This is a genomic window from Micromonospora sp. S-DT3-3-22 (assembly GCF_015354745.1).
GTDB lineage: Bacteria > Actinomycetota > Actinomycetes > Mycobacteriales > Micromonosporaceae > Micromonospora > Micromonospora wenchangensis.
In genome coordinates this window covers 1-41,124 of record NZ_JACGMO010000060.1, presented here as the reverse complement: position 1 = coordinate 41,124, position 41,124 = coordinate 1, and the positions used below count along the sequence as shown (strand labels likewise).

Genomic DNA, 41,124 nt, shown 5'->3' with positions numbered 1-41,124 from the left:
CGCCCCGGCCGGGGCCGACGCGACGGCGGTGCCCCGGGTGGCGATCGTCGGCGCGAACGGGCACGGCCGCTGGCACCGGCGCAGCGTCGCCCCGCTGCACGCGGCGGGACGGCTGCGGCTGGTGGCGCTGGTGGACGTACGGCCGATCGAGAACGAGCCGGCCGCGCCGGTGCCGCCCGGGACGACCGTGCACACCGACCACCGGGAGATGCTCGCCGCCGCCCGCCCGGACGTGGTGATCGTCTGCACCCCGCCGCACACCCACCTGCCGATCGCCCTGGACGTGCTCGCCGCCGGGGCGGACCTGCTGCTGGAGAAGCCGCCGGTGCTGTCCACCGCCGAACACCGGACGCTGGCCGGGGCGTTGGCCGCGACCGGCCGGGCCTGCCAGGTCGGCTTCCAGGCGCTCGGCTCGATGGCGCTGGCCGAACTGTCGACCGCCCTCGGGCAGGGCCGGCTGGGCACCGTCACCGGCATCGGCACGGTCGCCTGCTGGCAACGGCCCGACGGCTACTACGCGCGGTCCCCGTGGGCCGGCCGGCGCAGCCTGCACGGCCGGCCGGTGCTCGACGGCGCGCTGGCCAACCCGCTGGCGCACGCGGTGATGCAGTGCCTGGCGGTCGCCGGGACGGTGACCGGTGCGCCGGTCCGGCCGGCGCGGATCGAACTGGAGCGCTACCGGGTCCGGCCGATCGAGGTCGACGACACCGCCACCCTGCGCATCGTCACCCCGGGCGGACCGCCGATCGTGGCGGCGGTGACGCTGGCCGGGGAGGACTTCGTCGCCGGCGAGGTGATCGTGACCGGCACCCTCGGGCGGGCGGTGCTGGAGTACCCCACCGACCGGCTGCTGCTGCCCGGCGACCCGCAACCCCGGGAGGTGCCGGGGCGGCGGGGGCTGCTGGAGAACCTGCTCGCCCACCGGGCCGACCCGGCCGGCATCCCGCTGATCGCCCCGCTGGCCCGCACCGCGCCGTTCACCGCCGTGCTGGAACAGGTGCGGCAGGCCCCCGAACCGACCCTGCTCGGCGGCGACCTGGTCACGGTCACCGGCAGCGGGCCGGAGCGGGTGGTGACGGTACCCGGGATCACCGCCGCGTTGCGCCGCGCCGCCGAACAGGGCGCGTTGCTGTCGGAGCTGGCGGTGCCGTGGGCGGTGCCGCCGGTGCGTGTCCCCCTGGCGGCGCAGGACGACTGACCCACCCACCACCACCTTCCGGAGAGTCCCATGCGTCCACGCACCACCGGGGCGGCCCTGGTCGCCCTGTCCCTCCTGCTGACCCCGGGCACCGCCGCGTCCGCCGCGCCGCCCGACGGGCCGTCCCGGGCCGTCGAGCGGCTCGCCCGGCAGACCCTGCCGGCCGGCGACGGCTGGGCGGCCGAGGGCCCCGGCACCACCGGCGGCGCGGCGGCCGGCCCGGACCAGGTCCACCTGGTGCGCAGCCGGGCCGACCTGGTCCGGGCGCTGGGCGGCGACAACGCCACCAACCGGAGCAACGCCACCCCGAAGGTGATCGTCGTGGACGGCACCGTCGACGGGTTCGCCGCCGACGACGGCCACCTGCTCGGCTGCGCCGACCTGGCCGACCCGGAGTACAGCCTGCCCGCCTACCTGGCCGCGTACGACCCGGCGGTGTGGGGCATGGTGCCGCCGACCGGGGCGCTGGAGGCCGCCCGGGTGCGGTCGGTGGCCAACCAGACCCGGCAGACGCAGATCAACGTCGGCCCCAACACCACCATCGTCGGCCGGCGCGGGGCGGTCCTCACCGGGCTGACCCTGATGATCGACGGGGCCAGCAACGTCATCGTCCGCAACCTGACCTTCGACGACGCCCGGGACTGCTTCCCGGCGTGGTCGCCCACCGACGGCGCGACCGGCAACTGGAACTCCCAGTACGACCAGGTCTCGGTACGCCGCAGCGAGCACGTCTGGGTCGACCACAACACCTTCACCGACGGCGACAACCCGGACAGCGGGCAGCCGGTGTACTTCGGCCGGCCCTACCAGGTGCACGACGGGTCGCTGGACATCACGCACACCGCCAGCCTGGTGACCGCCTCGTACAACCGGTTCACCGGAAGGGACAAGCTGATGCTGATCGGCTCGTCCAACACGGTCGGGCCGGACGTGGGCCGGTTGAAGGTGACGCTGCACCACAACCTGTTCGACCGGGTGCTCCAGCGGCTGCCCCGGGTCCGGTTCGGCCAGGTCGACGTCTACAACAACTGGTACCGGCTGGCCGGCGACGACTTCGTGTACGCGATCGGGGTGGGTGTGCAGTCCGCCGCGTACGTGGAGAACAACTTCTTCACCCTCGGCGTCGGCATCGCCGCCGGTGACCTGCTGTACGGCTGGGGTGGCACCGCCGTCACCACCCGGGGCAACTGGGTGGACGCCGACCGCGCGCTGCCCCGCCCGGTCGACCTGGTGGCCGCCTACAACGCGACCCACGACCCGGACCTGGGCGGCGACGCCGGGTGGACGCCGACGCTGCGCGCGCCGCAGGCGGTGCCCGCGCCGCTGGTGCCGCTCGTGGTGGGGCCGTTCGCCGGGGCCGGTCGACTGCCGTTGTGAGCCGCCTCCGGTCGGGCCGCGCCTTCCCGGGTGCGGCCCGACCGCCCGGCGGGGTCACCTCGGCAGGGTGAGCACCTCCGCGCCCTCGGCGGTGATGGCGATGGTGTGTTCGCTGTGTGCCGTGCGGCAGCCGGTGGCGCTGCGCAGCGTCCAGCCGTCGGCGTCGGTGACGAGGGTGGCGGTGTCGGCCATGACCCACGGTTCCAGGGCCAGCAGCAGGCCGGGACGCAGCCGGTAGCCGCGACCGGGCCGGCCGGTGTTGGACACGTGCGGGTCCTGGTGCATGGTCGACCCGACGCCGTGCCCGCCGAACTCGGTGTTGATCGGGTATCCCGCCGCGTGCAGGACCGTGCCGATGGCGTGCGAGAGGTCGCCGACGCGTGCGCCCGGTCCGGCGGCGGCGATCCCGGCGCGCAGCGCCCGCTCGGTGGCGTCGATCAGCGCGACGCTCTCCGGGGGGCGGCTGTCGCCCACCAGGAAGCTGATCGCCGAGTCGGTGACCACGCCGCCGAGGGAGACGGCGAGGTCGAGGGAGAGCAGGTCGCCGTCGGCGAGGTGGTAGTCGTACGGCCGCCCGTGCAGCACCGCGTCGTTGACCGAGGTGCAGATGTAGTGGCCGAAGGGTCCCCGGCCGAAGGACGGCGCGTAGTCGACGTAGCAGGACGTCGCCCCGGCGTCGACGATCATGCGCTGCGCCCAGGCGTCGATCTCCAGCAGGTTGGTGCCGACCACGCTGCGGCTCTTGAGCGTCTGGAGGATCTCGGCGACCAGCGCGCCGGTGTCCCGTGCGCGCCGCACGTCGCTGGGGTTGAGGATCTCGATCATGCGGCGCCTTCCGTCGACCACCAATAAGTATCCCGGCCATGTTATCCCGGTACTAGAATCGCAGCCATGGTCAGGTTGCCGCTCACCCCCGCCGAGGTCGCCCGCGGGCAACGCCTCGGCGCCCTGCTGCGCCGCGCCCGGGGACAACGGTCGATGCTCGGCACCGCGCTGGCCGCCGGGCTGTCCCCGGAGACCCTGCGGAAGATCGAGTCCGGTCGGGTGGCCACCCCGGCGTTCCCGACCATCGCGGTGCTCGCCGACGTCCTCGGCCTCTCCCTCGACGCGGTCTGGTCGGAGATCAACCAGTCCGACGGCGGGATCGCCGTGCCCGACCCCGGCGAGCGGCTGGCCTCGTAGCCCCGCCGCCTCCCGGGCGCGCCGCCCCTGAGGGCACCCCACCCAGGGGTGGTGCTCGGCGGCGGGCCGGGACAGGGACAATGACCCGGGTACGGTCGGGCTGCCGACCCCGGACGACGATGATCAGCGGGAGGTGGACCCGGGTGGCCGGTGGACGCGACGTCGACGCGGACCGGCCCGACCCGACGGCCGGCACCGCACCGTATGTCGACCCGGCGGCGCGGGGCGGCACGTCCGAGGGCGGTGCGCCGTCGGCGTTCCGGGCCGCGCTGGCCGCCGATCCGGCCCAACTCTCCCCCGCCCGGGAGGCGCTGCGCGCGTGGCTCACCGGGGCCGGGGTCGACGAGGCGGACGTGGAGGTGGTGCTGATCGCCGTCGGGGAGGCGTGCGCCAACGCCATCGAGCACGGCTACCGGTTCGCGCCCGGGGCGAGCGTCACGGTGTCGGCCCGGCTGCGGGCCGAGCGGCTGGAGGTCGAGATCCGCGACACCGGCGGCTGGCGCGAGGGCCCGTCGCAGGGACGCGACCGGGGCCGGGGACGACTGATCATGGCGCGGTTGATGGACGAGGCACAGCTCGACGGCACCCCCGACGGGACAACGGTTCGCCTGGTCAAGCAGCTTTCCCGGCCAGCAGTGAGGCGGTCACATGCCCGACGACGGGGTCGGACCGACAGTGAAGATCGGCTATAAGTAGGCGATGGAGTTCCCGCCGTACCTCGCCACCATGCCGATGCACGCGATCACCGAGCTGCACGGCGAACCGGGCCTGCTGGCCCGGTTCCGGCTGGAGTTGCCGGCCTTCGCCACCGCCGACCGGGACCGGCTGACCGAAGCCCTCGACCTGGCCGCCGAGCTGCACCGCGACGACCGGCGGTCCCGCGAGCCGTACCTCAACCACCTGCTGCGGGTGGCGATCCGGATGATGCACCACTACCAGGTGCGCGACCCCGACGTGATCGTCGCCGGGCTGCTGCACGACGCGGTGGAGGACCATCCGGGCGAGCTGGCCGGCGCGGGGGCCGCCGACCCGACGGCGGCGGCGCTGGCCGCGCTGGCCGACCGGTTCGGCGCCCGGGTGGCCCGCCTGGTCGCCGCGGTCACCAACCCGGTGTACGACCCGGAGCGGGACCCGCACGTGCAGTACCGCGAGCACGTCGCGGCCAGCCTGGACCGGGAACCCTGGGCCCGGGTCATCAAGGTCTCCGACTTCACCGACAACGGTGTGGGCGTGGTCTACGCCGTCGGACCGAAGGTGGCCCGCTCGGCGGCGAAGTACCGGCCGCTGGTGCCGGTCTACCGGGAGTTGATCGCCCGGCCGGACACCCCGCTGTCGGCACCGGTGAAGCGGCACATCTTCGGCCAGCTCGACCTGGCCGAGGAACGGTTCAGCGCGATCCTCGACCGCCCCAACTGACCCCGCCCCCGCCGCGCCGCTGGCGGCGCGGACGCTCAGCGCAGCGCGCCGCCGGGCGGGACGGCCACCCCGCCGCCACCGAGGACGGCGTGCAGCCGGTGCCGCAGGTCGGGCAGCCGCTGCGGGGTGTCCCGCAGCAGCAGGCAGACCGGCTCCCGGGCGCCGGCCGCCACCCCGCCCACCACGTCGAGCAGCGTCCCGAGCTGACCGGGCGGCTCGTCGGCCAGCAGCAGTCCGGCGTCGGTCACCTCGAGGGTGAGCGGGCCGGCGTCGAGCCGGTCGGCCAGCACGTCGGCGAGCGCGTCCCAGTTGCGGCCGAAGTGGCCGGGCAGGTCGAGCGCGTCGGTGAGCGCGTCGAACAGCGCGGGGCGGGTACGGGTCGCCGCCCCGGCCACGGTGACCGACGGCGTCGGATGCCCCGACGGGCGGGCCTCGTCGGTCACCCGTAGCCAGCCCGGCTGGCGCTGTCCGGTCATGGTGCATCCTCCTGCTCGACGGGGCGGGCCGGCGGACCGGCCCGCCCCGGGTGGTCCTCGGTCAGATCCGGTAGAAGTTCGCGTAGTGGTCGGGGGAGAACCAGGTCGCCCCGCTGCTCTTGTTCACCACGATGCGGTACGCGTCCCGCGCCGCGCCGGAGACCCGCGGGTAGACGTCGTACTCGTAGTAGGTGGCGCCGGCGGGGAGCTGCCCCTCGTAGTTGTGGAACTGGCCGCCGGCGAAGTTCGACAGGCCGCCGCTCCAGGCGTACCAGCCCCGGCTGGTCGGGAATCCCTTGGCCGACCAGCCGGAGCGGGCGGTACGGGCGTCCGCGCAGCGGGACATCGTGCAGGAGCCGTAGACCGCCGCCGACGCGGAGTCGGTCAGCCTCGGGGTCACCACGGACGGCCCGACGAGCAGCGTCGCGACCAGGGCGGTCAGCAGCGCGAGGATGCCCGGCAGGCGGCGGGGCCGGGGGCGCGAGGTCGGGGCGGTGGCGGGGGTGACGGGGTTCGCGGGAGTGCTCAACGGGTCCTCCGGGTCGCGGGGGCCGACAGGAATGCATCGATCAGGATGGTTATCCCGATCAGCCACATTCTGGCGGGAGGCGAACCCCGCCGACCAGAGGTCAGCCTGGCAACCGTGGATGAACGCACCATGATCGGCACGCCACCGCCGGCTGAAATGCCCGGTGGACGCAGCCGGGACCGGGCGGCCCCGTCGGCCGCCCGGTCCCGGTCGGGTCAGCAGCCGATCCGGCTGGCGCCCAGGGCGACGTCGTCGTACCAGAGGGTGTCCGCGCCCTCGCCGTAGCTCTCCCAACCCAGCTTCAGGTCGGTCAGCCGGGGACGCCAGGTGCGGTTGTACCACTGTCCGTCGATGTCGTGGGTGGGCACCCCGTCGGCGGTCAGCCCGGTGACGGCGGTACCGTCGAGCCAGGTACGCAACTGCCCCTGGTTGCCGTCGACCATGAACTCCAGGCACGTCCAACGGCCGGTGGGCAGCGGCACGCTCAGCGCCACACCGGATGGGCTCTGCTCAGGCAGGGTCGCGTCGTCCGAGGCCCGGTTCCACTGCAACGCGCCGTTCTGGCCGCCCATCCGCAGGTCCTTGTTGCCGTCGGCGGCGTCGGTCATGGCCATCACGGTGACGTGCTGGGTCGGCAGTGCGGTGGTGTGGCGCAGCCAGATCCGGCCGTACCGGACGGTGCCCACCGCACTGAGATCCTTGGTGGAACGCACGAAGACGTGGTTGCAGTAGCCCTGCGCGCCGTCGATGCGCAGCGAGCGGCTGCCGCTGTGCGCGGTCGCCGTGTCCACCGCCGCCCGGCCCGTCCCCGAGCAGTCCGGGTTGACCACGCTCCAGTCGCCGGCCGGCGTGCTGCCGGTCTGGTTCTCGAAACCGTCGCAGAGCACCGCACCGGCACACCCGGCCGGCGGCGGGGTGGTCGGCGGCGGCGTCGTGGGGGGCGGCGTGGTCGGCGGCGGCGTCGTGGGCGGCGGGGTCGTGGGCGGCGGCGTCGTCGGGGGCGTGGTCGGCGGCGGGGTTGTGGGCGGCGGCGTGGTGGTCGGCGGCGGAGCCCCGTTGCACGGTACGCCGTTGAGCGCGAACCCGGTCGGCGCGCCGGCGCCCGAGGTGCTGGTGCCCTGAACGCCGAACTCGGTGGAACCGCCGGCCGGGACGCTGCCGTTCCAGGCGGCGTTGCGGGCGGTGACCGTCGTACCGGACTGGCTGACCGTGGCGTTCCAGCCGCCGGTGATCCGCTGCCCGCCCGGGTAGGACCAGGTGACGGTCCAACTGCTCAGGGCGGTGTCGCCCGGGGAGACCCGGACGTTGGCGGTGAAGCCGCCGGTCCACTCGTTGGGCTGGTAGTCGATCCGGCAGCCCTGGGCGGCCGAGGCGGTGCCGGCGAGCACGGTGGTGACGGCCGCCGCCACCGTGACGGTGGCGGCCACGGCGGCGGTGATACGGGTACGGGAGATCCTCACAGGGGTCCTTCCGGCTGGCCGTCGGTGTGGACCGACGGCGCGGGAGCAGTGACGTCGCTCGCGCGTCGACGCGCCGTGTCGGCACGTGGACAACAGCCCGGCTCAGGCCAAACAGCCGCCCGGCAACAGAGCGGCACCCGGACCCAATGTAGTGATGGTTGCCTATGGAAACAAGTGCGTCGTCGACTCAGCGGTGGGGCTCAGCCGGGATCAGTCCGCCTCGCCTGCCATGACGTGCTCCTCGGTGAAACGCACCCGACGCGATGGGGTGTCCAGAAGTCAGGCCGCCTTGAAGACGGTGTCGAGGTGCCACTCCAGGAACTCGGCGCGGGGTCGGTCACCGCGCCGTCCGGGCACACCGATCTGCGTGCCCGCCTTGGCATAGAACTGGTCCCCGTTGCCGAACTCGCTGCGCAGCCGAGGGCTGACCAGCAATCGGTACTTCGGATCCACGCCGAGGTAGCCCTTGTCGAACAGGATGTGGACGTCCGACTTCAGCAGCAGTCCGTTGTCGATGCGGTGTTCTCCACCCACCGGCAAAGGCCGGATGTGCGCCGCCTGGAGGACCGGTCGAACCCGGTTACCCGTGATGGCACAGCGTCGGTCGTAGGCACCAAGCACCACAGCCTTGAACGACTGTTGGCCCAGACGCTGCGGCACCAGCCGGGGATCGCCGTACACCGGCCCGGGCCGGTGCCACGGTGCCGCCAGATCGATGTCGACCGTGGTGCCGATGAGCCGATGGACCAACACGTCGAAGTATCCACTGACCGAGGCGTCGGCCAGGTCATACGTCTTGCCCTGCACCACGTTGGAGGCGAAGCCGGGTGGCGGGTCGACGGTCGAATCGTCGGGGAAGAAGACCGCGTCCCGGACGAAGATGCCGCCGATGACCGGGTCTTCGTCGGGGCCGATCGGCTGTCGTCGGTAGCGTCCGACGCTGCGGCGCATGTCGTCGAGACTGGCAACACCGTTGGCCTCGCCGAACAGTTCCCACGCCTCCGAGATCCTCAACTGCGTGAATCCGCTGAAGAAGCCCCCACCGACCACCCGGTTGAGCGGGTGGTGAGCCTTGAAGAAGAACGGCTCACCTACGGTCAGTGCCCGGAATCCTCCACCCGACGGCCGCCAGAAGTTGACCTCGGTCAGGCCCGGACGCGCGGCCAGGAACCGATACCACTTCTCGTCTGTGACTCCGACGAACGCCTTCACATCGAACAGGATTCACCGGAGATGATCTCGCCACCACCGACCGAACGGCCACCTCCACTATCGGCAGCGCACCGGCCCCGACGAGCCGCCCGGCCGGTCGGTGGGCAGTCGGGCCGACCGGCCGGGTACGGGTCAGCGGGTGGTGGAGAGGCTGGCGCAGTCGGTCTCGTCGGGCAGCAGCGGGCGGAGGGTGACCGCCCAGCGCTTCCCGCCGGAGGTCCACGGGGTCGCCTCGTTGGCCTTGCCGGCGGTGGCGATCACCTGCTGCACGGCGGTGCCGGTGACCGTCACACAGCCCAGGTCGAGGCCCTCGCCGAGGCTGGCACCGGGCAGCGCCGGGCCGGGCCACTCCATCCTGGGCTGCTTCGCCGTCTCGGGGGTGGCGACCCAGGGCCGGGCCACCGCCGCGATGGCGGTCGGCTGGTACGGCTGCGTCGCCGCGCCCGCCGGGTCGGTCACCTTGTCGGCGAACGCCCGCAGCTTCTCGCGGGCGGCCTGCTGGGCGGCGGTCAGGCCGGCCTCGGGGCCGGTCGCCTCCCCCAGCGCGTAGACCTCCAGCTGCTCGGTGCCCACCGGCCCCCGGATGGTGAACCGGGTGGTGGCCACGTCGGTGATCTTCGGCGTGCCCACGTCGACGGAACTGCCCACCCCGGCGGCACGGGCCTGCTCGACCAGCTTGGCCACCTCGGCCGCGCTGACCGTGCGGACCTGCACGTTGGGCAACGCCGGCCCGGGATAGCTCAGGACGGTCGGCCCCTGGGTGATCACCCGACCGTCGCCGTACACGCTGACGGCCGGCAGCCGGGTCACGTTCGTCTCGGGCCGCACGAAGCCACCCGTGTAGTCGATCCGGAGCACCGGCACGTCAGCGGGAAAATTAGGCGCGGCATCCTCGGGTGCACCGGTCGACTCACCCTGCCCCGCGCAGGCAGCCGTGAGCAGGAGCAGCGGAACGACCGCCACCCACATGCCTCGAAAACTCGTCATACCGCTTGGACGCACCCGGGAACCGGACGGCTCCCACCAGTTTTCGGCAATTTCGGACATGAACCGCCCCCGCGTCCCACGATCCCCGGATGCCCACCCTGCGCCCGACGTGCGCGGGGAGAGGGCTCAGGGCTCGCGCATCCAGAGCTTCGGGTCGTTGACGAAGACGCCCTTGCCCTGGTGCCGCCAGATCACTCGCAGCGCTTCCAGCCGGACGTAGACCTGCTTCACCGTCGACGGGCTGACCTTGTGCAGCGCGGCAAGCTCCGTGATCGAGGGCAGCTTGTCCCCCGGCGTCAGCTTCTTCGCCCTGACGTTGGCGACGATCTCATCGGCGATGCGGATGTAGTCGGCGGTGATCGGCATGACTCCCCCTGCGTGGCACGCCAATTCGATCACGCAAGGACACCCTCCAACAACTCTATGTTTGACTCAGATGACTGGGACAGCTAAGTTGAGTGCTACCTCTCCCCTTGCGTGGCAACAAGGAAGAGGGCTTCCCCTGGTCGGGGCGGGTGTGTGTGCCCGTCCCGACCCCGTCCGGCTGCTCTGCTGTCGTACCGCCGAGGTGGGCTGCGACGGCCGGGCCGGCGGGTCGTCCGCAGCCGGCGGCGGACGACCCGCCCTCCAGCACCACCGAAAGGACCATTCCGCCCTCCCCCAGCACCGGAAAGGACCCCCGTGACCCAGGTGTACCGGGGTGGCCAGCCCTACGGGACCGGCCGCCCGGCGCTACTGACCCCGCACGAGGTACGCACCCACGAGTTCGCGCCGCGTCGACGCGGCGTCGACCCCGTCGAGGTACGCCGGTTCCAGTCCCGGCTGGCCGACCAGCTCGCGGCGCTGCACCAGGAGATCCGCGCTCTCGCCCGGGAGAACGACCGGCTCACGCGGGCCCTGCGCGACTGGCAGACCCGGCACGCGAGGAACTGCCCGCCCACGAACGGCGGGCACTGGTGAACGAGCGCCCCCGGCCCGGCGACCTGCTGATCGTCGACCGGGCCGCCTCGGTGCAGTTCGCCGGGGAGCGTGCCCTGCGGCTGCGGGTGGTGTCGGTGTCCGACCGGCCGACCTACGACGGGTGGGTGTGGCTGACCGGCTACGTGCTCGACCGGCGCGGCGAGGCGACCGCCAGGCGGGAGGTCTTCGTCCGGCTCGCCGGCCTGCGGCCCGCCGCCACGACGCCATCGCCCCGCGCCGGTCGACGCACCGCCGGCCCACCGGGCGTCGACAGGCGCGCCGACCGCCAGGCGGCCGGGCCCGACGGGGCCCGTCGGTGAGGGCGGGTCTCCGGCGGGCGCTCCCCGGGCGGCATCCGGCGGTCAGGCGTCGGCCGCGTCTTCGGCAGGATGCCGTTCCGGCTGACCCTGGCGGGCGCGCAGGAACGGGCCGAGGCCCGTTCCGTCCTCGGTGGCCAGGAAAGCGCCGCGTGCGGTCAACAGCGTCTCGTCGGCGTGCGCCATGCAGCCCCACGCCGTGTCGCCCCACGAGTCGGCGAGCTTGACCTCGGCCGGCTCGGTGCAGGGCTCGCCGCGCCGGCCGCCGATCTGGCAGCGGGCGGGTGCGCCACCCCGGCGGCCGACCGCCTCGGCGGCCTCCCGGATCAGCGAGAACCGCGCCTCGCCGCCCGCCTGCGGGTCGCGCTCCTGCTGCGGTACGGCCTGCCGCTGCCCGAAGGCGACCACGTTGCCGTCGGGGTCGGTGACCCGGCACTCACCACCCGGCGCGTGTTCCGGGTAGCCGGCCTTCTGCACGGGGTGCCCGGCGGCGGCGAGCCGCTCGGCGGTCGCCGTCAGGTCGTCGACGCACAGGTAGACGAGCAGGGGCAACTCGACGGTGACCAGGCGGGGGGTGACCGCCGCCAGCAGCAGCGTCAACTCCCCGCACCGCAGGTACGACCAGCGCGATCCACCGTCGCCGCCGGCCCGGATCTCGGTGTAGCCGAAGATCTCGTAGAACCGTCGGGCCGCGTCGGCGTCCGCCACGTACAGCACCGGCACCTGCGCCCGTACACCATTTTGCACGGCGTCACTCTAGCCACCGATGATCGGGGATTCACGTTGTGCAGATCGGGGGTTCTCCGCCCGTCCGGTCGGCCCCGGTCAGCCGGCCAGGGTGGCGTACCGGCCGGCGCGGGCCAGCAGCGTCTCGTGGGTGCCGGACTCGACGATCCGGCCGTGGTCGAGGACCGCGATCTGGTCGGCGTGGCGCACCGTGGAGAGCCGGTGCGCGATGGTGATCACCGTCCGCCCCTCGGCGAGGGTGTCGAAGGCCCGTTGCACGGCGCGCTCGGTCTCGGTGTCCAGCGCGCTGGTCGCCTCGTCGAGCACCAGCACCCGGGGGTCGCGCAGCAGCGTACGGGCGATCGCCAGGCGCTGCTTCTCGCCGCCGGAGAAGCGGTGGCCCCGGGAGCCGACGACCGTGTCGTACCCGTCGGGGAGGGCGGCGATGAGATCGTGGATCTGCGCGGCGCGGGCGGCGTCCTCAAGCTGGGCGTCGGTGGCGTCGGGGCGCGCGTACCGCAGGTTCTCCCGGATGGTGGTGTGCAGCAGGTAGGTCTCCTGGCTGACCACGCCCACGACGGCGGCCAGGTCGGTCAGTCGCAGGTCGCGCAGGTCGACGCCGTCGATGGTGATCCGACCGGCGTCGGGGTCGTGCAGCCGGCTGACCAGGGCGACGAGGGTGCTCTTGCCGGAGCCGGTCTCGCCGACCAGGGCGAGGCTGCTGCCGGCCGGGACGTCCAGGGTGATGCCGGCGACCGCGGCGGTGTCGCTGCCCGGGTAGCTGAAGGTGACGTCCTCGACGCGCAGGTGCCCGCGCACCCGGGCCGGGTCGATGGTCACCGGCCGGGCCGGGTCGTCCACCTCCACCGGCAGGTCGAGGTACTCGAAGATCCGGGCGAACAGCGCCAGCGAGGCGGTCAGGGTGACGCCCACGTTGAGCAGCCCCATCAGCGGCCGGAACAGGCCGCCCTGGAGGGCGGTGAAGGCGACCAGGGTGCCGATGCTGAGCGTGCCGGCGGTGCCGGGCAGGCCCGCGCCGAGGTAGATCACCGCCGGGATGGCGGCGAAGATGATCGTCATGGTGGCCATCCGCCACCGGCCGGCCAGCTCCGAGCGTAGCTCCAGGTCGACCAGGCGGGCCGACGAGGTGGTGAACCGGTCGATCAGCGCGCCGCCCGCACCGAGGGTCTTGCTGAGCTGTACGCCGCTGATCGACAGCCCCTCCTCGATGGTGACGTTGAGGTCGGCCAGTTCCCGCTGGCGCTGGGCGGTGATCTCGCGGCGCATCGCGGCGACCCGGCGGGTGAGCCAGATGGCCGGCGGCAGCACCACCAGCGAGACGAGGGTGAGCCGCCAGGACAGCGCCACCATGGCGACCAGCGTGGCCACCACGGTGGTCAGGTTGGACGCGATCGAGGTGGCGGTGGAGGTGACGACGGTCTGCATGCCGCCGATGTCGTTGGTGATCCGCGACTGCACCTCGCCGGTGCGGGTGCGGGTGAAGAAGCCGATCGACTGCCGGTGCAGGTGGGCGAAGACGTCGGTGCGCAGCCGGTGCATCACCAGCTGCCCGACCCGGGTGGAGATCCAGGTCTGCGCCACGCCGAGCACGGCGGTCACCGCAGCGACGGCGATCATGCCGACGACCAGCCAGACCAGCAGGGTCAGGTCGCGTTCCGGCAACGCCCGGTCGATCACCGCCCGCAGCAGGAACGGCGAGGCCATCGCGACGATCGACGACACCACGATGATCGCGGTGACCACGGCCAACTGCCCACGGTACGCGGTGAACAGCCGGCCGATGCGGCGCAGCGAGACGGCACGGGCCTGGGACTTCTCGGCGGCACTGACGGTCCGGGGGGCGCCGCCGCGGCCCTCCCGGTGGGTTGGCGTGGTGTCCAAGGGGGTCCTTCTTCCGTTCGGGGGATATTTGCTGAGGTTACCTCATCATGAGGGAGCAACAGCGAATCCTGCTACCGTATTCCGGTGACCGGTGCGCCATCCGACCCGCCAGCCGATCCGTCCGCACGCTGCGCCGGGCCGCCGACCGACCCGGCCGAGGAGAGCCTGGCCGAACTGTTCTGGGCGGTGGCCCGGCAACTGCGACGCCAGTCCCGACGTACCCTCGAACCCTGGGACGTCAACCCCGGGCACGCCCGCGCCCTCGCGGTGCTCACCCGGCACGGCGCGATGCGGCTCAGCGCGCTCGCCGAGCACCTGCACATCGCGCCCCGCTCCACCACCGAGGTCGTCGACGGCCTCCAGGAACGCGGGCTCGTCGCGCGCCACCCCGACCCGGCCGACCGGCGGGCGACCCTGGTCGCGCCGACCGACGAGGGTACGCGGGTCGGCGCGGCCATCCGGACGGCCCGCGCGGCCGAGGCGGAACGCTTCTTCGGTCACCTCTCCCCCGCCGACCACGCCGACCTCACCCGCATCCTGCGCACCCTGCGCGACTGACTCCCACCATCCGCGCAGCCCACCGGCCCCGCGCGGTCGGCGATTCGATCATGGGACCGCGCTGGGCGTAGGGGGTCGGGGGCGGGGTATGCGCGGTCGGTGCGGGTGGTGGTGGTCGGTGCGGGGTTCTCCGGGCTCGCCGCGGCCGCGGCGTTGTGCCGGGGCGGGGCGCGGGTGGTGGTGCTGGAGGCCCGGGAACGGGTCGGGGGGCGGGTGGCGACCCGGCGGTTGGCCGACGGCACCGCGCTGGACCTGGGCGCGCAGTGGATCGGCCCCACCCAGGACCGGATGGCCGCCCTGGTGGCCGAGCACGGGCTGACCACGTTCCCGTCGGCCGCGCAGGGCCGGCCGGTGGTGCGCTGGAACGGGCGGCTGCGGGAGACACCGCCGGAGTCGGTCCGGCAGACGGTGGATCTGCTGGACGACCTCGCCGCCGGGGTGGACCCGGCGGCACCGTGGCGGGCGGCGCGGGCGGACGAGTGGGACCGGCTCACCCTCGGCGGCTGGTTGAGCACCGCCGCGCCCGATCCGGTGACCGCCCGGTACGTGGGTCGGCTGATCGCCGGCGGGTTGCTGGCGGTCGACCCGGACGAGGTGTCGCTGTTGCAGGTGCTGTTCTACCTGCGCAGCGGCGGCGGGAGCGGATTGCTGCTGGGGATGGCCGGGGGCGCCCAGCAGGATCGGCTGGTGGGTGGGCCGGCCCTGCTGGCGGAGCGGATGGCGGCGGCGCTGCCTCCGGGGACGGTACGGTCCGCAGCGCCGGTACGGGCGGTCCACCAGGACGGTCACGGGGTGGTGGCGTACACCGACGAGGGGGCGTACCGGGCGGAGGCCGCGGTGGTGGCGGTGGCCCCGGCGCTGGCGGGCCGGATCGCGTACGCACCGGCGCTGCCGGCCCTGCGCGACGCGTTGACCCAGCGGATGCCGATGGGCTCGGCGTTGAAGCTGCACGCGGTCTACCCGACGCCGTTCTGGCGGGCCGACGGGTGTTCCGGGGTGACCACGTCGGCCGACGGGCCGCTGACCGAGACGGTGGACAACTCGACGCCGGGTTCGCCGCGCGGGGTGCTGACCGCGTTCAGCTACGGCCGGCAGGCCCGGGAGCTGCGCCGGCTGTCGCCGGGGCGGCGACGGGCCGAGGTGCTGGCCGCGCTGGTGGAGCTGGTCGGTCCGGCCGCCGCCAGGCCCGACGACCTCGTCGAACACGACTGGTCGGCCGACGAGTGGACCCGGGGCTGCTTCTGCGGGGCGCTGACCCCCGGTTCGTGGCGGGACCACGGTCCCGAGCTGCGCCGACCGGTGGGGCGGGTGCACTGGGCGGGCACCGAGACGGCGACCCGGTGGGCCGGTTACCTGGAGGGCGCGGTGCTGGCCGGCGAGCGGGCGGCGGCCGAGGTCCTCGCCGATCCCGCCGCCTGACGGCACCCGCCCACCCATTGATAGATAATCTTGATTCTATCTATTGAAAACTATCTCCGGCCGTGACCTAATACCTGACAGTTCCTTTCGTCGCTCCCGCCGTAACCACGCGGCATCTCCCAGGGAGGAAAGATGAACCGTCTCCGTGCGGTCACGGGCACGCTGCTGGCGACCGCCACCATGGTCGCCGCCGCCACCCTCGGCGTCGTCACCCCGGCCGCCGCCGCCCCGGCCGGCCTGCCCGGCATGGACGTCTCCAGCTACCAGGGCAACGTCAACTGGTCCGCCGCCTGGAACAACGGTGCCCGGTTCGCCTACGTGAAGGCCACCGAGGGCACCTACTACACGAACCCGTACTTCGCCCAGCAGTACAACGGGTCGTACTCCGTCGGGATGATCCGGGGTTCGTACCACTTCGCCCGGCCGGACACCACGACCGGCGCCACCCAGGCCAACTACTTCGTCGACCACGGCGGCGGCTGGTCGAAGGACGGCCGGACGCTGCCCGGCGCGCTCGACATCGAGTACAACCCCTACGGCGCGACCTGCTACGGGCTGAGCCAGAGCGCGATGCGCACCTGGATCGCCTCCTTCGTCAACCAGTACTACGCCCGCACCGGGCGCTGGGCGACGATCTACACCACCACCGACTGGTGGACCACCTGCACCGGCAACTACAGCGGCTTCGCCGCCACCAACCCGCTCTGGCTCGCCCGCTACGCCGGCACGGTGGGCACGCTGCCGGCCGGCTGGGCCACGTACTCCTTCTGGCAGTGGGCCTCGTCGGGCACCTTCCCGGGCGACCAGAACGTCTGGAACGGCACCCTCGACCGGCTCCGGGTGCTGGCCTGCAACGGCCCGTGCTGACCCCGCCCACCCCCGGAGCACCCGAGGAGCCCGCCATGTCCGTACCCGTGTCCCGGCGCAGCGTGCTGCGCGGCGCGGTCCTGCTCGGCACCGCCGGGGCGCTCGCGCCGACCCCGTTCGGCGGACCCGCCGCCGGCGCCGCCCCACCGACCACCGGCAGCACCCCGACCACCGCCCTCGGCCGGGTCGACCAGCCGGTGATCGCCAACTGTGCCACCTGGGGGGCCCGGCCGCCGTCGTCGCCGGTGAGCGTGGTCGAGAACCGACCCAACAAGATCATCGTGCACCACACGGCGTTCCCGAACTCGACGGACTACAGCCTGGCCCACGCGTACGCCAACTCGCGGGAGATCCAGAACCTGCACATGGACGGCAACGGCTGGCTGGACTCCGGGCAGCACTTCACCAACAGCCGGGGCGGCCAGCTCACCGAGGGCCGGCACGGCAGCCTGTACGCGCTGCTGCACGGCCAGACGATGGTGCAGGGCGCGCACTGCGTGGGGCAGAACAGCCAGGCCATCGGGATCGAGAACGACGGGATCTACGTCGACGTGCAGCCGCCGCAGGCACTCTGGGACAGCCTGGTGGTGTTCTGCGCGTTCACCTGCCAGCAGTACGGCATCCCGGCCAGCCAGATCTACGGCCACAAGGACTTCGCCAGCACCCAGTGCCCCGGCCTGCTGCACGACCGGCTGCCCGAACTACGCTCCGCCGTCGCCGCTCGACTTGGTTGATTGCTTATATAAGTGATGCCTGATACAAAGGGGACCGTGCACGCCTTCGACGTCCTCGGCGACCCGGTACGCCGGCGCATCCTCGAACTGCTCGCGCAGGGCGAGCGGAGCGCCGGTGGGGTCTGCGCGGTCATCCAGGAGGAGTTCGGGATCACCCAGCCCGCCGTCTCGCAACACCTCAAGGTGTTGCGAGACAACGGGTTCGCCACGGTCCGCCCGCAGGGCGCCCGTCGGCTCTACGCGGTCGATCCCGCCCCACTGCGGGAGGTCGACCAGTGGCTGGAGGGGTTCCGCCGGTTCTGGACGCCGGCCCTGGACGCCCTGGCCACCGAGATCGCCCGGGGTCGACGCGAACGGCGGGCGCACACCACGACGGACGACCCGACCGAACACCGGAGCACCTCATGATCGAGACCAGCCACCAGATCAGCGCCGTACGACGCACCGTGGGCAGCCGCACCCTCGAAGCGGGTGAGGCACGTGTGCTGACCATCAGCCAGACGTACCCGACGACGCTGGACGACCTCTGGGACGCCTGCACCAGCATCGAACGCATCCCGCGCTGGTTCCTGCCGGTCTCCGGCGACCTGCGACTGCACGGCCGCTACCAGTTCGAGGGCAACGCCGGTGGCGTGGTGCAACGCTGCGACCCGCCGAAGAGCTTCGCCGCCACCTGGGAGATGGGCGACGAGATCAGCTGGATCGAGGTGCACCTGACCCCGGAGGGCGACGAGCGGACCCGGTTCACCCTGGAACACGTCGCCCACGTCGACGACGTCCGGTGGACCGAGTACGGCCCCGGCGCGGTCGGCGTCGGCTGGGACTCGGGCCTGCTCGGCCTGGCCAGCCACCTCGACGCCGACGGTGGGGGCGTCACCCCCGACCAGGCCGCCGAGTGGATCGGCTCGGAGGACGGGCGACGCTTCATGACGCTCAGCGGCGAGGCGTGGGCCGAGGCCGACATCGCCGGCGGCACCGAACCGCAGGCCGCGCGGGCCGCCGCCGCCCGGACCATCGCCGCGTACACCGGCGCGTCGCCGGCCTGACCCCGGCACCCGCACCGGGCCCGGCGAGAAACCCGGGCGCGGGTTGTCGGTGCCGGCAGCGACACTGGGCGGCATGTCGATGCGCCGCGCCGAAGACGTCCTCGCCCTGCACCGCGCCGGGCACCCGGTGCGCTACCTCTGCTTCTGGGGGCACCGGCCACAGCGGGACGGCACCGTCGGCCGCGGCTGCCTGAGCCAGTGGTGGCCGGCGTCGTTCACCGTCGACGGGCGGCACTTCCCCACCGCCGAACACTGGATGATGTGGCGCAAGGCGCTGCTCTTCGACGACGTCGAGGCCGGTGAGCGGGTGCTCGCCGCCGGTCACCCGCAGCAGGCCAAGGCGGTCGGCCGCCAGGTCCGCCGGTTCGACCCGGCGGTGTGGGAGGCCGAGCGGCACGCCGTCGTGCTGGCCGGCAGCCTGGCCAAGTTCGGCCAGCACGCCGACCTGCGGGCGTACCTGCTGGGCACCGGTGACCGGGTGCTGGTGGAGGCGAGCCCGGTCGACCGGGTGTGGGGGGTCGGGCTGGCCCCCGACGACCCGCGCGCCGAGGACCCGGCCCGCTGGCGTGGGCTCAACCTGCTCGGCTTCGCCCTGATGGAGGCCCGCGAGATCCTGCGCGACGGCGGGCCGCCCGGCCCCGGGCCGACGGCGGACCTGCCCTGAGCCGGGCGGCCCGGGGGCGGTAACGTGCGGCGGCATGACCGTCCTGCCGTACGCGCACTGTCACTACTGCGGGGCGGCCTATCCGCCGGACGCCGGCTGGCCCCGGCTCTGCGCGACCTGCGGCCAGACGGTGTGGCGCAACCCCACCCCGGTCGCGGTGGCGCTGCTGCCGGTACGGACCGACGCCGGGCTCGGCCTGGTGGTGGTGCGCCGGGACATCGAACCGGCCCGGGGCCAGCTCGCCCTGCCCGGCGGGTTCGTCGAGTACGGCGAGGAGTGGTCCGAGGCGTTGGTGCGGGAGCTGCGTGAGGAGACGGGGCTGGTCGACGAGGCGCAGCGGGCCCGGCTGTTCGCGGTGTACGGCGCCCCGCACGGCGGCACCATGATGATCTTCGGGGTGCTGCCGGAGCGGCCGGCCGCACAGCTCCCCCCGTCGACGCCGACCGAGGAGGCCACCGAGTGGCTGGTCCTCACCGAGCCGGTCGAGCTGGCCTTCTCCACCCACACCCGGGTGCTGGCCGACTTCCTCGCCGGCCGGCACTGACCCCGCCACGTCCGGCCGGCGAGGACCTCACCCGCCGGGCCCGCCGGAGGTGCCGGGTCAGACCCGGGCGGGCTGCGGGGCGAACGGGACGCTCGGCGTCGGGTCGGGGGCCGGCTCACCAGCGGGGTGCCGCCACAGCCCCCGGGCCCGCAGGATCGGCAGCACCCCCTCGCCGAACCAGTACGCCTCCTCCAGGTGCGGGTGGCCGGAGAGGATGAACTCGTCGATGCCGAGCGCGTGGTACTCGGCGATCCGGTCGGCGACCTCGGTGTGGCTGCCCACCAGGGCGGTGCCGGCCCCGCCCCGGACCAGCCCCACCCCGGCCCAGAGGTTCGGGGCGACCTCCAGCCCGTCGCGGCTGCCGCCGTGCAGGGCCAGCATCCGGCGCTGCCCCTCGGACTCGCTGCGCCGCAGCCCCTCCTGGGCGGCCCGGATGTCGGCCTCGTCGATGCCGTCGAGCAGTCGGCCGGCCTGCGCCCAGGCCTGATCGGCGGTGTCCCGGGCGATGACGTGCAACCGGATGCCGAAGCGCGGCGTCCGGCCGGTGTCGGCCGCGAGGGCGCGGATGTGGTCGAGTTTGCCGGCCACCTGGGCGGGCGGCTCGCCCCAGGTCAGGTAGACGTCGGCGTGCCGGGCGGCGACCGGGCCGGCGGCGGTGGACGAGCCGCCGAAGTAGACCGGCGGCACCGGGTCGGGCAGCCGGGTCAGCCGGGCGCCCTCGACGCGCAGGTGCTCCCCGGCGTGGTCGACGGTGTCGCCCCGCCACAGTGACCGCACGACGTGCAGGAACTCGTCGGTGCGGGCGTACCGGGCGTCCTTGTCGAGGAAGTCGCCGTAGGCGCGCTGCTCGGCGGACTCACCGCCGGTGACCACGTTGAGCAGCAGCCGGCCGCCGGAAAGCCGCTGGAAGGTGGCGGCCATCTGGGCGGCGAGGGTGGGTGAGAGCAGCCCGGGGCGGAACGCGACCAGGAACCTCAGCCGTTCGGTGACCTCGGCCAGCATCGCGGTGGCCAGCCAGGCGTCCTCGCACCACGCCCCGGTCGGGGTGAGCGCACCGACGAAGCCGAGCTGCTCGGCGCTGCGGGCGATCTGCCCGAGGTAGGCGACGGTGGCGGGGCGGGCCCCACCGGCGGTGCCGACCGCGACGCCGTGGCCGCCGCCGACGATGTCGCGGCTGTCGCCGTAGGTGGGCAGGAACCAGTGGAAGGTCAGCGACATCGGGGGTCCTCCTGAGGGATGGGACGACGACCACGACAGGCTACCCATAAATCCTATCGGCTTGGTAGGTTACTGCGCGCCGCCGACCTCCGGCGTCGCGAGCCCCATCGTCCACTCCCGAGGAGCCGACATGCCCACCCCGCCGAGGAGCCTGCGCCGGCTGACCACCGCCCTGTTCACCGCCCTGTCCCTGGTTGCCGTCGGCGGGGTCACCGGCTGCGCCGACGACGCCGACGCGCGGGCCGGCGACGGCCCACTGCGCATCGGCTACCAGCGCTTCGGCGGGCTGAGCCTGGTCAAGGCCCGCAACGCCGCACCCGACGCGCAGTGGTCGCTGTTCGAGAGCGGCCCGGCCCTGACCGAGGCGCTCAAGGCCGGCGCGATCGACATCGGGCAGGTCGGCGAGGCGCCCCCGGTCTTCGCCGCCGCCGCGAAGATCCCCTTCTCGGTGATCGGCACCTCGGCCCCGATCCCGCAGGGCGAGGCGGTGCTGGTCAAGCAGAGCAGCGGCCTGAAGACCTTCGCCGACCTGCGCGGCCGGACGGTGGCGCTGAACAAGGGCAGCAACGTGCACTGGCTGCTGGTCCGGCTGCTGGCGGCGAACAACATGACGTTGAAGGACATCACCGTCAAGTACCTCAAGCCGGCCGAGGGGCGGCCCGCGTTCGACAACGGCCAGATCGACGCCTGGATCATCTGGGACCCGTACTTCGCCCTCGCCGAGCAGCCCGGGGTGCGGGTACTCGCCGACGCCACCGGCCTGGCCGGCAACCGGGAGTACGTGCTGGCCTCCCCCGAGGTGGTCCGGGACCGCACCGACGACGTCCGCGACTTCCTCACCGCGTACCGGAAGGTCACCGACTGGGGGATCGCCAACCCGGCCGAACGCGCCACCGTGCTCGCCCCCGAACTGAAGATCCCGCTGGACGTCACCACCCGGGCGCTGGCCCGCAGCGCCCGACCGTTGGCCCCGGTCACCCCCGCCGTCGGCGCGGAACTCCAGGCCATCGCGGACGGCTTCACCGCCCTCGACCTCGTCCCCGGCCCGGTCGACATCGCCGGCCGGGTGGACGACCGGTTCAGCGCGGTGTTCCAGTGAGCACCACCGTGGTGGTCACCACGCCGCCGACCGCCGTGGCGGCCCCGCCGGACGCCGGGCCGCGACGGCGGACCGGCGGGCGCTGGCGACGACTGGTCAGCCCGGTCCTGCTGGTCGCCGGATGGGAGGCCGCCGCCCGCGCCGGGCTGCTCGCCCCGGACAAGCTGCCCGCACCGAGCCGGGTGCTCGCCACCGGCGTACGGCTGTCCGCCGACGGAACCCTCGGCGTCCACCTGCTCGACTCGCTCACCCGGGCCGGCGTCGGGCTGCTCCTCGGCGGGCTGCTGGCGCTGGTGCTCGGCGCCGCCGCCGGCCTGCTCCGGCTCGGCGACGACCTGGTCGACCCGCCGGTGCAGATGGCCCGGATGCTGCCCCACCTGGGGCTCGTCCCGCTGCTGATCATCTGGGTGGGGATCGGCGAGTCGTTGAAGATCACCCTGGTCGCGCTCGGCGTGTTCTTCCCGATCTACTTCAACACCTACGCCGGCATCCGGGACATCGACGAACGACTCGTCGAGGCGGCCCGCGCCTGCGGCCTCGGGCCCGCCGCCCGACTGCGGCACGTGGTGCTGCCCGGGGCGTTGCCGTCGCTGTTCCTCGGGCTGCGGCTGGCGATCGGGGCGGCCTGGCTCAGCCTCGTCGTCGGCGAACAGGTCAACGCCCAGACCGGCATCGGCTTCCTGATGATGGAGGCCCGCGAGTTCAGCCAGACCGACGTGGTGGTGCTCGGCCTGGTCGTCTACGCGCTGCTCGGGCTGCTGTCCGACCTCGCCCTGCGGATGCTGGAGAGGAGGACCCTGACATGGCGACGCGGCCTGCGCGCGACCTGACCGACGAGGCCACCGCCGGGACGGCGGTGCTCACCGCCCACGCGGTACGGCGGGCCTTCGACGGCCGGCCGGTGCTCGCGGGGGTCGACCTGAGCATCGCCGCCGGTGAGGTGGTGGCGCTGCTCGGCGGCAGCGGCTCCGGCAAGAGCACCCTGCTGCGGGTCCTCGCCGGCCTCGACGCCGACGCCACCGGCGGGACCCGGCTGCGCGGCACCGCAGCCGTGGTCTTCCAGGAACACCGGCTGCTGCCCTGGAAACGGGTCGGCGACAACGTCGCGCTGGGACTGACCGGCCCCGACGTGCGCGCCCGGGTGGACCGGGCACTGACCGAGGTGGGGTTGGCCGACCGCCGTCGGGCCTGGCCGGCGGAACTCTCCGGCGGCCAGGCGCAGCGGGTCGCGGTGGCCCGCGCGCTCGTCCGCGAGCCGGACCTGCTGCTGCTCGACGAGCCGTTCGGGGCGCTCGACGCGCTGACCCGGCTACGGATGCAGTCCCTGCTGCGGCGGCTGCGCGCCGAGCACGGCTTCGCCGCCCTGCTGGTCACCCACGACGTCGAGGAGGCGCTGCTGCTCGCCGACCGCATCCTGCTGCTCGACGGGGGCGTCATCGCCGAGGAGATCACCGTCGACCTGGACCCCGCCGGGCGCGCCGCCGACCGCCCCGCCCGCTCCCCCGAGCAGCCCGCCTTCGGCGCGTTGCGTCGCCGGCTGCTCGACCGCCTCGGCGTACCCGCCGTCTGACCCCGGAGAAGACGATGACCCGCTGGACACCCGACCCGAGTTTCTACCCCTCCCCGCGCGAGGCGGCCGTCGCGCCCGCCGAGAAGCTGGCCTACGTCGCGGCGTTCGACCGTACGGCGCAACGGCCCGACGCGATCGTCGTGCTCGACACCGATCCCGAGTCCGCCGACTACGGCCAGGTGGTGGGCTGGACCGACCTGCCGCACACCGGCGACGAACTGCACCACTTCGGGTGGAACGCGTGCAGCAGCGCGCTCTGCCCGACCGCTCCCCACCCGCACGTCGAGCGGCGCTACCTGATCGTGCCGGGGCTGCGGTCGTCGCGCACCCACGTGTTCGACACCCGGCCGGACCCGCGCGCCCCGCACCTGGTCAAGGTGATCGGCGCGGAGGAACTGGCCGAGAAGGCCGGCTACTCCCGCCCGCACACCGTGCACTGCGGCCCGGACGGCATCTACCTGTCGGCGCTCGGCGGCGTCGACGGTGCCGAGGGGCCCGGTGGCATCGCCGTGCTCGACCACACCACCTTCGCCGTCCGTGGTGCCTGGGAGGCCGACCGGGGCCCGCAGTTCCTGGCGTACGACGTGTGGTGGCACCTCACCCAGGACGTGCTGGTCACCAGCGAGTGGGGTACCCCGTCGATGATCGAGGACGGGATCGTCGGCGAGCTGCTGCTGGGCCGGAAGTACGGGCACGCGATCCACTTCTGGGACCTCGCCAAGCGCCGGCACGTGCAGCGGGTAGACCTCGGCGACCAGTACCAGATGCCGCTGGAGCTGCGCCCGGCGCACGACCCGACCCGGTCGTACGGCTTCGTCGGGGTGGTGATCAGCGTCGAGGACCTGTCGGCGTCGGTCTGGTTGTGGCACCGCGACGGCGACGGCGCGGACGCCCCGTGGGCGGTGACCCGGGTGATCGACATCCCCGCCGAGCCGGCCGACCCGGCGGACCTGCCGGACCTGCTCAAGCCGTTCGGCGCGGTGCCCCCGCTGGTCACCGACATCGACCTGTCGGTGGACGACCGGTTCCTCTACGTCTCCTGCTGGGGCACCGGAGAGCTGCGCCGGTACGACGTCAGCGACCCCTTCCACCCGGTGCTGGTCGGCTCGGTGCGGCTCGGCGGCATCGTGGCCCGCGCCGCCCACCCGGCCGCCCCGGACGAGCCGCTCGCCGGCGGCCCGCAGATGGTGGAGGTCAGCCGGGACGGCCGACGGGTCTACGTCAGCAACTCGCTCTACGGCTCCTGGGACGACCAGTTCTATCCCGACGGGGTCGGTGCCTGGCTGGCCAAGCTGGACGTCGACCCGGAACACGGCGGCCTCACCCCGGACGAGCGGTTCTTCCCGCAGGGCGAGCAGTTCCGGGGGCTGCGGGTGCACCAGACCCGGTTGCAGGGCGGCGACGCCAGCTCCGACTCGTACTGCTTCCCGTGACCGGGCGGACCCTGCTGGCGGTGGCGGCGCTCGGCGCGTTCCACGGGCTGAATCCGGCGATGGGCTGGCTCTTCGCGGTGGCCCGGGGGTTGCAGGAGCGCCGCCGGGCGGCGCTGCTGGCCGCGCTGCCTCCGGTCGCGGCGGGTCACCTGGCCTCGGTGGCGGTGGTCGCCGCGCTGGTCACCGCCACCCGGTCGGTCACCGCCAGCACCGCGCTGACGGTGGCCGGCGGGGCGGTGCTGGTCGGGTTCGGGCTGTGGCGGCTGCTGTCGCAGCGGCACTTCCGCTGGGCCGGGATGCGGCTGTCGACGGCGCAGGTCGCCGGCTGGTCGTTCCTGATGTCGTCGGCGCACGGTGCCGGGCTGATGCTGCTGCCGGTGCTGCTGGCCGACCCGCCGACCGGCGGGCACGCCGGGCACCTGGCGGCGGCCCCGGCCGGCGCGCTCACCGGACTGGCCGCCGCCGGGGTGCACACCGTGGCGATGCTGGGCGTCGCGCTGACCGTGGCGCTGGTGGTGTACGGGGTGTTGGGCGTCGGGGTGCTGCGTCGGGCCTGGTTCAACGTGGACCGGCTGTGGGCCGGGGTGCTGGTGGCGGCGGGGGTGGTGACGCTGGCTGCGGCGATCTGACCGAATGGCCCCGGCCCGGGTCGACCAGTGGCTCTGCCCGGCGGGTAACTCCTACTGATTCAATAGGAGTTACCCGCCGAGCCGAAGGAGCCCCCGGTGTCCACCGTTGTGTCGTACGACGAGGCAGACCACGACGCCCGCCGGGCCCGGCAGTGGCTGGCCGGCCAGGCCCGGGACCCCGGGGTGTCCCGCGCCGAGCTGATCGCGCTGGGCACGGCGATGAGCGCCCTCGCCGCCGCCGACGACGGACGCGAGCCGGTCGCGCTCGCCGCCGAGCCGGTCGGGGTGGACCCGGGCATCGTCAAGCCGCTCGACCCCGCGCTGCTCACCCCGCTGGACGGCAACGCCGAGCTGCGCTGGGAGGCGATGGCCGGGCAGGGCTACGTGGTGCCGAACGACAGGTTCTTCGTCCGCAACCACACCCACACCCCGCGCATCGACGCCGGCACGTGGCGGCTGCGGCTGTACGGCGACGGCCTGCGCGATGCGCCGACCCGCGACGCCCCGGTCGAACTCGACTACGCCACCCTGCGGGCGCTGCCCGCCGTCGAGCTGCCCGCCCTGGTCGAGTGCGCCGGCAACGGGCGGCACTTCTTCGCCAGCCAGCAGGACACCCCGGTCTCCGGGGTGCAGTGGCGGCTCGGGGGCGTCGGGGTGGCCCGCTGGCGTGGGGTGCCGCTGGCCACCGTGCTGCGGCACGCGGGGCTGACCGCCGACGCGGTGGACGTGATGCCGGAGGGCCTGGACCCGCCGTACGTCACCGGGGGTGTCGACCTCGGCCGGGTCCGTCGCCCGCTGCCGATCGGCAAGGCCCTCGACGACGTGCTGCTCGCGTACGAGATGAACGGGGTGCCGCTGCCGGCGGACCACGGCTTCCCGGTCCGGGTGGTGGTGCCCGGCTGGATCGGCATCTCCTCGGTGAAGTGGGTCGGCGCGATCGAGGTCTCCACCACGCCGCTGTTCTCCCCGTGGAACACCGGCCTCTACCGGATGTTCGGCCCCGGCCAGCCGGCCGACGGTGGGCCGGCCGACACGCAGTCGGTCAAGAGCGCGTTCGAGTTGCCCTGGGACGCCCGGCTGCCGGCCGGCGTCGAGACCACGCTGACCGGCCGGTCCTGGTCCGGGGCCGGCCCGATCGACCGGGTGGAGGTCGACACGGGCGACGGGTGGCGGCCGGCCACCCTGGTCGGGGCGGACCGGGGCGGACCCTGGCAGCGGTGGTCGACGCGCTGGTGTCCGCCGGCCGCCGGCCGGTGGACGTTGCGGGCCCGCGCGGTGGACGTGACCGGTCGCGGCCAGCCCGACCGGGCCGGGGTCAACGACCTCGGGTACCTCTTCGACGGGGTGGTCCGGCATCCGGTGACGGCGCTCTGACCGGGGTGTCGGCCGCCCGGGTGCGACGGGCGGCCGGACCGCCCCGGCGCGACGGTCGCCGCCGCCGCGCCGGGGTGGGGTCGGGGTCCGGTCAGGCGCGGGCGCAGGTCGCCGTGCCGGTGGGACCGTTGCCGGTGCCCTGGAAACCGAACTCGGTGCTGGCCCCCGCACCGACGGTGCTGTTGTAGCTGACGTTGCGGAAGCTGACGGCGCCGGAGGTGCCGGTGTTCTGCGCGCTCCACGCGTTGGTGACGGTGGCCCCCGACGGCAGGGTCAGGTTGACCACCCACCCGTTGAGCCCGGCCGGGCCGGCGGTGACCTTGACGGTGGCCACGAAGCCGCCGGGCCAGGAGTTCAACGACACCGACGCGGTGCAGTCACCGTCACCGGGCGGCGGGGTCGTGGTCGGCGGCGGGGTGGTCGTGGGCGGCGGGGTCGTGGGCGGCGGGGTCGTGGTGGGCGGCGGCGGGGTGGTGGTCGGCGGCGGCGTGGTCGGCGGGACGGTGGTGCCGCCGGCGTTGAGCGCGTTCAGCGTGGAGGTGTACGCGGCCTTCTTGTTGCCGTTGCCGTCGAAGAGCAGCGGCGTGCCGCTGGCCCGCCAGGAGTCGGTGTCCCGGATGCCCCACACGGTGATGCCGGTGCAGCGGGAGATCGCCAGGCAGGCGCGGACGACGCGGGAGTAGCTGTCGGCCTGGGAGCTGCCGGAACCCTCGATGTCCAGCTCGGTGATCTGCACCTCGACGCCGAGGTTGACGAACCGCTGGAGGTTCGCCTGGTAGTCCGACGGCACCGGCGACTGGCTGTTGAAGTGCGACTGGAAGCCGACGCAGTCGATCGGCACACCCCGGGCCTTGAAGTCCTGGACCATGGCGTACACGCCGTTGCTCTTCGCGTTCTGCCCGTCGGTGTTGTAGTCGTTGTAGCAGAGCTTCGCGCCCGGGTCGGCGGCCCGGGCGGCCCGGAACGCCGCCTCGATCCAGTCGTTACCGGTGCGCTGGAGGTTCGAGTCACGACGCCCACCGCCGCCACCGTCGGCGAACGCCTCGTTCACCACGTCCCAGGCATAGATCTTGCCCCGGAAGTGGGTGGCGACCTGGGTGACGTGGTTGATCATCGCGCTGCGCAGCGCGGTGCCGGACATGTTCTGCGCCCAGCCCGGCTGCTGCTGGTGCCAGGCCAGCGCGTGACCGCGGACCCGCATCCCGTTGGCCTGGGCGTGGCTGACCAGCCGGTCGCCGCTGGAGTAGTTGAACTGGTTCTGGTTCGGCTCGGTGGCGTCCCACTTCATCTCGTTCTCGGCGGTCACCATGTTGAACTCGCGGTTCAGGATGCCGACGTAGACGGAGTCGGAGAGCTTGTTCACCGCCACCGCGGTGCCGAAGTAGCGGCCCGTCTCGGCGGCGGCGGCACCGAGGGTGGTGCCGGCGCTGGCGCTGGAGGCGAGGGCGACGGTGGTGCCGACGGCGACCACGCCGCTGGCGATCGAGACCAGGGCGGCACGCAGCCGTGCTGGTGTCCGACGCCCGCTGCCGCGGGCGGAGACATGGTTCATGGCAGACGCCTTTCCACAACGGTGAGGGGGTGCACCGCCCCGGCCTGTCGCCCGAGTGCGGTGACCGGCCCGGGGAGGCGGCATGGTCGCCCGGAGGCCACGCCAGCCTGTGCCGTCGCTCGACCGTCACCGCAGAGGTCGAGGGGTTACCCGCGTGACGCTATCGAAACATCTCCGAAAGTTCAACGAACGTCGATCCCCGATCGTCGCCGCGCGTGGTGCGCCCCCGGCCGGGACGGCCCCGACCAGCACAGGCAGCGCGGCCGGTCCGATGGCTCGACACGGCCTCGAAACCTTTCGACAGCGGCCGGCGGGCAGCGGCCCGACGGCGTGGCCGGCCGCCGCTCAGTCGGTCGCCGCGAGGTAGCCGCTGGCCTGCAGCGCGAACAGCTCCCGGTACGGCCCGTCGACGGCCATCAACGCGTCATGGTCGCCCTGCTGCACCAGCCGGCCACGGTCCATCACGAAGATCTGGTCGGCGTGCCGGACGTTGGCCAGCCGGTGGGTGATCAGCACGACCGTCCGGTCGGGCCGCCGCCGCAGATGCTGGAAAAGCGCGTGTTCGGCGCGGGCGTCGAGGGCGGCCGACGGCTCGTCGCAGATCAGCAGCCGGGCGGCCCGGTAGAGGCCCCGGGCCGCCACCAGCCGCTGCCACTGCCCGCCGGAGAGGTCGTGGCCGTTCTTGAACTCCCGGGCCAGCAGGGTGTCGTAGCCGAACGGCAGCCCGGCGATCATGTCGTGCGCGGCGGCCGACCGGGCGGCGTCCTCGACGGTGGGCCCGGCCGCGTCCGGGGACCGGTCGTACCGGCCGATGCGGATGTTCTGCGCGGCGGTGAACGGGAACTTCCACCACTCCTGGGTCATCACCGCCACCTGGGCGGCGGTCGACGCCGGGTCCAGGTCGGCCACGTCGACGCCGTCCCACCGGATCACCCCGCCGGTGGGCCGGTAGAGACCGGCGATCAGCTTGGCCAGGGTGGTCTTGCCGGAGCCGTTCTCCCCGACCAGCGCGACCACCTCGCCCCGCCGGACGGTGAGACTGACCTCGTCGACGGCCGGGGTGTCGGTGTCCGGGTAGCGCAGGCTCACCCGGTCCAGCTCGATGGTGTCGAAGCCGGTGGCGGGCCGCCCCGGCCCGGTGCCGGTCCGGCCCTCGGCGCGGTCGAGGAAGTCCCGGTAGTCCTGGTAGTAGAGGGCGTCCTCGTAGAGGTTGTTGGTGGCGAAGACGGCGAGGGCGAGGCTGCTGCGGGCCGACTGGAGGGCGAGCAACGCGGTCGCCGCCGCGGCCAGCGCGACCAGGCCGGCGAGCAGCAGCCCGCCGAGCACGGCGTAGACCGCGAAGGCGGCGATCCCGCCGATGGACATCCCGACGGCCCGGGTCCGGCTCTGCGCGCGGGCCAACCGCAGCAGCGCGGCCGTCTCGGCGCTCATCATCCGGCGGAACTCGGTGAGCAGGAAGTCGCGCATCTGGTAGGCCCGCACCTCGGCGGCGGTGTGCCGGTTGGCCATCAGGTTGGCCAGCATCCACATCCGGCGACGCCTGTTGATCCGGGCCAGCATGTCCAGGTACTGCCGGCGGGCCATCCTGACCGCGGTGACCGCCTCGGGCACCGCGGCGAGCAGCAGGCACGGCAGCAGCAACGGCTGGATCACGGTCACCGCGGCGGCGGTGGCCAGCACGCCCACCACCCCGGTGATCAGGTTGACCGTGTGGTCGACGATGGACGCCGCCTCGGCCGTGCCCCGGTCGCGGACCCGGTCCATCTCCTCGGCGAAGCCGGCGTCGTCGAAGGCGGCCAGCTCGACCGCCGTGGTGGTCTCGAACAGCCGCAGCTCCACCGCGTAGGTGATCTGCGGGATCAGCCGGGCCTGCGCCCAGCCTGCGGTGACGGTCAGGGTGCCCTTGACGGCCACCGCCGCCGCGGCCAGCACCAGCGCGGGCAGCGCGGCCCGGACCCGGTCCGGCGTCGGGCCGGCGGCGAACAACTCCCGCAGCACCCCGGTGGTGGCGAGCAGGCCCAGGGTGGTCATCACCCCGGCGGCGAGGTTCAGGCCGATCGCGGCGAGGGTGTCGCGCCGGCTGGTGGCCCAGGCCAACGCGACGGCCTCGCGCACCAGCCGGGGCAGCCGGCGGGCCACCGCACGGAAGCTGGTGTGCGCGAACGCGGTGGCGTGGTGCATCCAGGCGCCGTCGGCCAGCTCCGGCAGGTCGAGCCCGGCATCGGCGGCGGACTCGTCGGGCTCGTCCGCGCCGGCCGCACGGCGGGGTCCGGTCACCGTCGCCATGGTTCCTCCCGGGCCGAAAGGGGGCGGGGCACGGGCGAGCCTACTGTCAGCGACGACGGGCTGTCTCGCCGTGGCGGCGTGTCGTACACCTGTCGCATTGGCGTGTCGCGGGGCACGCCGCGCCACCCGCCGCGCCGGGTCGCGTCGCGTGGCCGCGCCCCGGGTGGCAGGCTGGGACGCGAACCGTCGGCGGCACCACGCGCCGACGACCGTCGTGAAGGAGAAGATCGACCCGATGGCTGCGAGTGTGACCACCACCGACGAATGGCAGGCGCTGCGCAAGCACGCCGAGACGATGCGCGGCACCCACCTGCGGGAGCTGTTCGCGGCCGACCGGCAACGGGGTGAGCGGCTCACCGGCGAGGTCGCCGACCTGCACGTCGACTACAGCAAGAACCTCGTCACCGACGAGACGGTCGGGCTGCTCACCGCGCTGGCCGGGCGGGTCGGGCTGACCGACCGGATCGCCGCCATGTTCGCCGGGGAGCACATCAACTCCACCGAGGACCGGGCCGTGCTGCACACCGCGCTGCGGCTGCCGCGCGACGCCGCGCTGACCGTGGACGGTCAGGACGTGGTCGCCGACGTGCACCGGATGCTGGACCGGATGGCCGCGTTCAGCGAGCGGGTCCGCTCCGGGCAGTGGCGCGGGCACACCGGCGAGCGGATCAGCACGGTGGTCAACATCGGCATCGGCGGCTCCGACCTCGGGCCGGTGATGGCGTACGAGGCGCTCAAGGCGTACCGGGACGGCGGGATCGCCTGCCGGTTCGTCTCCAACATCGACCCGACCGACATCCACGACAAGACCCACGACCTCGACCCGGCGACCACCCTGTTCGTCGTGGTGTCGAAGACCTTCTCCACGCAGGAGACGCTGGCCAACGCCGAGCAGGCCAAGACCTGGCTGCTGTCGGGCCTGGACGCCGACGACGACGCGGCGATCGCGAAGCACTTCGTGGCGGTGAGCACCAACGCGGGCCGGGTGGCCGACTTCGGCATCGACCCGGAGAACATGTTCGGCTTCTGGGACTGGGTGGGTGGCCGGTACTCGCTGCCGTCGGCGGTCGGGCTGGCGGTGATGCTGGCCGTCGGGCCGGACCGGTTCCGCGAGCTGCTGGCCGGCTACCACGCCGTCGACGAGCACTTCCGCACCACGCCGGTGGAGCGGAACCTGCCGGCGCTGCTGGGGCTGATCAACGTGTGGTACGTCGACTTCCTCGGCGCGCAGACCCACGCGGTGCTGCCGTACTCGCAGTACCTGCACCGGTTCCCGGCGTACCTGCAACAGCTCACCATGGAGAGCAACGGCAAGTCGGTGACCCTGGACGGCACGCCGGTCGACCACCCGACCGGGGAGATCTTCTGGGGCGAGCCGGGCACCAACGGCCAGCACGCCTTCTACCAGCTCATCCACCAGGGCACCGTGCTGATCCCGGCGGACTTCATCGCGTTCAGCCAGCCCAACCACGACCTGGGCGAGATGCACGACCTGTTCATGTCGAACTTCTTCGCGCAGACCGCCGCGCTGGCCTTCGGCCGGACGAAGGAGCAGGTCGAGGCGGAGGGCACGGCCGCCGAGGTGGTGCCGCACCGGGTGATGCCGGGCAACCACCCGACCACCTCGATCATCGCGCCGAAGCTCACCCCGTCGACGTTGGGCCAGCTCATCGCGCTGTACGAGCACATCGTGTTCACCTGCGGCGCGGTCTGGAACATCAACCCGTTCGACCAGTGGGGGGTGGAGCTGGGCAAGGTGATGGCCAGCCAGCTCGCCCCGACGCTGACCGGGGACGCGCCGGACCTGTCCGACGTCGACTCCTCCACGGCGGCGCTGATCCGCCGCTACCGCCGGGAGCGCGGCCGGGCCTGAGGTCCGCGTGGCCGTTGCCGGGCACCCCGGCAACGACCACCGGTGAGGTTCGTCGGGACGGCGGTCAGGTCGGCGGGACCCGGCCGCCGTCTCTTTCGATCCGGCTGGTCCAACCAGTTGACGAGTTGACCAGCACGCCGCCAGACTGCTGCCGTGACCTTCGTCCCGGCGCCCCGCAGCTCCGTCTCCGACCACGTCTTCGGCCAGCTCCGCGACGGCATCGTCAGCGGGCGGCACCGCCCGGGTGACCCGTTGCCCGGCGAACGCGAACTCGCCGCCGCGTTCGCCGTCAACCGGCACGCCGTCCGGGAGGCGCTACGCCGGCTGCAACAACTCGGACTGCTGCGGATCAGCCAGGGCGGCGTCACCCGGGTGCTGGACTGGCGGGAGCACGCCGGCCTCGACCTGGCCCTGTCCCTCGCCCAGTCCGGCGACGTGCTGCCGGTGGAGAACCTGGTCCGGGACATGCTGGAGATGCGCGCCTGCGTCGGGGTCGACGCGGCCCGGCGCTGCGCCGTCCGGGCCACCGGGGCGGTACGCCGGGTCGTCGTCGACACCGTGGAGGGGTTCGCCGCCCTCGCCCCGGACCTGTCCGCGATGGCCGAGGCGAACATCATCCTGTGGCGGCACATCGTCACCGGCAGCGGCAACACCGCCTACCTGCTCTCCTTCAACAGCCTGGTGGCCGGGGCGCTGGCCGTCGGCGAGGTGCCGCCGGCCCGACGCGCGACCGAACTGCTGGACGTCGCCGGGCACCGCCGGCTGGCCGCCGCGATCGCCGACGGCCGGGGCGACGACGCCGCCACCGAGGCACACACCCTGCTCACCGCGTCCCTCACCAGCCCGACCGGTTGACCGTCGGGCGTCCCCCACCGGTCGATCCGCACCACCCCCACCCGCCGACCCGTCCCGGGCGTCCACCCCCGTCGCCCGTCCCCCGGAAGGGAACGTCGCGCATGATCCCCGCCGTGCTCTACGCCGTACCCGCGTTCCTGCTGCTCATCGCCGTCGAGGCGTGGTCGTACCGGTTCGCGCCGGACGACGACGAACGCGGCTACGAGCTGCGGGACACCACCACCAGCCTCACCATGGGCGCCGGCAGCCAACTGATCGGCTTCCCGTGGAAACTGCTCACCGTCGGCCTCTACGTCGCGTTGTGGACCGTCGCCCCGGTGCAGCTCTCCCCCACCAGCGTCGGGACCTGGGTGCTGCTGTTCCTCGCCGACGACCTGGCCTACTACTGGTTCCACCGCACCCACCACGAGGTACGCCTGTTCTGGGCCAGCCACGTGGTGCACCACTCCAGCACCCACTTCAACCTCTCGACCGCCCTGCGGCAGAGCTGGACGCCGATGACCTCGCTGCCGTTCTGGCTGCCGCTGGCGCTGCTCGGCATCCCACCCTGGATGATCTTCCTCCAGCAGTCGGTCAGCCTGCTGTACCAGTTCTTCCTGCACACCGAGCGGATCGACCGGCTGCCCCGGCCGGTCGAGTGGGTGTTCAACACCCCGTCGCACCACCGGGTGCACCACGGCGCGAACCGCGAGTACCTGGACCGCAACTACGGCGGCATCCTGATCGTCTGGGACCGCCTCTTCGGCAGCTTCGCCCCGGAGGACACCGCCGTCCGGTACGGGCTGACGACGAACATCGGCACCTACAACCCGCTGCGGGTGGCCACCCACGAGTACGCCGCGATCTGGGCCGACGTGCGGCGGGCCGGCTCGTGGCGGCACCGGCTCGGGCACCTGCTCGGCCGTCCCGGCTGGCAGCCCGCCCGATGAGCAGCACCCGCGCCGCCCGGCGATCCGACCGGGGCCGACCGGCGTCCGGCGGGGCCGGCCGGTGGTGGCTGGGGGCGTTCGGGCTGGCCGCCGTCGTCGAGCTGACCGGGGTCGCCCTCGACGCGCCGGCCGTGCAGTGGGCGGCCAAGCCGCTGCTCGCCCCGCTGCTGCTCGGCTGGCTGCTCGCCGTACGCCGGCGGTGGGACCCGGTGGCGACCGGGCTGGTCTGCGCGACCGCCGGTGACGTGGCGCTGCTGGTGCCCGGCACCACCGCGTTCCTGCTCGGGATGGGGTGCTTCCTCGGCACCCAGCTGGCGTTCCTGACCGCGTTCCTGCGGCACCGGCGGCCACCCGCGCCGGCCGTGGCCGGCTACCTGACCCTGTGGGCGGCGGCGAACGCGCTGCTCTGGGGCCGGCTGGGTGACCTGCGGCTGCCGGTGCTCGGCTACGGCCTGGCGTTGACCCTGATGGCCGCCGCCGGCTGGGGGGTGTCCCGGCGGGTGGCCGCCGGTGGCGCGTTGTTCCTCCTGTCCGACCTGCTGATCGGGGTCGAGGCGACGGGCGTCCGGCTGCCCGGCCACGGGCTGTGGGTGATGACCACCTACCTCGCCGCCCTGCTGCTGATCACCACCGGCTGGGCGGGCCGCCCACCGGCCGCCGACGCCCCCGGGTCGGGCCCCGCGCCGACCCGGCTCAGCCGAGGGCGGCGACCAGGGCCTCCGGGGCCATCGTGGACGGGCGGTCGCTGACCTGGCCGTCGCCGATCTCCACCAGCCGCCACCGGCCGTCGGCCCGCCACGCCAGGTCGGCGGTGACGAAGGGCAGGTCGAGCGCCGTCACCACGGCGGCCAGCGGCCCGAGGTCCACCGGCACGTCGGGCAGTTCCGTCGGGGTGTCCGGGTGCGGGCCGGTGAGCACACAGCGACCGCCCACCCACCAGGTGCGCACCTCGACGCCGGAGAGGGGTTCGAAGCGGCGCAGCACGAAACCACCGGCGACGTCGTCGTCGCGCAGTTCCCGCAGCCGGGTCGCGACCCGCCAGGCGGCGTCACCGTCGGCCAGCTCCGGCACGAAACACGCCTCGTGCCAGTGGTGCTTGGCGGATTTGGTCCAGTCCCGCAGCACCGCCGGACCGCTGCCCAGCGCGGTACGGATGCGGTCGAAGTCGGCCCGGTCGACGCCGACCGTCCAGCCGGACTCCGGGGTGAGTGCCGCCGCCGTGGCGTACCACCCGGGCAGTTCGTGGGCCCGCCGGTACCGGTCGGGGTCGGTGCGCAGGGTGACCTGCCGGGCGCGCAACGCCCCGGCGAAACCCGCGTAGCCGGTGGCGGAGAGCATCCAGCCCCGGTAGACCGCGTCGTCGGCGGCGGGCACACCGGCGACCGCCCGGGTGACGTCCCGCCCCGCCGCGAGGGCGTCGTGGTCGACGACGGCGACCGGGTGACCGGCCACCCGCGCGGCCTGCGCCTCCGCCGCGAAGTGCGGATCCGGTCGACGGGGACGCAGCGGGTCGGCGGGGACGATCAACAGCATCCCCGCATCCTCCCCCGGCCGACCCGCCCGCAACCACCGTCTTTTCCCGCGAACGCGGCACACGGATTTACCCGGAATGGAGGCACGAACGGTCACGCTGTCGGACAGTTCCGCAGCGTGGCGGTGGTCATCCCCGCCCGGGGCGGTTGGTTTCGCTTGCCTGCGGGGTGGAGACTCTTCTTCGGTACCGACAAAGGGGGAGACCGTGTCCGACACCGACCGCCCGCAGCGACATACCCGAGCCGCCGTTCCCGCCGGGGTGACCGATCCGCTCCTGTGGCGGATGGCCCTCGATGTGATCGACGCGCACCATCCCGACCAGGGCGGGCGTTGCGACAACCTGCTCTGCGAGCACCAGGAGTGGCCCTGCGACGCCGCGCGCAACGCCCACCGGGCGTTGACCATGGCCGGCGACGTGACGACCGGCGTCGTCGACGACCGACGCACCGTACGGGAGCAGCCCGTTCGACCCGCGCGGCGCGCGCGTACCGTCGAAGCGGCCTGAACCGGCGATCGCCGTCCCCCTCGCCCCCGGCGGCTGGCGCACCGGGCCGGTGAGGGGGACGCGGCGCGCCTGGTCCTCGTCCCGCCCCCAGACCGCAACCGCTGGCTGCTGAAGCCCTGACGGGGACGGCGGTGTCCGGCACCCCGGGACACCGCCGTCCGCCGCCGGTCGGTCAGCCGAGGCGCTTGGCGGAGCGGATCGCGGCGGCCAGGTTCTCCAGCAGCGGGGCCGCGCCCGCGTACGAGAAGCGGGGCACCGCGTCCCACGGGGTCACCTGGTTGGCCTTGACCGCCGGCAGCTGCGCCCAGGTGGGCTTGGCCGCGAGGTCCTTGGGCTGCAACGCGGTGGAGCGGTTGTCCAGCAGGATCAGGTCGGCCGGGAACTTGCCGGCGTTCTCCCAGCTCAGCGCCTCGAAGTAGTCGCCGGCCTCCAGTTTGGTCGGCACCACGATGTCCACGCCCAGCTCGGCGAAGTACATCAGGTCGGTGCTGACCTTCGGGTTGGAGACGTAGAACAGGTCGGGGCTGCCCGAGGAGGCCATCACCCGGATGCCCGGGTTGGCCCTGACCGCCGCCCGCACCTGCTCGGCGGCGGCCTCGAAGCGGGTCTTGGCCGTGGTGACCTTCGCGGCGGACAGGTCCGCGCCGAGCGAGCGGGCCAGTTCGGCGTACCGCTCGATCGGGCGGGTCATCGGGGTCCGCGCGGTGGCAATCGCGACGCTCGGCGCGAGCTGGAGGATCTTGTCGCGGCTCTCGTCCGGGACGTACCAGAGGGCGTCGGGGTCGTACATGTGGGTGACCAGCAGTTCGGGGCGCAGCGCGGCGTACTTCTCCACGTTGAACTCGCCCCAGACGTTGCCCAGCACGGTGACCTTGTCGACGTCGAGGTCACCGGCCTGCGGCTCGCGGGAGCCGTCGGTACGGGTGGTCTCGCCGAACACCCCGACGAGCGCGGAGTCGAGTCCGAAGTCGACGAGCGCGGCGGCCACCCCGGTGAACGCGACCACCCGGGTCGGCGCGGTGGCCGCCTCGACCTTGCGCTGACGGTCGTCGGTGAAACTCCACGGACCGGCCGGGCCGTTCCCGGCGGGCTTCGCCGGGTCGTCGCCCCCGCCGCAGGCGGCGAGGAACGCGGTCAGGGCCGCACCGCCACCGGCGGCGAGCAGCCCCCGGCGGGACAGGCGGGGTGAGGACGAGGAAGGCAACATGCGACGTCTTTCGATCGGGCCCGGACCGTGACGATCCGCGACGGCACGGTTAGGTTAACCTAACCTAAATCACTGTCAACCCGGCGTGCGCCGCTCTCGTCCCCCAGGAGCCGACCCTGTCCGCCACCCTCTCCCCACCCGCCGCCGCACCGGGCACGGCGCCGACCCGCCGGCGCGTCGGCGTCCGGGCCGCCGGGCTCGGCACGGGCCTGCTGCTGCTCGTCGCCGTGACGGTGCTCAGCATCGCCGTCGGCGCGAAACAGCTCACCCTCGTCGAGGTGTGGCACGGCCTGGTCTCCGGCACCTCCCCCGAGTACGCGGTGGTGCAGCAGATGCGGCTGCCGCGTACGCTGCTCGGGCTGCTCGCCGGCGCGGCCCTCGGGGTGGCCGGCGCCCTGATGCAGGCGCTCACCCGCAACCCGCTCGCCGACCCCGGCCTACTCGGCATCAACGCCGGCGCGTCCGCCGCCGTGGCCACCGCCACCGCCCTGCTCGGCGTCGCCACGGTCCGGGGCTGGATCTGGTTCGCCCTGCTCGGAGCGGTGATCGTCACGGTGGCGGTGCACGCCGTCGGCGGCGGCCGACAGGCCACCCCGGAACGGCTCGCGTTGGCCGGGGCCGCCTTCAACGCGGTGCTCTACTCGTTCGTCAGCGCCGTGATGCTGCTCGACGCGGCCTCGCTGGACCGGCTGCGGTTCTGGACGGTCGGCTCGCTGGCCACCGCCGACTTCACCACCGTCGCCACGGTGGCCCCGTTCATCCTGGCCGGCCTGCTGGTCGGGCTGGCCGGGGCCCGCCCGCTCAACGCCCTGGCCCTCGGCGACGACGCGGCCCGTGCGCTGGGCGCCCGCCCCGCCCTGATCCGGGCCGGCACGGTCACCGCGGTCACCCTGCTCTGCGGCGCGGCCACCGCCGCCTGCGGCCCGATCGTCTTCGTCGGCCTGCTCGTCCCCCACCTGGTCCGCGCGCTGACCGGCCCGGACCTGCGCTGGCTGCTGCCCTACGCGGCGGTGCTCGCCCCGGTGCTGCTGCTCGGCGCGGACGTGCTCGGCCGGGTCCTCGGCCGGCCCGGGGAACTCCAGGTCGGCCTGGTCACCGCCGTGCTCGGCGGCCCGCTGTTCCTGCGTCTGGTGGCCCGCCGGTGAACCGCACCCGTCCCGCCGTCCCACCGGCCCGGCCGCTGGCCCGGGCGATCCGGATCGGCACCCGCTCGGTCCGCTGGCGCGGCCGTAGCGTGACCGTCGGGCTGGTCGCCGTCGCCCTGGCCGTCGTCCTCGGGGTGCTCGCGATCGGTGGCGGCGACTACCCGATGAGCACCGCCGACGTGCTGCGCACGCTGACCGGCGGCGGCAGCGTCGCCGAGAACTTCATCGTCGGCGAGCTGCGACTGCCCCGGCTGGTGACCGCGCTCGGCGTCGGCGCGGCCCTGGCGCTGTCCGGGGCGATCCTCCAGTCGCTGGTCCGCAACCCGCTGGGCAGCCCCGACGTGCTCGGTGTCACCCAGGGCGCGTCGACCGGCGCGCTGATCGTGGTGGTGGCCGGTGGCGGCACCCTGCTGCTGTCCGGCGCGGCGCTGCTCGGCGGCCTCGCCACCGGCCTGCTGCTGTGGACGGTCGCCGGCCGGCACGGCGTGCACGGCTACCGGCTGGTGCTGGTCGGCATCGGCACCACGGCGATCCTCACCGGCGTCAACGGGTGGCTGCTCACCCGGGCCCCGCTGATGGACGCGGCCCGCGCCGTGCTCTGGCTCACCGGCAGCCTCGACGGGCGGGACTGGGCGCAGGCCGTCCCGCTGCTCGGCCTGCTGGCGCTGCTGACGCCGGTGGTGGTCGGCACCGCCCGCGCGCTGTCCCTGATCGAACTGGGCGACGACACCGCCACCGCGCTCGGCGTGCCGGTGTCGCTGGTACGGCAACTGCTGCTCGGCGCGGCGGTGCTGCTCGCCGCCGGGGCGGCGGCCGCCGCCGGACCGGTGTCCTTCGTGGCCCTGGTCGCGCCGCACCTGGCCCGCCGGCTCACCCGGGCACCCGGGCCGAACCTGGCCGCCGCCGCCGGCACCGGGGCGGTGCTGCTGCTCGCCGCCGACCTGGCCGCCCAGCGGACCATCGAGGGCCACCAACTTCCCGTCGGGGTGGTCACCGGGTTGATCGGCGGGGCCTACCTGGTGTGGCTGCTCGCCGCGCGCCGTCGCGCGGCACGGATCTGAGGAGGACGCGGTGACGAGTCGACTCGGCGGGGTCGGGATGACCCTGGCCTACGAACGGCGGGTGGTGGCCCGGGACCTGACGGTGGCCGTGCCCGACCGGTCGTTCACGGTGGTGATCGGCCCCAACGCCTGCGGCAAGTCCACCCTGCTGCGGGCCCTGGCGCGGACGCTGCGGCCGACCGCCGGCACCGTGCTGCTCGACGGCCGGGACATCCACACGATGCGGTCCCGGGAGGTGGCCCGCACCCTCGGCCTGCTGCCGCAGTCGTCGGTCGCGCCGGAGGGCATCACCGTGGCCGACCTGGTCGCCCGGGGCCGCTACCCGCACCAGGGGCTGCTGCGGCAGTGGTCGACCGAGGACGAACGGGTGGTGGCCGAGTCGATGGCCGCCACCGGCGTCACCGAGCTGGCCGCACGGCCCGTCGACGAACTCTCCGGCGGGCAGCGGCAGCGGGTCTGGATCGCGATGGCGCTGGCCCAGCAGACCTCCCTGCTGCTGCTCGACGAACCCACCACCTACCTGGACGTCGCACACCAGATCGAGGTGCTCGACCTGTGCGCCCGGCTGCACGAGGAGCAGGGCCGCACCCTGGTCGCGGTGCTGCACGACCTGCACCACGCCGCCCGCTGGGCCACCCACCTGATCGCCATGCGCGACGGTCGGGTGGTGGCCCAGGGCGACCCGCGCGAGGTGGTCACCGCCGCCCTCGTCGAGGAGGTGTTCGGGCTGCCCTGCCGGATCCTCGAGGACCCGGAGACGGGCACCCCGATGGTCGTGCCCCGGACCCGGCGCGGGCGTCAGTCCGGGCCGGTGAGCGCCGGGTAGTCGGCGGCGGTCAGCGGCCCGACCGACAGCGAGCCGTCGGCGCGGGGCACCTCCAGCGGCCGGCCGCGCAGCAGGAACGACACCCCGGCGACGTCGGAACGGCTGTCCAGGGTGCAGACGATCTGCCCGTAGGCGAGCACCTCGTCGCTGCGGCCGGACTCCTCCCCCGGCGGCTCCACCTCCACCTGGGCCCGCCCGTCGACCAGCCGGGCGCCGAGCACGTGCACCGCGCCGGGCAGGGCGGTGCCGAAGCCGACCGCCCGTTCGGCCCGGGTGGGGCCGGCCAGCAGGCGGCGCAGGTGCCCGTCCACCCCGCCGGCCGCGTCGACCTGCCGGACCGTACGCACCAGTTGACCGCCGCGGACCAGGCAGAACGCCTGCTCCACCCGGCCCGGGGCGCTGCTCGCGGCCGGGGCGGCGGGCGGACCGAACGGCGGTTCGACCGCCCGGGGCCG

At 73.9% G+C, this 41,124-nt stretch carries 44 protein-coding genes; 29 read left to right on the top strand and 15 right to left on the bottom strand.

The window, feature by feature from the left end; translation table 11 throughout:
• Positions 1-28 precede the first annotated feature (28 nt).
• Both H1A17_RS18530 and H1A17_RS18525 read left to right on the top strand, forming a co-directional pair.
• On the top strand, positions 29-1,198 hold the full coding sequence (locus H1A17_RS18530; protein WP_145922794.1) for a Gfo/Idh/MocA family protein: 1,170 nt from the start codon (positions 29-31) through the stop codon (positions 1,196-1,198).
• A gap of 30 nt (positions 1,199-1,228) precedes the next feature.
• Positions 1,229-2,575 (top strand): polysaccharide lyase family 1 protein, encoded by a 1,347-nt coding sequence (locus tag H1A17_RS18525; RefSeq protein ID WP_194822461.1) that lies wholly within the window; start codon positions 1,229-1,231, stop codon positions 2,573-2,575.
• Between the two features lie 54 nt (positions 2,576-2,629).
• Here the strand turns inward: H1A17_RS18525 and map are convergent, their stop codons facing one another.
• The gene (gene map, locus H1A17_RS18520; RefSeq protein WP_145919738.1) at positions 2,630-3,400 is read right to left on the bottom strand and encodes a type I methionyl aminopeptidase; all 771 of its coding nucleotides are present in this window, start codon (positions 3,398-3,400) and stop codon (positions 2,630-2,632) included.
• Between the two features lie 66 nt (positions 3,401-3,466).
• Between map and H1A17_RS18515 the strand changes: the two genes are divergently transcribed.
• The 3 genes from H1A17_RS18515 (at position 3,467) to H1A17_RS18505 (ending at position 5,173) form a co-directional block, all read left to right on the top strand.
• A complete protein-coding gene (locus tag H1A17_RS18515; RefSeq protein ID WP_145919737.1) occupies positions 3,467-3,757 on the top strand; it encodes a helix-turn-helix domain-containing protein in 291 nt (96 codons plus the stop codon).
• Positions 3,758-3,900: 143 nt separating this feature from the next.
• Entirely contained in the window at positions 3,901-4,449 is a 549-nt protein-coding gene (locus tag H1A17_RS18510) for an ATP-binding protein (protein ID WP_240762894.1), read from the top strand.
• A gap of 7 nt (positions 4,450-4,456) precedes the next feature.
• Complete coding sequence (locus tag H1A17_RS18505; protein ID WP_145919735.1) at positions 4,457-5,173, top strand: HD domain-containing protein; 717 nt, start codon at positions 4,457-4,459, stop codon at positions 5,171-5,173.
• A gap of 35 nt (positions 5,174-5,208) precedes the next feature.
• On the opposite strand, the gene H1A17_RS18500 is transcribed toward H1A17_RS18505, so the two are convergent.
• The 6 genes from H1A17_RS18500 to H1A17_RS18475 form a co-directional block, all read right to left on the bottom strand.
• Positions 5,209-5,649, bottom strand: coding sequence for a barstar family protein (locus H1A17_RS18500; protein ID WP_194822460.1), 441 nt, complete (start codon positions 5,647-5,649; stop codon positions 5,209-5,211).
• A gap of 61 nt (positions 5,650-5,710) precedes the next feature.
• Positions 5,711-6,112, bottom strand: a complete 402-nt coding sequence (locus H1A17_RS18495; protein ID WP_145922793.1) for a ribonuclease domain-containing protein — start codon at positions 6,110-6,112, stop codon at positions 5,711-5,713.
• Between the two features lie 281 nt (positions 6,113-6,393).
• The gene (locus tag H1A17_RS18490) at positions 6,394-7,638 is read right to left on the bottom strand and encodes a cellulose-binding domain-containing protein (protein WP_309236798.1); all 1,245 of its coding nucleotides are present in this window, start codon (positions 7,636-7,638) and stop codon (positions 6,394-6,396) included.
• 279 nt (positions 7,639-7,917) lie between these two features.
• On the bottom strand, positions 7,918-8,850 hold the full coding sequence (locus tag H1A17_RS18485) for an HNH endonuclease (protein WP_194822459.1): 933 nt from the start codon (positions 8,848-8,850) through the stop codon (positions 7,918-7,920).
• Between the two features lie 132 nt (positions 8,851-8,982).
• Positions 8,983-9,837, bottom strand: a complete 855-nt coding sequence (locus tag H1A17_RS18480) for a hypothetical protein (RefSeq protein WP_194822458.1) — start codon at positions 9,835-9,837, stop codon at positions 8,983-8,985.
• A gap of 126 nt (positions 9,838-9,963) precedes the next feature.
• Positions 9,964-10,203 carry a winged helix-turn-helix domain-containing protein gene (locus H1A17_RS18475; protein ID WP_194822457.1) on the bottom strand — a complete coding sequence of 80 codons (240 nt, stop codon included), beginning with the start codon at positions 10,201-10,203 and terminating at the stop codon, positions 9,964-9,966.
• A gap of 315 nt (positions 10,204-10,518) precedes the next feature.
• Between H1A17_RS18475 and H1A17_RS18470 the strand changes: the two genes are divergently transcribed.
• Both H1A17_RS18470 and H1A17_RS18465 read left to right on the top strand, forming a co-directional pair.
• Positions 10,519-10,797 (top strand): DivIVA domain-containing protein, encoded by a 279-nt coding sequence (locus H1A17_RS18470; RefSeq protein ID WP_309236797.1) that lies wholly within the window; start codon positions 10,519-10,521, stop codon positions 10,795-10,797.
• Positions 10,794-11,117, top strand: coding sequence for a hypothetical protein (locus H1A17_RS18465; RefSeq protein ID WP_375372822.1), 324 nt, complete (start codon positions 10,794-10,796; stop codon positions 11,115-11,117). The genes H1A17_RS18470 and H1A17_RS18465 overlap by 4 nt, the downstream gene beginning before the upstream one ends.
• A gap of 42 nt (positions 11,118-11,159) precedes the next feature.
• Here the strand turns inward: H1A17_RS18465 and H1A17_RS18460 are convergent, their stop codons facing one another.
• Positions 11,160-11,861 carry a glyoxalase/bleomycin resistance/extradiol dioxygenase family protein gene (locus H1A17_RS18460; protein WP_194822456.1) on the bottom strand — a complete coding sequence of 234 codons (702 nt, stop codon included), beginning with the start codon at positions 11,859-11,861 and terminating at the stop codon, positions 11,160-11,162.
• Positions 11,862-11,939: 78 nt separating this feature from the next.
• Entirely contained in the window at positions 11,940-13,742 is a 1,803-nt protein-coding gene (locus tag H1A17_RS18455) for an ABC transporter ATP-binding protein (protein ID WP_194822455.1), read from the bottom strand.
• A gap of 165 nt (positions 13,743-13,907) precedes the next feature.
• Here H1A17_RS18455 and H1A17_RS18450 point away from each other — a divergent pair, with 165 nt between their 5' ends.
• The 8 genes from H1A17_RS18450 to H1A17_RS18415 all read left to right on the top strand — a co-directional run bounded on the left by H1A17_RS18450 (position 13,908) and on the right by H1A17_RS18415 (position 19,574).
• Positions 13,908-14,300 carry a MarR family winged helix-turn-helix transcriptional regulator gene (locus tag H1A17_RS18450; RefSeq protein ID WP_228543780.1) on the top strand — a complete coding sequence of 131 codons (393 nt, stop codon included), beginning with the start codon at positions 13,908-13,910 and terminating at the stop codon, positions 14,298-14,300.
• Between the two features lie 99 nt (positions 14,301-14,399).
• Positions 14,400-15,719, top strand: coding sequence for an FAD-dependent oxidoreductase (locus H1A17_RS18445; protein WP_145919726.1), 1,320 nt, complete (start codon positions 14,400-14,402; stop codon positions 15,717-15,719).
• 132 nt (positions 15,720-15,851) lie between these two features.
• A complete protein-coding gene (locus tag H1A17_RS18440; protein ID WP_145919725.1) occupies positions 15,852-16,586 on the top strand; it encodes a lysozyme in 735 nt (244 codons plus the stop codon).
• Between the two features lie 35 nt (positions 16,587-16,621).
• Positions 16,622-17,320, top strand: coding sequence for a peptidoglycan recognition family protein (locus tag H1A17_RS18435; RefSeq protein ID WP_194822453.1), 699 nt, complete (start codon positions 16,622-16,624; stop codon positions 17,318-17,320).
• A gap of 36 nt (positions 17,321-17,356) precedes the next feature.
• Positions 17,357-17,728: a helix-turn-helix transcriptional regulator gene (locus H1A17_RS18430; protein ID WP_145919723.1), complete on the top strand. Its 372-nt coding sequence runs from the start codon at positions 17,357-17,359 to the stop codon at positions 17,726-17,728.
• A complete protein-coding gene (locus H1A17_RS18425) occupies positions 17,725-18,366 on the top strand; it encodes an SRPBCC family protein (protein WP_145919722.1) in 642 nt (213 codons plus the stop codon). Before H1A17_RS18430 ends, H1A17_RS18425 begins: the two co-directional genes overlap by 4 nt.
• 73 nt (positions 18,367-18,439) lie before the next feature.
• Positions 18,440-19,030, top strand: coding sequence for an NADAR family protein (locus tag H1A17_RS18420; protein ID WP_194822452.1), 591 nt, complete (start codon positions 18,440-18,442; stop codon positions 19,028-19,030).
• Positions 19,031-19,064: 34 nt separating this feature from the next.
• Complete coding sequence (locus H1A17_RS18415) at positions 19,065-19,574, top strand: NUDIX domain-containing protein (protein ID WP_145919720.1); 510 nt, start codon at positions 19,065-19,067, stop codon at positions 19,572-19,574.
• A 57-nt stretch (positions 19,575-19,631) separates the two neighbouring features.
• Here H1A17_RS18415 and H1A17_RS18410 read toward each other — a convergent pair whose 3' ends face one another.
• Positions 19,632-20,792 (bottom strand): LLM class flavin-dependent oxidoreductase, encoded by a 1,161-nt coding sequence (locus tag H1A17_RS18410; RefSeq protein WP_145919719.1) that lies wholly within the window; start codon positions 20,790-20,792, stop codon positions 19,632-19,634.
• Between the two features lie 130 nt (positions 20,793-20,922).
• Between H1A17_RS18410 and H1A17_RS18405 the strand changes: the two genes are divergently transcribed.
• From H1A17_RS18405 to H1A17_RS18380, 6 genes are all read left to right on the top strand, one after another.
• A complete protein-coding gene (locus H1A17_RS18405; RefSeq protein WP_145919718.1) occupies positions 20,923-21,891 on the top strand; it encodes an aliphatic sulfonate ABC transporter substrate-binding protein in 969 nt (322 codons plus the stop codon).
• Positions 21,888-22,721 (top strand): ABC transporter permease, encoded by an 834-nt coding sequence (locus H1A17_RS18400; protein WP_145919717.1) that lies wholly within the window; start codon positions 21,888-21,890, stop codon positions 22,719-22,721. The genes H1A17_RS18405 and H1A17_RS18400 overlap by 4 nt, the downstream gene beginning before the upstream one ends.
• Entirely contained in the window at positions 22,694-23,461 is a 768-nt protein-coding gene (locus H1A17_RS18395) for an ABC transporter ATP-binding protein (RefSeq protein ID WP_145919716.1), read from the top strand. The genes H1A17_RS18400 and H1A17_RS18395 overlap by 28 nt, the downstream gene beginning before the upstream one ends.
• Positions 23,462-23,475: 14 nt before the next feature.
• The gene (locus H1A17_RS18390; RefSeq protein WP_194822451.1) at positions 23,476-24,894 is read left to right on the top strand and encodes a selenium-binding family protein; all 1,419 of its coding nucleotides are present in this window, start codon (positions 23,476-23,478) and stop codon (positions 24,892-24,894) included.
• A complete protein-coding gene (locus tag H1A17_RS18385) occupies positions 24,891-25,523 on the top strand; it encodes a hypothetical protein (protein ID WP_145919714.1) in 633 nt (210 codons plus the stop codon). The genes H1A17_RS18390 and H1A17_RS18385 overlap by 4 nt, the downstream gene beginning before the upstream one ends.
• Positions 25,524-25,619: 96 nt before the next feature.
• The gene (locus H1A17_RS18380) at positions 25,620-26,897 is read left to right on the top strand and encodes a sulfite oxidase (protein WP_205789464.1); all 1,278 of its coding nucleotides are present in this window, start codon (positions 25,620-25,622) and stop codon (positions 26,895-26,897) included.
• A gap of 91 nt (positions 26,898-26,988) precedes the next feature.
• Here H1A17_RS18380 and H1A17_RS18375 read toward each other — a convergent pair whose 3' ends face one another.
• Together H1A17_RS18375 and H1A17_RS18370 are read right to left on the bottom strand one after the other, a co-directional pair.
• Positions 26,989-28,449 (bottom strand): endo-1,4-beta-xylanase, encoded by a 1,461-nt coding sequence (locus H1A17_RS18375; protein WP_194822450.1) that lies wholly within the window; start codon positions 28,447-28,449, stop codon positions 26,989-26,991.
• Between the two features lie 345 nt (positions 28,450-28,794).
• A complete protein-coding gene (locus H1A17_RS18370) occupies positions 28,795-30,735 on the bottom strand; it encodes an ABC transporter ATP-binding protein (protein ID WP_194822449.1) in 1,941 nt (646 codons plus the stop codon).
• Positions 30,736-30,970: 235 nt separating this feature from the next.
• On the opposite strand from H1A17_RS18370, the gene pgi reads away from it, so the two are divergent.
• The 4 genes from pgi (at position 30,971) to H1A17_RS18350 (ending at position 35,141) form a co-directional block, all read left to right on the top strand.
• A complete protein-coding gene (gene pgi, locus H1A17_RS18365; RefSeq protein ID WP_194822448.1) occupies positions 30,971-32,608 on the top strand; it encodes a glucose-6-phosphate isomerase in 1,638 nt (545 codons plus the stop codon).
• A gap of 153 nt (positions 32,609-32,761) precedes the next feature.
• Positions 32,762-33,463 carry a FadR/GntR family transcriptional regulator gene (locus H1A17_RS35585; RefSeq protein ID WP_145919710.1) on the top strand — a complete coding sequence of 234 codons (702 nt, stop codon included), beginning with the start codon at positions 32,762-32,764 and terminating at the stop codon, positions 33,461-33,463.
• 101 nt (positions 33,464-33,564) lie between these two features.
• The gene (locus H1A17_RS18355; protein ID WP_145919709.1) at positions 33,565-34,392 is read left to right on the top strand and encodes a sterol desaturase family protein; all 828 of its coding nucleotides are present in this window, start codon (positions 33,565-33,567) and stop codon (positions 34,390-34,392) included.
• Positions 34,389-35,141: a lysoplasmalogenase gene (locus tag H1A17_RS18350; protein ID WP_194822447.1), complete on the top strand. Its 753-nt coding sequence runs from the start codon at positions 34,389-34,391 to the stop codon at positions 35,139-35,141. Before H1A17_RS18355 ends, H1A17_RS18350 begins: the two co-directional genes overlap by 4 nt.
• Here H1A17_RS18350 and H1A17_RS18345 read toward each other — a convergent pair.
• Positions 35,086-35,925: an ATP-grasp domain-containing protein gene (locus tag H1A17_RS18345; RefSeq protein WP_194822446.1), complete on the bottom strand. Its 840-nt coding sequence runs from the start codon at positions 35,923-35,925 to the stop codon at positions 35,086-35,088. The genes H1A17_RS18350 and H1A17_RS18345 overlap by 56 nt on opposite strands.
• A 205-nt stretch (positions 35,926-36,130) precedes the next feature.
• Between H1A17_RS18345 and H1A17_RS18340 the strand changes: the two genes are divergently transcribed.
• The gene (locus H1A17_RS18340; RefSeq protein WP_145919708.1) at positions 36,131-36,430 is read left to right on the top strand and encodes a hypothetical protein; all 300 of its coding nucleotides are present in this window, start codon (positions 36,131-36,133) and stop codon (positions 36,428-36,430) included.
• A 172-nt stretch (positions 36,431-36,602) separates the two neighbouring features.
• Here the strand turns inward: H1A17_RS18340 and H1A17_RS18335 are convergent, their stop codons facing one another.
• A complete protein-coding gene (locus H1A17_RS18335; RefSeq protein ID WP_145919707.1) occupies positions 36,603-37,637 on the bottom strand; it encodes an ABC transporter substrate-binding protein in 1,035 nt (344 codons plus the stop codon).
• 68 nt (positions 37,638-37,705) lie between these two features.
• Between H1A17_RS18335 and H1A17_RS18330 the strand changes: the two genes are divergently transcribed.
• The 3 genes from H1A17_RS18330 to H1A17_RS18320 are packed head-to-tail and all read left to right on the top strand — an operon-like array spanning position 37,706 to position 40,669.
• On the top strand, positions 37,706-38,782 hold the full coding sequence (locus tag H1A17_RS18330) for an iron ABC transporter permease (protein ID WP_145919706.1): 1,077 nt from the start codon (positions 37,706-37,708) through the stop codon (positions 38,780-38,782).
• Between the two features lie 35 nt (positions 38,783-38,817).
• Entirely contained in the window at positions 38,818-39,843 is a 1,026-nt protein-coding gene (locus tag H1A17_RS18325) for an iron chelate uptake ABC transporter family permease subunit (RefSeq protein WP_194822462.1), read from the top strand.
• 37 nt (positions 39,844-39,880) lie between these two features.
• Positions 39,881-40,669, top strand: coding sequence for an ABC transporter ATP-binding protein (locus H1A17_RS18320; protein WP_228543771.1), 789 nt, complete (start codon positions 39,881-39,883; stop codon positions 40,667-40,669).
• Here the strand turns inward: H1A17_RS18320 and H1A17_RS18315 are convergent.
• The coding region (locus H1A17_RS18315; RefSeq protein WP_194822444.1) for a GerMN domain-containing protein at positions 40,642-41,124 on the bottom strand (483 nt) is incomplete at its 5' end. The two genes, H1A17_RS18320 and H1A17_RS18315, sit on opposite strands and share 28 nt — an antisense overlap.

What these genes read in the sequence shown, in the direction of transcription:
- H1A17_RS18435 (WP_194822453.1), top strand. Translation starts at nt 16,622, where the DNA reads ATGTCCGTACCCGTGTCCCGGCGCAGCGTGCTGCGCGGCGCGGTCCTG.
- H1A17_RS18350 (WP_194822447.1), top strand. Translation starts at nt 34,389, where the DNA reads ATGAGCAGCACCCGCGCCGCCCGGCGATCCGACCGGGGCCGACCGGCG.
- H1A17_RS18395 (WP_145919716.1), top strand. Translation starts at nt 22,694, where the DNA reads ATGGCGACGCGGCCTGCGCGCGACCTGACCGACGAGGCCACCGCCGGG.
- H1A17_RS18375 (WP_194822450.1), bottom strand. Translation starts at nt 28,449, where the DNA reads ATGAACCATGTCTCCGCCCGCGGCAGCGGGCGTCGGACACCAGCACGG.
- H1A17_RS18440 (WP_145919725.1), top strand. Translation starts at nt 15,852, where the DNA reads ATGAACCGTCTCCGTGCGGTCACGGGCACGCTGCTGGCGACCGCCACC.
- H1A17_RS18410 (WP_145919719.1), bottom strand. Translation starts at nt 20,792, where the DNA reads ATGTCGCTGACCTTCCACTGGTTCCTGCCCACCTACGGCGACAGCCGC.
- H1A17_RS18320 (WP_228543771.1), top strand. Translation starts at nt 39,881, where the DNA reads ATGACCCTGGCCTACGAACGGCGGGTGGTGGCCCGGGACCTGACGGTG.
- H1A17_RS18390 (WP_194822451.1), top strand. Translation starts at nt 23,476, where the DNA reads ATGACCCGCTGGACACCCGACCCGAGTTTCTACCCCTCCCCGCGCGAG.
- H1A17_RS18415 (WP_145919720.1), top strand. Translation starts at nt 19,065, where the DNA reads ATGACCGTCCTGCCGTACGCGCACTGTCACTACTGCGGGGCGGCCTAT.
- H1A17_RS18475 (WP_194822457.1), bottom strand. Translation starts at nt 10,203, where the DNA reads ATGCCGATCACCGCCGACTACATCCGCATCGCCGATGAGATCGTCGCC.
- pgi (WP_194822448.1), top strand. Translation starts at nt 30,971, where the DNA reads ATGGCTGCGAGTGTGACCACCACCGACGAATGGCAGGCGCTGCGCAAG.
- H1A17_RS18335 (WP_145919707.1), bottom strand. Translation starts at nt 37,637, where the DNA reads ATGTTGCCTTCCTCGTCCTCACCCCGCCTGTCCCGCCGGGGGCTGCTC.
- H1A17_RS18500 (WP_194822460.1), bottom strand. Translation starts at nt 5,649, where the DNA reads ATGACCGGACAGCGCCAGCCGGGCTGGCTACGGGTGACCGACGAGGCC.
- H1A17_RS18480 (WP_194822458.1), bottom strand. Translation starts at nt 9,837, where the DNA reads ATGACGAGTTTTCGAGGCATGTGGGTGGCGGTCGTTCCGCTGCTCCTG.
- H1A17_RS18505 (WP_145919735.1), top strand. Translation starts at nt 4,457, where the DNA reads ATGGAGTTCCCGCCGTACCTCGCCACCATGCCGATGCACGCGATCACC.
- H1A17_RS18345 (WP_194822446.1), bottom strand. Translation starts at nt 35,925, where the DNA reads ATGCTGTTGATCGTCCCCGCCGACCCGCTGCGTCCCCGTCGACCGGAT.
- H1A17_RS18370 (WP_194822449.1), bottom strand. Translation starts at nt 30,735, where the DNA reads ATGGCGACGGTGACCGGACCCCGCCGTGCGGCCGGCGCGGACGAGCCC.
- H1A17_RS18515 (WP_145919737.1), top strand. Translation starts at nt 3,467, where the DNA reads ATGGTCAGGTTGCCGCTCACCCCCGCCGAGGTCGCCCGCGGGCAACGC.
- H1A17_RS18355 (WP_145919709.1), top strand. Translation starts at nt 33,565, where the DNA reads ATGATCCCCGCCGTGCTCTACGCCGTACCCGCGTTCCTGCTGCTCATC.
- H1A17_RS18405 (WP_145919718.1), top strand. Translation starts at nt 20,923, where the DNA reads ATGCCCACCCCGCCGAGGAGCCTGCGCCGGCTGACCACCGCCCTGTTC.
- H1A17_RS18425 (WP_145919722.1), top strand. Translation starts at nt 17,725, where the DNA reads ATGATCGAGACCAGCCACCAGATCAGCGCCGTACGACGCACCGTGGGC.
- map (WP_145919738.1), bottom strand. Translation starts at nt 3,400, where the DNA reads ATGATCGAGATCCTCAACCCCAGCGACGTGCGGCGCGCACGGGACACC.
- H1A17_RS18420 (WP_194822452.1), top strand. Translation starts at nt 18,440, where the DNA reads ATGTCGATGCGCCGCGCCGAAGACGTCCTCGCCCTGCACCGCGCCGGG.
- H1A17_RS18525 (WP_194822461.1), top strand. Translation starts at nt 1,229, where the DNA reads ATGCGTCCACGCACCACCGGGGCGGCCCTGGTCGCCCTGTCCCTCCTG.